Source organism: Pseudonocardia sp. Ae717_Ps2 (assembly GCF_001932475.1).
Classification (GTDB): Bacteria; Actinomycetota; Actinomycetes; order Mycobacteriales; family Pseudonocardiaceae; genus Pseudonocardia.
Genome location: NZ_MCIS01000001.1, coordinates 5,711,519 through 5,767,898 on the forward strand (window position 1 = coordinate 5,711,519; position 56,380 = coordinate 5,767,898).

Consider the following 56,380-nt stretch of genomic DNA (forward strand, 5'->3'; position numbering starts at 1 on the left):
TCCTGGCACCCGAGGAGCCCCACCGATGATCGACTGGAACCGCGCCACCGTCCTCACCGCCGCCGAGTTCGACGTCGCCCGGGACCTCCTCGACCTCGGTCGCAACCCCGCGGTCCTGGAGCTCCTCAGTCCCGGGTTCACCGACGTCGAGCGGGCCCGCCTCGTACGGGGGTGCCTCGACACCCTGGCGGCGCGGGGCCTGTTCACCGGCACCGTGTTCGAGCCGAACCTGGTCGACGACCTGCGCACGGTCGTCGCACCGGAGTTCCAGCACGACCTCGTGGTCGCACCCCCGTCGTGGCAGCGTGCGCTGGTCGCGCGGCGGGCCGGGCGCGCGGTGCTGGCCACCCGGATCGACGACGACGTCGCGCTCGTGCGCGTCCGGCCCGACGACGCGTCCACCGTCCTGGTCGAGCTGCTCGGCGAGGTCGTCCCGGGCCCCGGTGTCGGGGTGCAGATTCCCGTCGCGGTGCTGGGGGACGCCGTCGAGCGCGCCGACGGCGACGCCGACCGGCTCGTCCACGAGCTCCTCCGGCGGGGCTGCACCGCGGCCGAGGCCGAAGTGCCGCGGCGGATGGGACGGACCGAGGGCGTCGCCCAGCTCGGTGCCGGGCGCAAGGGACCCGACCCGTGCCGCGCGCCGGGTGTCCTGCTGGTGCACGCCACCCCGGACGGCTGCTACGTCCAACGGCGCCCGACCCCGGACGTCGTCGGCGGCCCGCTGCCCGACGACGCCGTCGTGCACGCCGGACCGGCCGACGCGACGTACCTGGTCCGTGAGCTGGACCGGCTCGCCGACGCGGCCCGGCGCCGTCGCGCACCGGTCGGGGCGCACCGGACATGGTGACGGGCAGCCCGGAACTCGCTTACCGGGTAAGCGAATTCCGCAGGGGAGGTATCCCTGTCGCACCGCGAGATGCAGCTCAGCGGGCCGTGGGGATCGACGATTCCCGCTGAGGTGCATCTCGCCGTCGCCCGGCCACGGAGCGCGCAGATCCCCGGAACCGACCGGCGCGAGCAGCATGATCGGCTCAGCAGCATGATCGGCTCAGCGGCGTGAGCGCAGCGGGGTCCCGTGAAGTCAGCGCAGGACGACGGTCCCCCGCGGCACCTGCCCCGCCGACGCCGGCGGCACCGTGTCCGGCACCTCCACCCGGACCGGCAGCGACCCCGGGACCACACGGTCGTCGACGTCGCGGTACTCGAGATCCCCGTCGGGACCCAGCTCGGTGACGTAGCCGTGTGTCGCGAGCTGGGCGTCGTCGAGCTCGGTCAGGGGCTCGGCGCGCACCGCGGACACCGCGTACTCGGGCCAGACGACGTCGGGGTAGGCCTCGTGCAGGTCGGTGAGCAGCCCGACGAAGACCTGCTGCCAGCGCAGCGGCATCGACTGGGCCAGTGAGCGCGGCACGACGAGGTGGTCCGGGCAGGCACCGGGCACCGCGGAGTCGAGGTAGTCCGAGAGCGGGGAGCGCATGCCGCCCATGATGGCGCCTCGACCCCGTTCAGGCCGGGTTCGGCGTGGTCCCCGGCCGGGTGGCGAGCGGCACGAGGTCGGCGAAGTCCCACGGGACCGGCTGCACCCGGACGGGGAAATTGCGGTTGGGCGCCTCGACCATCTTCCCGTCGCCGATGTACATCGTGACGTGGTAGATCGTGCTCGGATCCGACGGGTCGTGGGCGTAGAACAGGAAGTCGCCCGGCGCGACGTCGCGCACCGGCAGGTGCCCGCCGGACTTGTACTGGTCGCGCGAGACCCGCGGGATCGTGAGCCCGGCGGCCTCGTAGGCACGCATGAGCAGGCCGGAGCAGTCGTAGGCGTCCGGGCCGGTCGCGCCCCACACGTAGGGCTTGCCGAGCTCGCCGAGCGCAAACCCGATCGCTGCGCCGGCGACGCCCGGGGGCAGCGCGCCGGTCGTGCCGGGGGCGCAGCCGGTCGGGTTGGCGACGTCGCCGATGTTCTGGACCAGCGACGCGGCCAGGCCCTCCCACTTGGCATAGGCGTCGGGGAAACCGGAGCGCTGGACTCTCTGAGCTGCCACTGTCACCGGCAGCGAGTCCCAGCCGGGCACCTCCATCAGCCGCTCGTAGAAGATCCGGCTGCTGTAGGCGGGGTCGGTGACCTGCGCGGGGGTCCCCCACCCCTGCGACGGACGCTGCTGGAACAGCCCGAGCGAGTCCCGGTCCCCGTAGTTGATGTTGCGGAGCGTCGACTCCTGCATCGCCGTGGCCAGCGCGATGAGCCAGGCCTTCGGCGGGAGCTGCATGTCCTTGGCGACCGAGATGATCGCGGCGGCGTTCTGCTTCTGCTCGTCGGACAGCGTCTCGAAGGTGGCTCCTCCGCCACCGCGGCCGACCGTCGCCGTCGAGATGCCGGTGTCGCACCAGGCCGCGTTCGACCGACCGCCGCCGAGGTTGGGGCTGAACGCGAGGAAGCCGACCGTGAGGAACAGCACCAGCGCCATCCCGATCGCGACGAACGGCAGCAGCAGCCGCAACGGCCGCAGCGCACGCGTCAGCGGGGTGCTCATGCCCGGTCGTAGCGGGACACCTTCCAGCCCGCCTCGGTGTCGACGATCAGGATCCGCAGGGTCAGCGTGTCGGTCGGCACGGTGACCTCGATGCTCTTCGGCGCGACCCGGGTCGGGGTGGCCGGCCCGGTGACCCGGGAGGCGGGCACGTTCGACGGGTCGACGCTCGCGAGCACGCCGAGGAACTCGTCGGTCGTGTACGGCCGCAGCCCGGCGACCCACTGCTGGGAGGTCATCCCGTCGGGGTGGTTCACCCAGGCCGACGCCCACACCCGGGCCGTCTCCAGGGCCTGCTGCGGTGCCTGCGACACCGGCAGCGCCTCGGGGGTCAGCTCGGGGACCGGCGGCAGCAGGGTCGGGGTGGGCGTCGCGGAGACCCCGGACGAGCCGCTGTCCCACCGGTTGCCGCCGGAGCCTCCCCCGGCGACGAGCCCCCCGGACGCCGCACCGCCGGAACCTCCGAGCGAGACCAGCCCGAACACGAGTCCGCCCAGGACCACCACCGTCACGGCGAGCCGGACGGGGGAGCGCAGCGGCCACTGCCACACCGCGCGGTAGGCGCCGGCACGGCCGCGGGAGGACCTAATCGGCACGGTCACCGCCGGTGTGGGCCGCCCGCGGTCGGTAGATCTTGTAGACGGGCACGCCGTCGACGAGCTCCGGGGTCACCGGGGCCGGGTCGCCGGGGCGACGGGGGCCCGTGTCGTCGCGGCGGTAGATGGAGCGGTCGTCGACCTCGCCGGGGTCGACCCGCGTCGCGAACCCGGTGTCGGGCCGCCCGGACACCCCGACCGGCAGCGCCCCGCGGCGTGGCTCGGCAATCCGGGCCGCCTGGGGGGAGGGCACGTCCGTCGCCGCGCGACGACGGACCCGGGCCCCCGGCCCGGCAGCGGTCTCGGCCTCCGGGCGCACCGCGCCCGGGTCGCCGGACCCGCCGTGGCCGCCGCGCTCGGACCACCAGCGGGACTGGCGCTCGTCGGCGTCGTTCGGGCCCCGCATCCGGTTCCAGACGCGCGACACCGGGCCGCCGTTGATGCCGGGGACGATCCCGCCGAACTGCTCGCGGGTGAGCGTCACCATCGACACCAGCCGCCGGAACGGTCGCGCGACGGCCCACAGCACGAGCGTGACCACACCGGTGACCAGCAGCGCGAGCCACAGATCGACCCCGGATCCGGGTGCGAACAGCGACACGACCAGCAGCGCGTGCAGCCCGGCCAGCGCCCCGACGACCAGCGTGTTCACGATCGCCGCGCCGCCGACGCGCAGGATCGCCGGGATGACGTCCGGTTTCAGCAACGCGACGACGGCGATCGCCGGCGCCGTCACCACCATCAGCCGGATGATCAGCAACGCGACCAGCACCAGGACCTTGGACAGCAGCTGAAACAGCGCGATGCACGCGGCCTGGATCAGCGCGAGCGTCCCGGCTCCGATCCGGCTGCCGGACGCCCCGGTGAAGTACGGGTAGCGGTCGCCCATGCGGTCGGCGATCGCGGCGTACTCGCTCTTCTTGCGCTCGGCCGTCTCGCTGGTGTCCTCGCCGCGGTCGATCTCGTCGATGGTGAACGCCTGGGCCCGCAGCAGGTCCCGGCCCAGCTCCTGGGCCTGCGGGACGTCCGGTGCGCCGAACGTCCCGCGCAGCCAGTTCTGGTAGGCCACCTGGTCGACGAGCACCGTGGGGAGGGTGTCGCGGGTGCCGAGCCCGACCTGCCCGAGGAAGCCCTCCTGCATCTGCGTGACGCCGTCGAGCAGCAGGTTGTCCGCCGCGCGGGACCAGTCGACCGGTGCCAGATAGGCGGCGGAGCCGATCATCAGCGCCAGCACCGCGATGCCGGTGCGCTGGGCCTGGCGCGCGAGCTCGCCGCGCATCGCCAGCAGCAACACGATGATCGCGAACCCGAGCAGGCCGAGGCCCACCCAGGTGGTGAACACCGTCTCGTACATCGCCCGGGTCGCGGTGGTGATGACCTGGTCGAGCGGCTCGAACAGCGACCCGCCGTCGGCGATCAGGTAGTGCGCCCAGTTCACCCCGCCGACGGTCAGCTTCGCCAGGTTGAAGACCTGGTTTCCCAGCCAGGTGTCGGTGGTGACCGAGGGGTTCAGCACGCCCGACGCGGCGCAGCCCAGGTCGTAGTTGTGCCAGACGAGACCGGCATAGCCGACCTCCTCGTAGACGCTGCCTGCCTCCCCGTGCAGCGCCGAGGGCCGGTCGAGCGAGCCGACCAGCCCGGTGCCGGGGCGGTCCGGCTCCGGCGGGGTCTTGCAGTCCAGCGCCTGCGCCATCGCGGGCGAGCCGAGCAGGAGTGTGCCGCCGGCGATCGCGGTGACCACGAGGATCGCCGTCCGACGGCGACGGCGCCGGGTGGTCCCCGGGGTGTCCGGCCGGCGTGCGCGGCGCGTCCTGCGCACCGACACGACGACGGCCGCGAGCAGCACACCCAGGACGACCCAGATCCCTGCGCCGCCGGACGGGTCGAGCCCCGCCGTCACCGTCCGTCCCCGTCGGGGGGCGTGGGCGGGGTGTGGCCGTTCGTGCGAGCAGCCCCGTCCGAGGGCGCGCCGTGCGGGGCCGTGCCGTTCGGGGCACCACCGTTCGGGGGCGTCCCGTTCGAGGGCGCCGCGTTCGGGGGCGTCGCGGCGGGCTCGTCGACGATCCAGTCGTCGTCGAGCTCGTCGAGCAGGTCGAGCTGCTCGTCGTCGTAGAGCTCCGCACGTCCGACGGCGGCGTCGGTCGCGGCGACCGACACGACCTGTACCCCACCGGCGCGGATCCCGCCGGCCAGGACGGGGTCGGCGTCGCCGGGGCCGATCCGGGTGTCGGTGATCAGGTCGATCTCGTCGCCGTCGAGGTCGGGCACCGCCACCGGGGCCGGGGCGCGGCGCGCGGGCAGCGGGCTCGGCTCGTCGGGCGCGGTCATCTCGGGGCTCCCCGGCCCGGTGAGCGCCGGCCCGCCGGGCGGACGCGGGGCGACGACCCGGGCGGCGTCGGGGTTGGTGTCGAGCGCCTCGCGGACGTGCTCCAGGTGCGGCGCCTCCAAGTCGATGCGCACCTTCTCCACACCGCCGTGGCCGTCGGCGAACACGAACTGGCGGGGCGCGTCGTCGGGCCGGTCGTCGTGGCGGGGGCGCGGGGACAGCGTCCCGAGCATCTCCTCGTAGCCGACACCGGTGGGCACGCGCAGCAGCCGCAGCGCCTCGGACTGGGCCTCCTCGTCGTCGGTCCGGCCGACGAACACCGCGTTGACCAGCGACGCGAAGCCCGACACCCGCAGCAGGTCGCCGGCCAGCTGGGAGGCGAACAGGGCGCGGACGTTGAACTTGCGGGAGTCGCGGGCGAGCCGGTCGATGAGGACCTTGCCGGTCGGCACCTGGGACAGGAAGTGCGTCTCGTCGAGCGCGACGCCCTTGCGGAGGTTGCGGTCGGCGTCGTAGATCGTGCGCTGGGTCAGCCAGGAGGCCAGGTTCAGCAGCTCGACGCCGAGCGACTCGTTGTCGGTCCACTCCTCGCGCGGGCTGCCCGGACGAGGCAGCGACAGGCCCTGCATCGTCAGCACGGTGAGCCGGTAGTCGCGGTCGGCCTGCCAGGGGTCCGCCCGGGTCTCGTCGGGGAACAGCAGCGCGGCCTGCGGCAGCTCGCGCCGCTCGTCGAGGAAGTCCGCGACGACGCCGGCGTGGTCCTCACCCTCGGTGGCGTGCCTGCGCAGCGCGTCGATGACCATGCCGGGGTGCCGGTCGGGCGAGCCGCCGACCTCGCGCACCGCCCGGAGCAGCACGATCCGGGTGTGCGGCTGGCGGGCGATCTCGTAGGGCAGCAGGCCCGACAGCACGTCGAGCACCAGGCGGCGACGGGTGGCCGCGGCCAGCGACCGCTCCCGCTTCCAGGCGCGCTCGGGGTCGTCGTCGTCGAGGAAGTGGTCCGGGCGCGGCTCGGCCACCACCCGGTAGGGGTTGAGGATGCCGGGGTCGGCGCGGAGCAGGTTGATGTGCCGGGAGAACGGCGCCAGCTCCGGCAGCCGGGTCAGCTCCGCGAGCGGGCCGGACGGGTCGAGCACCGTCCAGCGGGCCCCGGCACGCAGGGTCTTGTAGACGACCAGACCGGTGAGGAACGACTTGCCCGATCCCAGACCACCGACGATCGCGGTCAGGCCGGACGCGCGGCGGACCTCCTGGGCCAGCCACGGGTCCCAGGCCACCGGGCGCCGGGTCGCGGTGCACGTCTCGCCGAGCATGATCCCGCGCCGGTCGCCCACGCTGGCCGTCGCGGCCGGGACCGCGGCCGCCGCCCAGGTGACCGACCCGCGTCGCCGGTAGGCCGTCGCGGCCAGCGGCTCGCCGGGGATGAACTCGCGGGCGTAGCGGTACTGCGCCTCGGGGTGCTCGATCTGGACCTTCGGCCGGTACAGGTCCACGACCTGCTGGGCGCGGGTGGTGGCCTCGGCCTCGTCGCGACCGGAGACCGCGATCCGCCACCAGCCGTAGAGGCGGGTGTTGAGCTGGGTCAGCCCGGTGGTGAGCTCGTCCTCCACCTCGAGGACCCGGTCGGCCTGGCGGGCCAGCGACATCGGCGGGTCGAGGTCGTGGTCGTGGGTGTAGTGCCGGATCTGGCTGCGCACCTTGCCCATCTGGCGCTGCAGCTCGCCGGTGACGTCCTCCGGGCGGCGCACGTAGATCCGCGCGGACCACTCCACCGGGAACGGCAGCCGGTCGGAGTGCTGCATCCACGGGTCGTCGATCTCGGGGATGCGCAGGCCCTCCATCAGCCCGACCGAGAGCACCGCGACGTTGCGGGTGACGGTCTGGCTGCGCATCCGCCCGACGACCTGCACGGTCGGCGCGTAGGGCTCCTGGTGCAGGTCGACGCCCTCGGTGAACGCGGCGAGGTCCTCCGGCTCCCAGGTCGAGACCCCGCGCGGCACCGACGACAGCCCGCGCGGCGCGGGCAGCCCGAGCGCGACCGAACGGTGCATCAGCCAGGCCATGTCCTCCGCACCTGCGGGGACGGCGTCGAGCCCGGACCCGGCGACGAGCACGTCGAGATGGTTGATCTCGGTCTCCAGCGCGGCGAGCTCGGCCTTGACCGCGGACGGCACGAGCCGGTCCAGGACGGGTGCGGCGTGCTCCACCCAGCGGTCGAACAGCCCGCGGCCGGACACCTCGATGCCGAGGAAGACCTCCTTGTCGGCCATCGACAGGCCCATCAGGTGTCGCTGCTCGCCCTCCAGGAAGCCGTCCCAGCCGAGTGCGCCGGGGACGTCGGGCATCCGGCCGATCGCGTTCTGGTCGAACGACTCGGCCCACATGTGCACGGGGTAGGGCCGGGTCGTGACCCGCAGGTGCAGCCAGCGCCCCTGCAGCTCGCCGAGCTGCGCGGCGATCTGGCGGATCAGCACCTCGCGCTGGTTGTCGCTGCGGAAGCTCCACGCCTGCGCCGCGAGCCGGTACCAGGCCATGACCTGGCCGTTGGTGCGGGTGATGTGACCGTCGATCGAGCGCAGCGCGATCGACGGGGTGTAGTCCGAACCGCCCTCGCCGGCACGGGCCCGGCCACGCCGAGCCCTCCGGCGGGGGGTCCGCTCAGGTGCGGCCACGGTGGCCACTCCGGCGCCACGGGTCGGGACGGCCGGTGCGCGCGGGGAGGCTCGCCCCACGACCGCTGCCGCTGCCGCGGGCCCGGCGGAAACGGCCGCGCCGCGGCGCGCTCCCCGGCTCCGGCAACGGCGGGACCACGCGCGTGGGTGCCGCAACCGGGGCCTCGAACCCCGGGACCACCGGGCCGGCGGTGTCGGGGACCGACTCCACGAGGGTGCCGGACGCGGGGCGCGGCGTGGCGTCCGCCGCGCTCAACGAGGAGCGGCGGGGGGCACCGAGTGCGCGGGCCCGTCCGCCCGAGGAGGGGGTGCCCGGGTGGGCACGGGTGGTGTGGACACGCACGTGGGACGCGCGCACCGAGCCGCCCGCGGCCTTGCGCCCGGCCCGCGGACCGGTCACCTCGGCCCAGAACTGGGCGAGCACCTGGCCCAGCGGCCGCTCGTAGTCGATCTTCTTGCCGAGCAGGCGGGTGATCGCGATCGTGCCGACGAGCGCCCAGGCCACGGAGAAGAAGTCCAGCCCGATGCCGAGCCGGCGCTGGACGAACATGATCAGCATCATGACGAGGAGACCCACGCCGTAGCTGACGTAGCGGGCGCGCCAGGGGAACGTGGCACGCGGCGGCCCGAGCCAGACGGCGTCGACGCGGTAGACCTCGTCGTCCGTGCGAACGAGCACGGGTCAGCCCGGGGTCACGAGCAGGTTGGCCAGCGCCTGTCCGATGGCCGGACCGCTGCCGGTCACGGCGATGCCCAGTGCGATCAGACCCACCAGCAGTCCGATGCTCCGCCGGGCCACGCCGGCGTTGTCACCACGACCACCGATCCACAGCAGGATGACGGCGATCGCGAGCAGGATCAGCGGCACGATGTTGTTCGTGATCCAGTCGCGGAGGTTGACCGTGGTCAGCTGTCCGCCCTGGGCGAGTACCAGCTGGATCGCCTCGTACGAGGTCTTCACAGCTCCTCCTTGCGGCAGTCCATTTGTCCCGGTCGCTCCCGCAGGCGAGTAGACCACGAGACCCGTACGTGATCCTAGGGGCTGAGCCACCCGGCCCACGCGTGCGCCACGCTGCGCGATCGGGTCGACACGGTCGGAGCAGTGTCGATCGGGCGTGACTCGTATCTCCCCGGCACCCCGCCCCCGGCCCGAGATGTCATGGTCGGCTTTGTCTACTGTTCGGTAACAAGTATGGCCCGACCGTGACGGGGTCGGGCGACCCACGGCCGGGCGCACTACCCTTCGCCCGACCGTCGTCGCACCCCACCACACCAGTGCGACGACGAGGTCCGAGGAGGCACTGCGATGACGAGGCCCGTCCGGTCCCGGCGGCACGGTACGCCGTGCGCGCACGACCGCACCCCCGCCTCCGCACGCCCCAGGACCGGTTCACCGTTTCCCGTCCCGATCCGTCACGGCAGCACCACGCTCCGGCAGGGACCGCTGGGTGTTCTACAGGGAGGTTCCTCCAGATGACCTGGGTGCAGTACACGCTCGGCATCATCACGGTGCTGTCGGCAGTGGTCGCCGTCGCGCTCGTGTCCATGACCGTGACCCGGATGGTCCGGATCATCCGGCTCGGTCAGTCCGACCCGACGCGCAACGGCCCGTTCGGGCCGCGGCTCGTGACCATGCTCAAGGAGACCCTGGGCCACACCAGGATGCTCAAGTGGACCAAGATCGGCATCCTGCACTGGCTGGTCATGGTGGGCTTCCTGGGCCTGATCCTGGCGTTGGTCGAGGCGTTCGTGGAGGTCTGGAACCCGACCTTCCACCTGCCGCTGATCGGCGTGTGGTCGGTGTACTCGATCTACGTCGAGTTCCTCGGCGTCGCCACGGTCGTGGGCATCGCCGCGCTGATCGTCATCCGGCAGCTGAACAACCCGCGCTCGCAGGGCCGGATGTCGCGGTTCTACGGGTCGAACATGGGCCGGGCGTACTTCGTCGAGGGCGTCGTGTTCCTCGAGGGCCTGGGCATCCTGGTGGTGCGGGCCGCGAAGATCTCGCTGAACGCCTTCGACGTGCCGGTGTGGTCGGCTCCGGTGTCCTACGCCCTGTCGACGATCCTGCCCGCCTCCACCGCGCTGGTCAGCGTGTTCGCCGCGGTGAAGGTCCTGTCGGCGATGATCTGGCTGATCGTGATCGCGGCCAAGCCCACCATGGGTGTGGCCTGGCACCGGTTCACCGCGTTCCCGAACATCTACTTCAAGCGCAACGACGACGGCTACAAGGCCCTCGGCGCGACCCGGCCGATGATGAGCCAGGGCAAGGCGCTGGACCTGGAGGAGGCCGACCCCGACACCGACACGTTCGGCGTCGGCAAGGTCGAGGACTTCACCTGGAAGGGCCTGCTCGACTTCACCACCTGCACCGAGTGCGGCCGCTGCCAGTCCCAGTGCCCGGCCTGGAACACCGAGAAGCCGCTGTCGCCGAAGCTCCTGGTCAACGCCCTGCGCGACCACGCGTACGAGAAGGCCCCCTACCTGCTCGCCGGCGGCAGCCGTGACATGGCCGGCGACGAGGTCGGCATCACCGGCGAGGGCGCCGAGGAGCGCCTGGCGGCCATTCCGGTCGACGCGCTGGAGGCCGCGGGCCGCCCGCTGATCGGCGGCGAGGACGTGAACGGCGTCATCGACCCCGACATCCTCTGGTCCTGCACCACCTGCGGCGCCTGCGTCGAGCAGTGCCCGGTCGACATCGAGCACGTCGACCACATCATCGACATGCGCCGCTACCAGGTCCTGATCGAGACCGAGTTCCCCACCGAGCTCAACTCTCTTTTCAAGAACCTGGAGAACAAGGGCAACCCCTGGGGCCAGAACGCCAAGGACCGCCTGGAGTGGACGAAGGGCCTGGACTTCGAGGTCCCCGTCGTGGAGGGCGAGCTCGACGCCGACACCGAGTACCTGTTCTGGGTCGGCTGCGCCGGCGCGTTCGACGACGGCCAGAAGAAGACCGTCCGCGCCACCGCGGAGCTGCTGCACCGGGCCGGGGTGAACTTCGCCGTCCTCGGATCGGGCGAGACCTGCACCGGTGACCCGGCGCGCCGCTCGGGCAACGAGTTCGTGTTCCAGATGCTCGCGCAGCAGAACGTCGAGGTCCTCAACACGGTCTTCGAGGGCCGTGAGACCGGGACCCGCAAGATCGTGACGACCTGCCCGCACTGCCTCAACACCCTGGGCCGGGAGTACCCCCAGCTCGACGGGCACTACGAGGTCGTGCACCACACGCAGCTGCTCAACAAGCTGGTGCGGGAGAAGAAGCTGGTCCCCGTCTCGGCCCCCGCCGCCGACGCCGCCCCGGTGACCTACCACGACCCCTGCTACCTGGGCCGGCACAACGAGGTCTACGAGGACCCGCGTGCCCTGGTCAGCGCGGCCGGAGCGACCCTGTCGGAGATGCCGCGCCACGGTGACCGGTCGATGTGCTGCGGTGCCGGTGGCGCCCGGATGTGGATGGAGGAGCGCATCGGCAAGCGCATCAACTTCACCCGCGCCGAGGAGGCCGCCGAGACCCTCACGAAGGCCGGTGGCGGCTCGGAGCCGTCCGGGACGCTGGCGGTCGGCTGCCCGTTCTGCCGCACGATGATGACCGACGGCGTGAACCAGACCGCCGGTGAGGCCGTGCAGGTCCAGGACGTCTCGCAGATGCTGCTCGCCGCGGTCAAGCGGGGCGACCCGGCTCCGGAGCCGGAGCCCGTCGCGGCCGGGACCACCGCCGAGACCACCCCCGAGACCACCGCCGAGGACGCGCCGACGACGGAGACCCCCGCCGTCGCCACCCCGGAGGCGGAGGTCGCCGAGGAGGCCGCGGCGCAGGACCCGGCCACCCCGGCCGGCTCGGACGGGGCGTCGAGCACCGGCACCCCGGCGTCGTCGGGCAACGGGAACGGCAACGGCTCGACCAACGGCTCGTCGCCGGAGCAGGCCGAGCAGCAACGCTCGAACGAGAACTGACCCACCACCGACGACGGCCGGGCACCCCGCACGGGGGCCCGGCCGTCGTCGTGTGTGCGGGGGTCAGCAGGGTGCGAAGGAGCTGACCTGGAACGTCGACGGCGTGGTCCGGGTGAGCACGACCCGGCCCAGCTGGGGCGCGGCGGCGCCCCAGGCCGAGCGGCAGGCGTCGACGGTGGTGGTGGCGCCGACCGCCACCACCGGGTCGGGGCGGCGGTCCGGCTCGGTGACCCCGGCTCCCGCCGGCACCCGGCCGTGCAGCACGGCGACGGCGTCCTCGCAGGTGGGCGCCCCGGTGGCGGCCCGCACCTGGTCCAGCGCCGCGGGCTGCACGAGCCGGCAGACCCGGGCCGGGTTCGGCGAGGCGACACCGGTGTCCAGCGAGACGAGCGCGAGCTGTGGACGGGCGACGCCGAGATCGGTGCGGAACTGGGTGCCGGCCTGGGCGTCGATCCGGGCCTGGTCCTGGCGGATCTCCGCGGAGCGGAACAAGTAGCCGACCCCGGACACGACCAGCAGGACCACGCCCAGGGCGAGCACCTTCCAGCGGGGCAGCAGCAGCGCCCCGGCGACGATCACCCCGACCGACAGGGCCAGCCCCCACGCCCACGGGTTCTCGCGTGTCCCGTTGACCAGGGCCGCGACGAGCACGACCCCGGCGACGTGCGGTGCCCAGCCCTGCAGCAGCCGGTCCAGCCGCAGCAGGGCGAGCAGGACCAGGGTGCCGAAGCCGAGTCCGACCGGGACCCACCAGCGGTCCGGGTCGTCGAGGAAGGGCAGGAGCAGCAGCGCTGCGCCGGCCAGGCCCAGCGCGGTGGCACCGCGGAGGCTGCGGGGTCGCAGCTTCCGCCACGGGGCCCAGGGGTCGTCGGGCCCCGACCCGGGTGGGTCGTCGGCACCCGGCCCGGGTCCGGAGCCTCCCGTCGCGGGCCCGTCCGGGAGGGTGAGGGCACGCGGGTCGGCCTCCGGCGGCGTCCGGGGCTGCTCCGGGGTCGGCACGACGAGCTCGGTCCCGGGCACCGGCGGGTGCACCGTGCCGCGGTCCGCGGCATAGCCCTGTCCGGTGGGACGGTCCGCAGCGTCGCCCGGCCCGGCGGGACGGTCCGCGGCGGCGCGGGCTGGCGGATCGGGGGCGTCCGGCCGGCGGGCGGCGGGGCGGACACCGCGGTCGGGTCGTCCGCTGCGGCGACGGCCGGTGGCCCACGGGTCCGGGGAGCTGCGGTCGGCGTCCATCACCTCCCAGCGTAGCGAGGCGGGAGCCCGCTCAAGCGCCGAAGAACGCGTTCATGCCCGGCTCGTCGGACAGGAAGGTCTCGATCTCGACGATCCGGCCGTCCCCGATCCGGCAGACGGTGGCGAGGTGCTCGTCGAGCACCCGGTCCCCGCGGCGGGCCGTGTTGTGCAGACCGAGCGCGACGTTGTCGGCGCTCACCAGGACGTGCTCGAGCGCGAAGTCCACCCCGTAGGAGGCGATCAGCGCCGCACGGTCGAGTACCGCCTCAGCACCGTCGACCCGGCCGGAGACCGCGTTGTTCCCGGGCAGGGTCCAGGTGACGGCCGGGTCGAGAACCGCTCGCAGCCGGTCCTTGTCCCCGGTGGTGAGGGCGGAGTGGAACTCGGTGGCGATGTGGTGACGGACGTCCATGGCTCCTCCAACTGTTCGATTTGATTCGAACCGTAGCCCTCGAACCCGGCCGTCTTCCAGATGACCGCCGCCACATCAGTTCGAACGCAGTCGTACCATCGGGGCATGCAGGACGATCCGAGCCGCGATGAGCTGAGCATCGAGACCGTGATCGCGGCACTCGACCATCCGGTGCGGATGCGGGTCGTCCGCACCCTGGCCGCCCTCGGCGAGGACGAGACGCTCACCTGCCAGGAGATCCTCCCCGACATGACCAAGAGCAGCGCGAGCCATCACTGGCGGACGCTGCGGGAGTCGGGCGTGATCGAGCAGCGGCGCGACGGCAGGGTGCTGCGGACCCGGCTGCGGCGCGTCGATCTCGACGCGCGGTTCCCCGGGCTCGTGGCGGCCGTCGTCGACGGGTGAGCTCAGCTCCGCCGGGTGTCGGTGCGGTGGAAGCTGCGGAACGCGCGCGACGGGGTCGGCCCCCGCTGCCCCTGGTAGCGCGACCCGACACCCTCGGTGCCGTAGGGCCGTTCGGCCGGGCTGGACAGCCGGAACAGGCACAGCTGCCCGATCTTCATCCCCGGCCACAGGGTGATCGGCAGGTTCGCGACGTTGGACAGCTCCAGCGTGATGTGCCCGGTGAAGCCCGGGTCGATGAACCCGGCGGTGGAGTGGGTCAGCAGACCCAAGCGCCCGAGCGAGCTCTTGCCCTCCAGCCGACCGGCCAGGTCATCGGGCAGACCGACCCGCTCGAACGTCGACCCCAGCACGAACTCGCCGGGGTGCAGCACGAACGACTCGCCGTCCGGCGTCTCCACCGGGGTCGTCAGCTCGTCCTGCTGCTGGGCGGGGTCGATGTGGGTGTAGCGCGAGTTCTGGAAGACGCGGAAGAACCGGTCCAGCCGGACGTCGACGCTGGACGGCTGGAGCATCTCGACGTCCCACGGGTCGAGCACGAGCCGGCCGGACTCGATGTCCTTGCGCAGGTCGCGGTCGGAGAGCAGCACGCCGACAGCCTATCCAGGACCGACGGTCACGCTTCGGAGGACTCCTCGGAGTCCGACTCCACCTCGCCGGAACCGTGCCGGCCGCCGCCCACGAGGTCGTCGGGCAGCTGCGGCGAGCGGGTCAGCCCGAACATCCAGGCGATGGCCTGCTCGGCCCGGGCGGCCTCGAAACCGTCCGACGCAGCGGCGCGACGCCCGTGGTCACCGTCGAGCACCTGCGCGACGGCGGCGGCCGTGTCGTGGGCGGCGATGCTGCGGATCGAGTCGCCGGGCTGCGGCACGTTCGGCCCGTCGACCAGCACCGCCAGGGTGCCGAGGCCGGGCGCGTCGACGACGAGCTCGTGATCGTCGCTGACCAGGACGGTCGCTGCGGCGAGCACGGCCAGCTGGTCGGGCAGCGGGGGCTCGGGCACGGCCGTCACCCGGGGGTGAGTGCCGAGCGATCGGGCCGTCTCCCCGGCGGCGAGCGCACCGAAGAGCACGATCTCGATCCGCGGGTAGCGCTCCAGCAGGTCCGCGACGCCGCGCAGCACCGGCGACGACGAGGCCCGCGCCAGGTCGACGACGATCAGCCTGCGGCGCTCGTCGTGCACCCGCTCCAGCGCGTCGACACAGCCCTGGTGCTGCGGACCGGGCAGCGAGTTGATCGTGTCGCCGATGGTCAGCACGTTCGGGCCGAGGGGGCTGCCCAGCGCGGAACCGCTGGTGGTGAGGAACAGCGACGCGAGCTGGCCGATGACCCGCCGGTGCGCCTCCTGCGGGAACGGGCACAGCAGGTCGTCGGTGCCCATCCCGGCCTGCATGTGCACAATCGGGATCCGCCGCCAGAACGCGACCGTCGCCGCGACCTCGGCGGCCAGCCCGCCGCCGTGCACCAGCACCGCGGACGGGTCCTGGTCGACGAGCAGCTGGTCGAGCCGGGTGAACAGCGCCGCGGCGACGTCGGCCATGCCGGGCCCGGTGTCCAGCGGCAGCAGGATCGTGATGTCGGTGGGGACACCGAGCGCCTCGAACGCCTCGTGGACGGCCATCGGGTCCGGCCCGGTGGCGACGGTGATCCCCCGGATGCGGTCCGCCGCCGCGACGGCCCCGGCGACCGGGGCGAGCCGTGCGACCTCGGGACGGCTACCGGCGATGAGCAGGACGTCGTGCTCGTGGTCCGGGGGGAACCCGGACGCATCGACCGACATCGGGTCGAACACCGTCATCGCAGTCACCTTCCGGCCGAGGCGTGACCGACGGTGCCGAGTGTGCGCGGAGCGGGTGGCCCGGTCGAGACGTGCGCGCCCGGTGGTCGGTTCGTGCGGTGGCCGGGGCGGGGAGGTCCATGACAGGTCTGCGGATCGTGGTGCTAGGGTGATCTCGCGACATGCGGATGTAGTTCAATGGTAGAACATCAGCTTCCCAAGCTGAATACGCGGGTTCGATTCCCGTCATCCGCTCCACACACGAACGGGCAGGTCAGCGGCACATAGCCGGACCTGCCCGTCCGTGTTTCGGTCGCCGTCGCCGGACCCGCCAGCAACAGCACAGCAACTAGCCGGTGGGAACGAGGGCGCCGGTCGGCCCGTCCTCGTCGCCCGACGGTCGATGCTCGTCGAGTAACGACGACAGCCGGTCCGCGATGAGACGATCAGCCTCGCTGGTGGCGCGCTGGCAGATCAACGCGGCCCGCATGTCGTCATGGCCCGTTCGCTCCATGAAGTCCCGCGCACTGAACGGGTCTGAGCCGCACAGACGGTCCCGACGCGCCGGAGGTCGTGGAAGTGCATCCCCGGTACGCCGACCTGACCACCAGCTCCGCCCACTAAACCCGCTGGCTAAATTTGCTCCGGCGCATCGCCTTGCGCTTCTGTACAGACCAAAGCAGCAATCCGCTGACGCAGATCACTACGAAGCTTTCAGAACTAGTCAACTCCACAGCCCAAACGATCGACACGCTGAGCTTCTGTGTCGCAAACCTGGCAGGTCGGGTGCCCTGTGCATGACTTACGATGATCCTGACCTCATGCCAGCAGACCTACGGGATGTGCGAAAACGACTTCTTGCCATCAACTCAGACGAGCCCACTTGCAGCCTCCAGTACAATATTGCCCTCAGCGACCCAGACACTCAAACTATTGCTAACCCACTTGGCATGCTCGTGTCTAGCCTGATCGGCTAGCTGGCGCACGAGGATTTCAGCATCCAGCATCCGGCCCCATGTCTCAGTACTTCTTTGCAGCTCGCATGGGAGGGAGCGAGGGCGCGCCAGTTGCGTCGGAAACGTTTCCCATCCTTGCCCAGATGCGGCCAGAGACTACGGCGCTTTTGCCGGCACCGCCTGCTTGACGGATCCGACACAGGGAAGTGGCCGATGGCCGTCAACGGCTAGCGCGCATCGGGGAAGCATCGACTAATTAGAGACACTCAACTAATAAGCGACGCCACCCCCGTATGGCGCATTCTCTCGCGATGTGACACAATCTAGCCGTGCTTACGATTTCAGGCGGTCTAGTAGGGGCCGGCTACGAGGGCCGATCCCTGGAGCAGTTTATCGACGAGCTAAACGCACAAGAAGTGCGAGCCGTCGTTGATGTGCGCCTGAATGCGATTTCACGTAAAGTTGGCTTCAGCAAGCGGGCCCTTAGTTCGAATCTGAGCCTAGCTGGAATCGATTACATGCACCTCCCAGCGCTAGGAAATCCGCGAGACAATCGCGCTGGATTCTCCGGAGACTGGCAGGAGTTGGAGCAAGCAAGAAGCACGTACAGAGAGATACTTGGCGAACGCCACTCAATCGAAGCCTTGTCTCTGGTCATAGACATCATGACAAAGGGAACCGTAGCGCTTATGTGCTTCGAGGCGAATCAGGAGCGATGCCATAGACAAGTCACCATTCAGGAGATTATCGAGACTCAATCTCGTCGATCCGGATAAAATACACCCAGGACGCTAAATGTTTGCGCCCACTTCGCCTGATTTCCAACATAGAAGGCCGAATCCTTCCTCGCTGCACACATCTGCCCTAAGAACTTCGCTTGAATCTGCTCGATTGCTTGCACATCGCTGAAACCGCGAAGATTCCTCTGCAGTGCAACTAACTCCCAGTCGAGAAGACCTTGCCTGTGTCCTCGACACGTCAATTCGCCGCACGTGTAGCGATAGTAGGCCCGAAATCTCGGAGCTTCCAGAGGACTCCGATTGGTTCGCTCCTGATCGAAAAGGTCAGGCTGGTTCGAATATGCTTCTAGCTTCCTTCTCTCGGCGTCACTCCAGCCAGGATGCGGCTCGATATCAAGCCCTTTTACTTCACGTGGGCGCACCAGTGCAAGGGACTGCGCTGAATGTGACTCTCGCGTGCCGGCAACGATTCGGCACATAGAGTTCTCGACATGAGGAGCAAGCCAGGAAGCACGTTTCCGCCAGCCATCAACAGGAGAGATGTCTGCCTCGATCTTTAGAGAATCCATCAGCGGACGCCAGCTTTCTCGCCTGGAGTCCTGCCTTGCCGGGAGCGCTTCAAGTCTCACGACACTGTACTTCCGAAAAGCGCTATCAGATTCCAGGTCCCGAAAGTTGATTGGATACAATCGAACCCAGCCAGTTGCATCCGGATCGATGCGCAGGCCCGCAACACAGACCGTCTCCCATACTTCTCAGAGGGATTCGGCGCGGCTTTAACAGTGACCAGAACCCGCATCTTTACAGGACGGTCGCCAGCTGGCTTAGAAGGTGGCTCCCGATCTTCCGGGGTGAACAAGTCCAGCTGATCGTTCAAATCACGGCCCCCGCGTTCGCTGGACGTCCGAGTCTGCTGCCTATAGCAATACCAGATCACTGCGCCGAGGCACAGAGCGCCGCCAACAAGCGGAGCGATTCAGCGAGCCGATCGGGGCCGACGAGGGGAACACCGAACCTGCGGATGGTGGCAGCGGGTGCGTCGGACCAGTCGTAGGTCAGACGCACCTGCGTCCCATCACCGGTCGGCGCGAGGTCGTATCGCCACGTCCAGCCGAGCGGCGAGCCACCGTGAACGGCCGTGGTCCACGCGATGGTTCGATTCAGGTCGAACATCGTCAGGATGTTGTCGGACAGATAGTGCTCAACGGTGTCGCCGTCGATGTAGGTCATGTTCATTGTGAAGACCTGACCGACGCCGGACAGGATCTCGGCGGTGGTCGGCTCTCCGACCACCGCCGACCCGTCGAAGTGCCGATGCATCGCCGGGTCGCGCAACAGCTCGAATGCTGCCGATGCCGGCGCGTCCATGACGGTGGCGGCGGCGTGGGCTGTGGACACCACCGTGATACTGCCGCATCTGCACCTTTCGGTGCCCTCCCTCCGCTCCCCCTGGACGGGGACGACGGGGTCAGAGCGCGGGCGGCACGTCGCGGCGGGCGACCCACCAGGTCACCATCCCGGCCCCGGTGAGCAGCGGGACGAGCACGAGCACCGCGGGACCCGCGAACACCGCGACCACACCCAGGGTGATCGCCGCGATCCCGGCGCCGAGGCCGCTGGCCACGGCCAGCACCGTGGCCCGCTCGCCGATCGGCTCCCCGGCCACCCAGGACAGGGTGCGGGCCACCCCTGCGACCACCACCGCCAGCACGATCCCCGCGACCACCGCGGCCAGTGGCAGCGCGGCACCCGCCGCGAGCGCGACCGGGATCGCGAGCGCGGTGAGAACGGCAAACAGCAGGGCGCGCAGGGACCGCCGCAGCGGCGGGACGGGGGGTGTCACGTCTCCCCATTGTGCAGGGGTTGACCTGGGGTTTCGATGTAACCTGCGCGACCCTCAGTAGAGTCGGGCCGCGTAGCCGGCGCCGTAGTACTCCTCGATCTTCTCCAGCGGCTCGTCGGGGCGGGCGAGCCGCTTGGCGAGCTGCGCGGTGGAGGGCAGCGCGTCCGGCGCGGGCCAGCTCTCCGTCGCCCACAGCTCGGAGCGCAGGAACGCCTTGGGGCAGTGGAAGTAGATCTGCTCGATCGCGACCTCGCAGGCGAGCAGCGGCCGTCGGCCCTTCACGGCGAGCTCGTCGAAGTAGGGCGCGTCGCGGACGAGGCGGGCCCGGCCGTTGATGCGCAACGTGTCGTTGCGCCCCGGCACCAGCAGGATGACGCCGACGTGCGGGTTCTCCAGGACGTTGCGCCAGCCGTCGACACGACCGTTGCCGGGACGCTCGGGGATCGCGACCGTGCGGTCGTCGACGACGTGCACGAACCCGGCCGGGTCGCCCTTCGGCGAGACGTCGCAGGTGCCGTCCCGGCCCGACGTCGCCAGCAGCAGGAACCGGGACGCCGCCAGCCAGGCGCGGTGCACGTCCACGAGGTGGTCGCGTTCCTTCGCCAGGGCGGGTGCGATCGGCTGCCCGGTGATCTGCTGCAGCTCGGCGAGGGTGCGGATCTCGGTTCCGTGCGCGTCGGACGTCATGGGTCGACGGTAGGCGCGGACGGGCGCGGGGCCGAGAGAATTCCCGGTCACGGGCGTGGGGACGACCGGCATCACCTGCTAGCCCAGGACGGGCGTCATGCCCGGCTCCCGCCCGGTGGCGGCCAGCGCGAGCGCCGTGTCGTCCTCCCACCCCGCGACGGCGGCGTCCCCGGCCAGGCGCAGCACCGTCTCCCGCACCACCGCGAGCCCGGACGCCGGCGGCGTGGGCGCGTCCGGCAGCACGACGGTCATGTCGAGGTGGTGCACCACGACCTCCACCACCCAGGTCGCGACGAAGTCGCCGACGTCGAGGACGACCCCCTGGAACTCCAGCCGGTAGGGCCGCTCGAGGTCGGCGACGAGCCGGCGCAGCCCGCGCACGGTCGTCGCGACGTGGGCGACCTGACCGGTCGGGCGGGCGTAGGCCGCGGCGACGGCGCGGGCGAAGCGCTCGTGCGCCCAGCCCGGCTGCTCGGACCCGGGCGGCGGTGCGGTCCAGTAGGTCGCGAGGTCGGCGTCGGCGGGACGGTCGGTGCGGGCGGGGAACCCGGCGAGCATCTCGACCAGGCCCAGGTGCAGGTGCGCGAGGACGTCGGCGGCGAGCCAGCCGTGACAGCGGCTGCGAGCGTGCAGGTCGGTGTCGTCGACGTGGTCGAGCAGCGCGGACAGCCCGTCGAGCGTGTCGAGGAACGCGGGCCGCGCCACGTCGAGCGGATAGGCCGTCACAGCAGATCGGCCCCGGACCGCGAGGCCGGCTGCTCCCCGGCCGCGGCCATCTCCTCGGCCACCCGCATCAGCTCGGTGTTGACCGGGGTCGCGATCCGGTGCGCCGCGCCCAGGGCCACGATCTCGCCGTTGAGGTACCGGGCCTCGATGGAACCGGAACCGCGCCGGAGGCTCTGCCACGACGACGAGCCCCGCCGCGTCGCACCCGCGACCGGCCGCTCGGTGATGATGCCCTCCCGGCGGACGCGGTCGTCGTCGCCGGTCCTGGCGGTGATCCCGGCCGCGGCGAGCACGGCGTGGCCCTCCGCGGTCGCGGCCTCGACGAGGCGGGGGGCGTCCGGGTCGTCGAGCCCGCAGATCGCGTCGACCGCGTTGGCCAGGTTCGTGAGCAGCTTGCCGTACTTCGCGGCCATCACGTCCGGGTCGGCGCGGGAGGAGAACCCGGCCGCGGTGAGGTCGGCGACGATCGCTTCGGTGGTGGCGTCGACCCCGGAGGGGAACCGGCCGACGTCGAGCACACCCGGGACCGGCGACGACGACGCGACGACGACACCCGGTTCGTAGTGCTCGGCGGGCAGGATCACCAGCATCGCCTGCACCCGGTCGGTGCGACGCGCGGCGAGGCGCTCGTTGGCGACGCCGTTCTGCGCGCACGCCACGGTGATCCCGGGGGCCGCCTTGAGCAGCGCGGCCAGCGGCGGCGGGGTGTCCTGCGACTTGACGGCGAGGATCGCGACGTCGTCGGGGGTGGGGCGGGCCTCGGCGACCGTGCTCACGGCCTCCACCGGATGGGTGGTCGACCCGTCCGGGGTGTCCAGGCGCAGCCCGTGCTCGCGGATCGCGTCGAGGTGCGCGCCCCGGGCGACGGCGACGACCTCCCGCCCCGCCGCGTGCAGCCGCGCCGCGATCGTCCCGCCGACCGCCCCTGCCCCGATCACCACGTAACGCACGACGACGATCCTGACTCAACCGTCGTGCCGGCGCACCACCGACGGCGGGGCAGTGGGTGCCCGCCGTCGTGGAGGAATCAGACCAGGTGGGTGGCGAGGAACCGGTCGACGGCGGCGCGGCCGTCGGCGACGTGCGGCTCGACCTTCCACTGCTCCACCAGCTCCGCGCCCGGTGCGAGCTCGGCGAGCCGGCGCGACACCGGCTCCGGGTGGAAGGCGTCGGTCCCCATGAGCACCAGCCACGGCGTCGTGACGTGGGCGAGCGCCTCGTCGGGAACGGAGTACAGCATCCCGCCGCCGCCCCACATGTTCGTGCGGAACGCGGCCCAGTCGTCGTCGGGGACCCCGGGGTGGTCGGCCTCGATCCCGGCGCGCCAGCTCTCGAAGCTCTTCTCGAACAGGTGCTGGTTGTCGGCACGGCCGATGGGCTGCAGCGCGACCGCGGCCCGGATCCGCTGCGGCTCGGTGACCAGCAGGTTCGCGATGTAGGCGCCGCCGATGCACATGCCGAGCACCGCGCACTCGGAGACGCCGAGGTGGTCCAGCAGGGCCAGCTGGTCGGCGGTGTAGGTGTCCCAGCCGTCGTCGCCGTGGATGTCGGCGACCGAGGACCCGGCGTTGCGCTGGTCCATCGCGATGACGCGGTACCGCTGGGCGAGGTGGGTGACCGGGTTCCAGGGAGCGTTGTCCCAGGCCGCGATCGTCGAGTTCATGCCGCCCGGGGCGAGCAGCAGGACCGGGAAGCCCGTGCCGTGCTCCTCGTAGTGCAGTGTCACGCCGGGGCGCTCGAAGGAGGGCATGAGCCGAAACTAGGCCACCCGCGGAGGAGTCCGCTTCTCCGGACGGCGTCGCGCCAGGATCGAGGTGCCGTAGACGACGAGCGCCAGCCCGAGCAGCAGCAGCCACCACAGACCGGGGCGGACGGTGTCGTCGAGCAGCGTGATGCCGACCAGACCGGGCACGACGACCTGGGTGACCATGTAGAGCGCGGTCACCGTGGAGACGTCGCCGAGCTGCAGCGCGCGGGCGTAGTTGTACAGGCCGGTCAGCGCCATGCCGACCAGGATGTAGACCAGCGGCTCGCGCAGCAGACCGGCCAGGTCGACCCCCTCGGACACGTGCATCGCGCGGATGCAGACCGAGCCGCCGCCCAGCCCGAGCCCGGCGAGCACCGCCGACGGCCACGGCTTGGTCGAGTTGGTGACCGCCAGCGTCGCCCCCATGAACACCACGAGCGCCGCGATCAGGACGGCCACGGTCGTGCCGTGGCCGGTCAGTGCCTGCTTGCGCTCGGTCCCCGCGCTGCCGGCGACGAACGCGAGCCCGAGGATGCTGGCGCCGATCGCCAGCCGGTGCACCGGCCGCAGCCACTCGCCGCGGAAGTAGCGGGCGTACAGGGCCGTCATCGCGATGGCCCCGGCGAGCGTGGCCTGCACCGCGAAGATGGGGATGTACTGCAGCGCCACGACCATGCAGAGCCAGGTCACGAGGTCCATCCCGATCCCGCCGACGAACCGGGGCCGGGCCAGGACCGCGCTGGTGCGCCCGCCCTGGTTGGCCGCGTCGGCCTGGAGGATGGCGGCGACGGTGCTGCAGAGCATCGCGAGCACCGCGAAGAACATCCCGATCAGCACGGGCGGGCCCGGGTCAGGTCACGGGCGGCACGCGGGAAGATCGGCACCGGCCGATTGTGACGTACTGCTACCGGGTGCCGGCCGGGCGGGCGTCCGACGGGGCGGGCCGCTGCTCGGGCAGCGCCGCGGGCATCTCGAAGAAGCCGCTCATCAGCCCGCGGCCGGGCTGCTCGTCACGCGTGTCGGCGGCGGCCTGCCAGGGAGACGTGCCTGCCTGGACGGCCCGGCGCTGCGCCAGCACGGCCCGCGGGCGCTCGGTGAGGACCAGGACGCCGACCATCAGGGCCACCCCCACCAGCAGCGGCCCGCCGACCACCAGGATCGGCCAGCCCACCACGACATAGGCGAGCACCAACGCACCCGCTGCCATGCCGATGACCGCCCCCGCCAACCGCGTCACCACGCGCCCCTCTCACCCGTGCCCCCGAACCGTGACGACCACGGTTTTACCACGTCGGAGGGGGTGGAGACGGGCGGCGCGACGCGGTCGCGCTCACACCTTCGGGCGCGGCCGTATCGCATTCCCGCATGGGGCCGAGCCGGCGTGGGGGCTCCCGTGTCCACGCCGGCCCGGCGGTCCGAATCATCCCGCCCCGGGGTCCGGGCGGGACGGGGTGGGGGTCACTCCGCGCTGTCGTCGCAGCGCACAGCGTGATCGGTGATCGATTTCCTTGTCCCCCAGGATGATCACGCGGCTGCCGGAGCGACGCTCGACGACGGCGCGGGAGCCGTCGTGGTCGGGCCCGGGGCCGGGGTGGTCGGGGCGGTGGCGGGCGGGGTGGTGACCGGCGGGGTGGCCGGATCGGACGTGCCCTCCGCCGGCGTGTTCGGGCTCGTGCTGGTCGCCGGCGGCGACGTGGCCGGCGGGGGCGACACCACTGGGGCGGACGGCACGGCCGGAGCCGGAGCAGCCGGGGCAGGCGCGGCCGGAGCCGGGGCGCCGGGCGCGGCCGGCGCAGCGGCACCCGCGGCGGGGCGGGCCGCGACGCCCCCGGTGGCCGCGCCACCCGAGGCGCCGGCGCGCGTCCCACCCACGGGGGCGCCCGCGACCGGGCCGGACGCGGCGCCGGGCGCCGGGGCGGCCCCCGGAGCGACCGGAGCCGGTGCGACGGCCGGTGAGCTCAGCACGGGGGCCGCGCTCAGCTCACCGATCCCCGGGCTCGTCGTGGGCCAGAACAGCAGCGCACCCGCGATGGCGGCGGCACCGGCGAGGCCACCGGCACCGACCATCAGGCGCTGCCGGGTGACCACGCCGCGGCGGGCCGCGCCGGCGGGGGCGTCCCGGGTGACCAGGGTGTCCGGCGCGGGACGCTCCGGGCGGGCGATGGCCGGGGCGGTCACCCGTCCGGCCCCGAGGACCGACGGCCGTGCGGGGGCGGGGGGCTGGGCCGTACGGGTGCGGGGGACCGCGGTCAGCGGGCCGGTCGGCGGCTCCGGGTCGAGCAGGGCGACGGCCGTGCGGTCCGCGGCGGGCGCCTCGGTCCGTGCGGTCCGCTCCCGCTCACCGCGGGTCGGCCACGCCGGGGTGGTCCGGTCGGTGCGGTCGGTGCTGCCGGCGCGATCGACGGTGTCCGGCCCGGGCCGGTCCCAGGGGCTGCGCCCGGCCGGGTCGACGGGCTCGCGGGGAGTGGGGACACCGGCCAGCGGCACCATCCGCACACCGGGCCAAGAGGTCCCGGCGCCCGGCGCGACGGCCAGCGCGGCGCCCCGGGCGGCGTCGGCCACCGGGTCCGCGACGACGGCGACCGGGCGGCCCAGTGCCGCCGAGACCGCCTGCACCACGACCGGCATCCGTGCGGCGCCGCCGGCGAGCAGCACCTCGGCGTCCGGGGCGGCGGCCACGACGTCCTGCACCAGGTCGGTGACCGGCTCGAGCAGCGGGCGGGTGAGCTCGTCGAGGTCGGAGCGGTGGATGCGGACCGCGGTTCGCAGGCCGGGCAGCTCCACCGGGACGGTCGCGACCGTGTCCCGGGACAGCAGCTGCTTGGCGGCGCGGCACTCGTCGCGCAGGGAGGTCAGAGCGGCCACGGTCCGCGGGTCGTCGGGGTCGAGCGCGTCGAACGCGGCGGCCGTGGCCGGGGAGGAGGACTGGACGAAGGCGAACACCGCGTCGTCGACGTCGGCGCCACCGGTCCGGCAGGTCAGCGTGCGGCCGACGGCGTCGGGCAGCACCCCGGGTGCGGCCGCGGCCAGCACGGTCGCGGTGGTCCCGTTGCCCCCCAGGTCGACGACGGCGAGCGGCCCCCCGGCCGGCACGACGGTGCGGTGGGCGAGCGCGACGGCCTGCGGCGCGGTCACCAGCGAGACGGTCAGCCCGCGGCGGCGCAGGGCGGCGGCCAGCAGGTCCCGCTTGTGCCGGCCCCAGCCCACCGGGCAGGTGACGCCGATCCGGGACGGCGGGCCACCGTGCCGGGTGGACACCTCGTCGACCAGGACGCGCACCAGCCGGGCGCACAGGTCCTCGGCCGCGTAGGCGAAGCCGCCCAGCGACAGCGGTGTCGGGTCCCCGACCCGGTCGAGGAAGCCGCGTGCGACACGGTCCGGCTCGGCCGGGGCCCGGCGACGGGCGGGCTCACCACAGAGCAGGTCGCCCCCGGGCGTCGCGACGAGCACCGCGGGGAGCACGTCGCTCCCGTCGCGGCCGCCCAGCCGGACGGACTCCGCGGCACCACCCGTGCGCAGCACGGCCGCGGTCACCGAGGTGGCCCCCAGATCGATCCCGAGCAGGTACGACACCACTGCTCCCCCCTCGTCGAACCGGCACGCCGGCGTGGTCCTCTCCCCGACCCATCGGCGGGGGCCGCTCCGGCGTTAGCCGGTGCCGCGCAGCGGAACGAAGTGGGGGACCGATCCCCTAACGGCCCCCCGACGGACCCGGAGCGATCCCCGATGGCCGGGCGGCCCGGCACCCCTAGCTTTCGTCGTCAACACCGGTCGTCGCCGACGGACCGGTCACCCCCCCGAGCGACTCCGGAGGCCGACATGGCTGCACACGACATCTCGCTGATCGACTTCATCAAGCTCCTGCTCGGCAGCGGCTCCGAGAGCATCCAGGTCCGCGACTGGTTCAACGACAACCCGAACGCGGTCCTGCAGCACTACGGCCTCGCCGACCTGTCCCCGGAGGACGTCCGCGACGCGCTGGTCATCGCGCAGGACAACGACACCGTGTCCTTCGACCGCCACTACGACACCGGCTTCAACTGGGGCGGCGACAAGGGCGGCTGGAGCGAGGGCAAGGGCGACCACGGCCACAAGGCCGCCGCCTCCCACGAGAACGTGCACGTCAAGGACGTCTGGCACACCGAGAACATCGACGACCGCGACACCATCGTCGACAACTCCGTGAACCAGCACATCAACACCCACGGCGGCGACTTCGACCAGGACATCGACATCCGGTCGACCACCGCCTCCGGTGACGGCGCGGTGGCCGCCGGCGGTGACATCGACGGCTCCACCATCACGACCGGCAACGGCAACGTCGTGGGCGACGGCAACAACGTGGTCAAGGGCGACGGCAACACCTCCGCCTTCGGTTCCGGCTCGGCCACCAAGACCGGCGACATCTCCGCCGACAAGGGCGGCGCGGTCTCCATCGGCGGCAACGCGACCGGCTCGCACGACGCGACCGACTCGTTCAACAAGACCTGGACCGAGACCCACGAGAACACCGAGATCCACGACTCCGGGAACCTCGACGCCAGCACCGAGACCCACACGTCGATCGACGACCACAGCCACACCGACATCGCGTCGCACAACGGCATCGACCTCGCCGTCGGCTGACCCACCGCACCGCCCGGTGACCGGGCCGGGACGCCCCCGACCCCGGCCCGGTCACCACCTCCCTCACCACCCGAACCCTCCGCCGAGCGCGCGAGCCCGGCGGCACCCGCAGAGGAGATCGCCATGTCCGTCGAGAAGTCGCTGATCCAGTTCATCCTGGACCTGCTGAAGGACCCCAAGGCCCTGGCCGAGTTCAAGGAGGACCCGCACGGTGTCCTCGCCCAGTGCGGCCTCTCCGAGGTCTCCGCCGACGACGTCCGCGACGCGCTGGTCCTGGCCCAGGACAACGACGACGTGTCCTTCGACCGCGACTACAACACCGGCGGCGGCCACGGCGGCCACCACCACACCCCGCCCCCGCCGCCCGTGCACCACGGCGAGGACCCGGTCAAGTACATCGACAAGTACGTGACCAACAACCACTACACCTACAACGTCGACGACCGCGACACCATCGTCGACAACTCGGTGAACCAGAACATCGACACCGGCGGCGGCGACTTCAAGCAGTCGATCGACACCAAGTCGGTCGTCGCGTCCGGCGACGGCTCGGTGGCCGCCGGCGACGACATCCGCGACTCGACCGTCACCACCGGCCACGACAACATCGTGGGCGACGACAACAACGTGGTGAAGGGCGACGACAACACCTCCGCCTTCGGTTCCGGCTCGGCCACCAAGACCGGCGACATCTCCGCCGACCACGGTGGCGCCGCGGCCGTCGGTGGCACCGCCACGGGCTCGAACGACGCGACCGACTCGTTCAACAAGACCCACACCGAGACGCACACCTCGACCGACATCGACGACTCGTTCAACACCGACGCGAGCCAGCACACCGACACCGATGTGGACAACCACAGCCACACCGACGTGCTGTCGCACAACGACGTCTCCACCGACGTCCACGTGGGCCTCTGACCCACCGCTGACCCACCGCACTGCTCCGGGCGGAGGAGCAGGTTCGACCGCCCGGACCGACGGCCCCGGCCACCCACCCCGTGGGTGACCGGGGCCGTCACCGTTCGTGTATCCATGACGAGGACGTGACGGATGCCGCCGGGCACCGTCCGCGACGTATCTGGGGGGAGCGGTCGTGGCAGTGCCGGAGGCGGTCGCGCTCGTCGACCTCGCCCTCAAGGCGGTCACTGCCTAGGACCGCCCCGACCTGGCGCCGCGGCTGCGGCAGACGAAGGCGCGGCTGACCGACCCGGTCGTGCGGGTGCTGGTCGTCGGCGAGTTCAAGCAGGGCAAGAGCCAGCTGGTGAACGCGCTGGTCAACGCCACCGTGTGCCCCGTCGACGACGACATCGCCACCGCCGTGCCGACGCTCGTGCGCTTCGGCGAGGAGACGTCGGTGACCCTCGTGCGCGAGGCCCCCGGGCCCGACGGCGTGGCGACCGAGAAGGCCGAGCGGACCGTCGTCGGGCTCGACCAGCTCGCCGAGCACGTCTCCGAGGCCGGCAACCCCGGCAACCGGGCCCGGCTCACCCGCGCCGAGGTCACGCTGCCCCGCAAGCTCCTGCAGAGCGGGCTGGCCCTGGTCGACACCCCCGGCGTCGGCGGGCTCGGGTCCGCGCACGGCGCCGCGACGATGTCGGCGCTGCCCACCGCGGACGCGGTGCTGCTGGTCTCCGACGCCAGCCAGGAGTACACCGCCCCCGAGCTGGAGTTCCTGCAGGCCGCGCGCAAGCTGTGCCCGAACGTCGCCTGCATCGTCACCAAGACCGACCTGTACCCGCACTGGCGGCGGATCGTCGAGCTCGACGAGCGTCACCTGCGCACCGCCCGGATCGATGCCGAGCTGCTGCCGGTCTCCTCCGCGCTGCGGCTGCACGCGGCCCGCACCCAGGACCTCGACCTCATCGCCGAGTCCGGCTTCCAGGCGCTCACCAGCTTCCTGCTGCGCAAGGTCGTCGGTGCCGCGGACGACCTGGACCGCCGCTCCACCAGCCAGGACGTCCTCGTCACCTGCCAGGCCCTGGAAGCCACGATGCGGGCCGAGCTGATGTCGCAGAACGACCCGGAGAAGGCCGGTCAGCTCGCCCGCGAGCTGGAGGCCGCGCGGTCGCGCGTCGACGGGCTGCGCCAGCGCTCCGCGCGCTGGCAGACCACGCTGACCGACGGCGTCGCCGACCTCATCGCCGACATCGAGTACGACCTGCGCGACCGGCTGCGCGCGGTCTCCCGCGACGCCGAGCAGCTCCTGGAGGACGCCGACCCGGCCGACATCTGGGACCAGTTCGCCGAGTGGTTCCACAAGCAGGTGGCCCACGCCGTCGCACAGAACTTCGTGTGGACGACCGAGCGGGCACGCTGGCTGGCCGAGCAGGTGGCCGAGCACTTCGCCGAGGCCGTCGACGTGACCCTGCCCGAGCTGCGGGTCGCGGGCGGCTCGGTGGCCGGGCTCGTCGACCCGCTGGAGATGCCCGCGGACGAGAAGTTCGGCATCGGGCAGAAGCTGTTCGTCGGCGCCCGCGGCGGTTACGGCGGCATGCTGATGTTCGGTCTCGCCTCCACCTTCGCCGGGATCGCCCTGCTCAACCCGCTCTCGGTCGGTGCGGGTCTGCTGTTCGGCGCCAAGACCGTGCGCGACGAGAAGAAGCGCTTGAAGCAGCGCCGCCAGGCCGAGTCGAAGAACGCCGTGCGCCGGCACATCGACGAGGTCACCTTCCAGGTCGGCAAGGACTCCCGGGACAACCTGCGCCGCATCCAGCGCGACCTGCGCGACCACTTCACCACCGTCGCCGACGAGCTGTCCGAGGCGCTGAAGGAGTCGGTCGCGGCCGCGCAGACCGCCCTGAAGGACGACGCCGAGCGTCAGCAGCGCGTCGCGGACCTGGAGGCCGAGCTGGAGCGGGTGACCGGCCTCGCCGAGCGGGCCAGGGCGCTGGCCGCGGCCGTGGGCTCCGGTGGTCCGGCGTGAGCGCGCTGACCGAGCAGACCCGCGCGCTGCTGCGCCGGACCCTGGACGCCTACGGCGACTCCCCGCAGGCCGCGGGCTGGCTGCGCCACCACCTGGACCGGTTCGACGAGCCGCTGCGCGTCGCGATCGCCGGGAAGGTCAAGGCCGGCAAGTCCACCCTGCTCAACGCCCTGGTCGGCGAGCGGATCGCACCCACCGACGCGGGCGAGTGCACCCGCATCGTCACCTGGTACGCCGACGCCCCCGCCCCGGGCGTGCGGATGCACCTGCGCTCCGGCGCCGACCGTCCGCTCACCCTGGCCCGCCGCGACGGCGCACTGCAGATCGATCTGCAGGGCGCCCGGGTGGAGGACGTCGACCGGCTGCACGTCGACTGGCCGTCGCAGCACCTGCGCCGCACCAACCTGATCGACACCCCCGGCATCGGGTCGCTGACCGCCGACGCGGCCGGCCGGGCCGGGGAGTTCCTCACGCCGGAGGACACCCCGTCGCCCGCCGACGCCGTCGTCTACCTGATGCGTCACCTGCACGCCGGTGACGTGCGGTTCCTGGAGGCCTTCCACGACCGCGGCGTCGCCCGCGCGACCCCGGTGAACACCATCGCGGTGCTCTCGCGCGCCGACGAGATCGGCGTCGGCCGGCTCGACGCGCTGATCTCGGCGCGCCGGATCGCGCGGCGCTACCGCGGCGACGACAAGCTGCGGGGGCTGTGCCAGACCGTCGTCGCCGTCGCCGGGCTGCTCGCCGAGACCGCCCGCACCATGCGGCAGGACGAGTACGTCGCGCTCACCGAGCTCGCCGCGCTCCCGCGTGGCGACGTGGAGGCGCTGCTGCTGTCGGCCGACCGGTTCGGACGCACCGACCTCGACCGGCCCGACGCCGCCACTCGGATCGCGCTACTGGAGCGGTTCGGCCTGTTCGGCGTCCGGCTCGGGACCACGCTGATCCGCCAGGGCGTGAAGGACCCGACCGCGCTGGCCGACGACCTGGTACGCCGCTCCGGACTCGACGAGCTGCGCTCGGTGCTCGACACCCAGTTCTCCGAGCGCCGCGACCTGCTCAAGGCCCGCTCCGCGCTGCTCGCCGTCGACCTCGTGCTGACCCGTGAGCCCCGCCCGGCGACGGCCGCGCTGCGTGCCGAGGTGGAGCGGATCCTGGCCGGGGCGCACGAGTTCGTGGAGCTGCGGGCCCTGGCCGACCTGCGCGCCGGGAAGATCGTGTTCCCGCCGGAGGCGCTCGCCGACGCCGAACGGCTGCTCGGCGGCGAGGGCAGCTCGGCGTCGGCCCGGCTGGGGCTCGACGGCGCCGCGGGCCCGCGCGAGGTCCACGACGCCGCCTCCGAGGCGCTGCGCCGCTGGCGGCGACGGGCGGAGAGCCCGCTGACCGGGCGGGCCTCTGCGGAGGCCGCGCGGATCGTGGTGCGCTCCTGCGAGGGGCTGCTCGCCGAGGCGTCCCGCCCGCACGCACACCAGTAGGCAGCGGTCAGGGCGTCGCGTCCAGGGCGTGCAACGCCGCGACCAGCGGCGCCAGCTCGGGTCGCGTCGCCGCGTCGGCCAGTGCCCGTTCCAGCGCCCGGTCGTGGCCCGGGCGGGCGCTCTCCAGGAGCAGACGCCCCTGTTCGGTGAGCTCGGTGTAGATGCCGCGCCGGTCGGTGGGGCACAGGTACCGCTGCAGCAGCCCCCGGTCCTCCAGCCTGCCGACCAGCCGGGTCGTCGCCGACTGGCTCAGCGCCACCACCGACGACAGCTGGGCCATCCGCAGGTGGTACCCGTCCTGGCGGGCCAGCGCGTCGAGCACGGTGTACTCCACCACCGACAGCCCGTACGAGCGCTGCAGCGCCCGCTCCAGGTCGTCCTCCAGCCGGGCGTGCAGGGCGGCCAGGGTGCGCCACCCCCGCGCCCGCGTCTCGACCGCGTCGTCGTCGAGCGACATGGCGTGCCTCCCCTTCGGGTGTCGGTGCTACCTTGGCGGCGTCAGCAATAACCAGCGTGTGCAACTACCGGCGTACGCCGACTGTTGCACGTGCCGTCCCCACGATACGAGACGGCCGCCCCGACTCCTGGAGAGACAGCCATGCACCTCGACCTGACCGGCCGGACCGCCCTCGTGACGGGCTCCACCCAGGGCATCGGACTCGCCATCGCCGTCGGCCTGGCCCGCGCGGGCGCCCGGGTCGCGGTCAACGGCCGTACCGCGGACCGGGTCGACGCGGCCGTCGCCCGGGTCCGGGACGAGTCCGACGGAGAGGTCGTCGGTGTGGCGGCCGACGTCACCACCGACGACGGCACCGCGACCCTGGTGGCGGCGCTGCCCGACGTCGACGTCCTGGTCAACAACCTGGGCGTCTTCGGCGCCCAGGAGGCCCTCACCATCACCGACGACGACTGGCGTCGCTACTTCGAGGTCAACGTCCTGACCGCCGCCCGGCTGATCCGGACCTACCTGCCCGGCATGCGGGATCGCGGCTGGGGCCGCGTCCAGAACATCGCCAGCGACTCCGCGATCGTCATCCCGGCCGAGATGATCCACTACGGCGTGTCCAAGACGGCGCTGCTGGCGCTGTCCCGGGGGTTCGCCAAGGAGGCGGCCGGCAGTGGGGTCACCGTCAACTCGGTGATCGCCGGGCCGACGCACACCGCGGGCGTCGAGGACTTCGTGTACCAGCTGGTCGATCCGGCCCTGCCCTGGGACGAGGCCCAGCGCGAGTTCATGCGCACCCACCGGCCGCAGTCGCTGATCCAGCGGCTGATCGAGCCCGAGGAGATCGCCCACATGGTGACCTACCTGGCCTCCCCGCAGGCCTCGGCCACGACCGGGGCCGCGGTCCGGGTGGACGGCGGTTACGTCGACTCGATCCTGCCCTGACCGGGCGGGGTCAGCCGCGGTCGCCCAGGATCCGGCGGAGCTCGTCGAGCAGCTCGCTGCGGCTGCCCACCCCGAGGCGCTGGCGCATCCGGGCCACGTGGTGTTCGACGGTCTTCGCCGAGATGAACAGCGCCTCACCGATCTCACGCTGGGTGCGCCCTTGCACGACGAGCTCGGCGACCTCCAGCTCACGCTCGGACAGCAGTCCCGACGCGGCCGGCTCCGGGGCGGCCTCGACGGGCTCCGGAGCCGCGACGGTGGGCTCCTCGGCCACCGGGCGGGGCTCCTCCGCCGGCGGTGGGACGGTCCCCTGACGCAGGTCCGTGCCCGCGGCCTGCAGGGCCCGCGCGCAGGCCAGCAACGCCGACACCGCGCGCCGGTCCCCGGTCCGCAACGCCGCCTGCCCGGCGAGGCGGCCGCCGTCGAAGGACAGGCCGACGGCGTGCAGCCCGCGGGCGGCGGCCTCGACCTCGGCCGCGTCGACCCGGTCCTCCAGCACCCCCACCCAGTGCGGGGCCGCCGTCGCCATGGCGTGGGCGAAGCGGCTGCCGCAGGCCGCGCGCTGGAGCTCGTCGGAGCGGGCGCGGGCGGCCTCGACGTCGTCGGTGAGGACCGCGGCCTGCAGCCGTGCCCAGTGCAGCGGGGCGGCCCACAGCGCGGGCCGGCCGAGCCGGTCGAGCAGCGCGTCGGCCTCGGCGAGGTGCGGGGCCACCCAGCTCTCCTCCCGCAGCCGCGACGCCGCGGTCACCAGCTCCCCGAGCGGCTGCAGCACGTAGAGGTCGACCGGGTGGCGGACGATCGCCTGCCGGGCCCGCGTCCAGGACCGCATCAGGGCGCCGAGGTCGGACTGGCGGCGGGCGATCGCCACCTGTAGTGCCGCGGCGAGGAACTCGTCGCGCGGTTCGAGGGGGTCGTCGCCCTCGTCGACGGCGGCGAGCCGCTCCGACGCCGGGCCGGTCGCGCCGCGCAGCAGCGCGATCCAGCCGAGCAGCAGCCGGTGCCGGGCCCGGGCGGGTGCCCCGCCGAGCCCGGTCCGCAGGGCACGGTCCAGTACGGACGCGGCGACGTCGAACTCCCCGGTGTGCACGGCCACCAGCGCGGCCAGCGCGGCCGGGGTGTCGGGCAGCAGCGCGGCGCCGTGCGCGGCCTCCAGGAGCCCGGCGGCGCGGGCCAGGCCGGACAGTGCTGCCGTCGGGGAGCCCTCGACCGAGTCGAGCATGCCGCGGGCGGTCAGATCGTCGGCGCCGTCGACCAGGGTGGGCGCACGGCCGGCGACGAACCCGGAACCGCCGCCGTCGCCCCCGACGACGGCGCGGGCCTCCTCCAGTGCCCCGGTCCCGATCAGGACGGGCACGGCCGCAGCGGGCAGGTGCTCCCCGGACACCGCGGCGGTCCACCGGTACAGCTCGGCACTGCGCGCCAGCAGACCCCGCCGGGCGAGGACGGCGGCCGCGACCGACCCGGCCCGGACGGCGTCGGTGGCCTCGACGGCGTCGGTCGCCGACAGCACCGAGTCGGCGTGCCCGAGCGCACCGTCGAGGTCCCCCGCTACGAGGTGGGCCTGCGCGCGGTGCGCGGCGACGGTCAGCGGGGGTGTCCCCGCGGCGACGGCCTCGGCGTAGAACCGGACCGCGTCCGGGCTCTCCGCGCGGGCCGCCTCGGCCGCGGCGGCCCGGAACACCGTGGCGGCACGCTCCCCGGAGGCCCCGGACCCGCGCAGGGTGCGGGCGACGGCGAGCACGCTCCCGCCGCGGTCGAGCTCGATCTCGGCGGGGTGGCGGCGCAGCTCGGCCCGCCGGGCGGGCGCGACCCTGGCTCGGATCGACTCGGCGACCAGCGGGACGACCCGCCCGTCGGGGGTGCAGAGCCCCGCGGCGACGGCCCGTCCGGACAGCTCGTCGAGCTCGGCGATCTCGGCGCCGACGCCGATGCCGGCCGCGTCGGAGATCCCGAGCAGCGGGACGAGCACCTCGCCGTCGACGGGGGCACCGAGCGCGAGCGCGGTGACCAGCTCGACCACCCGTGGGTCCTCGGCGTCGACGGCGTAGCCGATCTGCTCGGCGAGCTGCGGCGGCACCGGCCCGCCGACCCGCCCGTGGGCGAGCAGCCGGTCGACCAGCATCGGGGCCCCGGCGGTGCGCTCGGCGACGACCCGGACGGCCTCGTCGGAGATCCGGACCCCGGCGACGCGGGCGGCCCGCGCGGCGATCCCGGCCGCATCCAGGGAGCCCAGGACCAGCGGCGGCGCGGCGGCGGCCAGCGTCGCGCCGAGCCGGGCCAGCGCACGGCTGCGCGGCCACGGTCGGAACGCGACGACCAGGCGGGCGTCCGGGCGGCCCGCGTACCCGCGCAGGTCGGCGAGCGCGTCGTCGCCGAGCTCGTGGGCGTCGTCGACGACCGTCACGTCCTGCTCGGCACCGGCCTCGGTCCACACCCGGACGAGCTCGCGCAGCAGGGTCGACTTGCCCGCACCGGCCGGACCGGTGACGGCCACCAGGCGCGGCGCGGCCGGGTCCTCGGCGACCTCCCGGACCAGCGCGATCGACGCGGGGGACCCGGCGAGCGGGCCGGTCGACGGCGCGGCAGGGGTGGGAGACGTCGTCGGTGCCGCCATCCTCGTCCGCCCTCCGGGTCACCCGATCGGGTCGCCCGATCGGGGACGACCGAGGCTATCGGGTGCGGTGTCCGGTTCCCCCGGCGGTCCCGGCAGGATCACCGGAGTGCGGGACCACGTGTGGGCGATCGTGCTGGCGGGCGGCCGGGGGCTGCGCTACGGCCGGTTGAAACAGCTCGACGAGCTGGCAGGGCACCGGCTGGTCGACCACACCGTCGCCGCCGCCCGGCGCACCTGCGACCGGGTCGCGCTGGTGCTGCCGTCCGGTGTGGACTGGGACGGCGAGCCGGTCGACGCGCTCGCCGTCGGCGGCGACCACCAGTCCGAGTCACTGCGTGCCGGGCTCGCGGTCGTGCCCGGCGACGCCGGGATCCTGGTGCTCGCCGACCCGGCACACCCGCTCGCCGCGGACCGGATCTTCACCGACGTCGTCGACGCCGTGCGTGCCGGAGCGGACGGGGCGGTGCCGGTCGTCCCGCTGCTGGAGGTGGTGCAGCGGGTGGTCGACGGCGTCGTCGTCGAGACCCTCCCGAAGCAGGACGCGGTGATCACCCAGTCACCGCAGGCGTTCCGGGCGGACGTGCTGCGGGCCGCGCACGCCGACGCGCCCCGGCCGGTGGAGAACTCCGGGATGCTCGCCGCGCTGGGCCACCGCGTGGTGACGGTGCCGGGGGACCCGGCGAACCTGCACGTGGCGAGCCCGGAGGACCTGGCCGTCGTCCGGCGGCTGGTCAGATGAGCGTGCCGACGTCCTGGGCGATCAGGTCGTCGGTGGCGCGCTCGACGACGGCCGCGATCGTCATCGACGGGTTGCAGGCCGCCGTGGTGCCCGGCATCAGCGACCCGTCGAGCACGTAGAGCCCGCGCTGGCCCTGCACCCGGCCCGCGACGTCGCAGACCGTGCCGATGCACGCACCGCCGAGCGGGTGCCAGGTCGTCGGCACGGCGTAGGTGGTGTCGACGAAGGTGCCGCGCACGCCGGTGATGCGGGCCATCCGCTCGTGGATGCGCGAGGTGAGGGGCGCGTCGCCGTCGAGCGGCCACTGCACGACGCCCTCCTGGCGCACCGGGTCCCAGGTGACGCGGCCGCGGCCGGCGCTGACGCCGTAGCCGACGATCATCGTGATGGTGCGGCCGAGCCCGAGCGGCAGCGGCGGCAGCGACGCCTGGATGACCGTGTTCGCCGATGCCGGGTCCGCCCAGTCCTTCGTCCCGAACACCACCGGCCCGCCCTGCACCGGGCCGAAGTCCTCGACGGGGGAGACCCAGGTGCAGATCCGGTCGCCGTTGGTGCCCCAGTTCTCGCCGAGGGCGTCGGGCAGGTCCGGGATCGTGTCGTGCGCGCGGGCGCGCAGCAGCAGCCGGTTGGTGTTCTGCGTCCCCGCGGCGAGCACCAGCGCCGGAGTCGTGATGATCTTCTTCTCCTGGATGGTGCCGGTCTCGTCGATCCGGTCGACGTGCACCTCCCAGCGCCCGTCGGCCGCCCGGATGACGTCGGTGACCTGGTGCAGCGTCGCGACGGTGACCCGGCCGGTCGCCTCGGCCTCGGCGAGGTAGGTGACGTCGACGGTGTGCTTGCCGCCGTTGTTGACGCCGAACGACGCGTCGCCGTTGGTGTAGGCGGGCTTCATCTCCCCGCGCAGCTCGGCAAGCGCGTAGTCCCAGTCGATCGGCATCGGGATCTTCTCGACCTCGTAGCCGGCGGCCTCGGCGCGGTCCCGGAACACCCGCGACGAGCGGTAGGTGGGGGAGTTGATCAGCTCATCGGGTGCGGTTTCCAGGCGCAGCATCCGGGCGACCCGCGGGTAGTGCTCGCGGGCGAGCACGTCGTAGTCGAGCTCACGCGGCATGGTCGCGGCGAACACCTCGGCGGTCGGCTGCAGCGTCATGCCCTGGTAGAGCAACGACCCGCCACCGACGCCCGCCGCGCAGAACACGTCCATGCCGTTGCCGCCGACCCGCTCCAGCAGACCGGTGTAGCGGCCGGGGGACAGCGGGACCGCGCCCGGGGTGCTCCGGGTCGGCCGCCCGAGCAGCACCGACAGCGGGTTCGGCGGCCCGTCCAGCGGGTCGACGACGGTGTCGAGCCAGAACAGCCTGCGGTCGGGATTGGTCAGGACCCGCGGGAAGGTCTCCGCGTTCGGGCCGGTGACCCAGCGCCGACCGCGCTCCAGCACGAGCACCGGCACCCCGGCCTGCGCCAGGCGCAGCGCGGTGACCCCGCCGCCGAAGCCGGACCCGACGACGACCACCCGGTGCTCCTCGCGGGTGACCGCGATCCGGCCGGGCGCCGCGGCGGCGACCCCGCTGCCCAGCAGCCCGAGTCCTGCGGCACCTGCCGCGCCGGCGAGGACGGTCCTGCGGCTGATCGTGCGCACGTGAGCCTCCCGTGGGCCGGATGGACACCTGTCCATCGGGTGCGGTGACCGTAGCGCAGTTCCCGCGACCCTCGGTACCGGGTTCGGTACGTCGGGGCGCGCACTACCCTGGAGCCGGTGGACGAGGCGATCCTCCGGCCCAGCGAGGTCGCACCGGCGACGCGTGCCCGGCTGCTCGACGCGGGTGGCGCGGAGCTCGCCGAGCACGGTGCCGACGTGCTCACCGTGCGCCGGGTGGCCCGCCGGGCCGGGGTCTCCCCGGCGACCGCGTACAAGGTGTTCGGTTCGAAGGAGCACCTGCTCGCCGCGGTGTTCGTGACCCACCTGCGCGCCGCGCCCGGTGAGGAGCCGGACGACCGGCTGCCGGTGGAGGAGCGTGTCGCCGGCTACGTCGACGGTCTGGTCGCCGCCCTGGCCGGGAACAGCGCACTGGACAGCGCACTGCGCGTGGTGTTCTTCGGGCACGACCCGGCAGCCCGCCGGATCCGGGACTCGGTGATCGACGACTTCCAGGACCGGTTCGACCGCGTCTGCGGTGACGACCTGTCCGGCCCGGCCCGGCGCACCGCGCGGCTGCTGCTCGCCGGGGCGTTGGTGCTCACCGGGATCGGCCTCGACGACCCCGCCGACGCCCGCGCCGAGCTCGCCCGCGCGGTGCGCGAGCTGCGCGACGCGGACCGGTGAGCGGGGCTCAGACCGCGAGCAGCTCCGTCGACCCGAGCCCCAGCTCGTCGAGCGTGGCCCGCACCTCGCCGGTGTAGACCGGGTTCATCAGCAGCACCGACCGCGGCGGGGAGTCCAGCAGGTCCTTCGGCGCGCGGATCGGCAGCCCGAGCCCGCCCATGAAGCGGCCCTGCAGGCCGGGGTTGATGTCGACGACCGCGCCGACCGCGCCGGTCCCCTCCGCCCTGCCCTCGACGACGTTGAGGAAGGTCAGCCCCTTCGCCCCGCCGCCCCAGACGACCACCTCGTCGCCGGTCGCGGCCCGGCCGCCCAGCCACTCCCGCCAGCGTCCGACCTGGTCCGACACCCGGGTCGCGAAGTCCAGGCAGGCGCCGCGCAGCGCGTCGCGCAGGTGCGGCTCCAGCGCGGGCGCGCCCGGGGTCCCGTCCGGCCCCGCCTCGGCGACGACGTACTGGTCGGCATAGGTCAGCCGCACCTGCGGGTCGGAGAAGCCGACCCCGGCCAGGAACGTCCGCATGGTCGCCGGCGTGAAGTAGGAGCAGTGCTCGTACTGCAGGTCCCAGAAGGCGCCCTCGTCGAGGATCCGGCCCAGGTCGGGCACCTCGGCGAGCAGCGCCCGACCACCGCCGCGACGCAGCCCGGCGTACAGCTCCGCGCCGAAGACGGCGAGGTCGGGGATGTGCTCCAGGGTGTGCCGGCAGACCAGGGCCGCGGTGTCCGGCTCGACCTGGTCACGGGCGAACTCCGCGGGGACGGCGGTGAGCCGGTCCGCGAGCTCGGGCCGGACCCGCTGCGGCACGAAGTGCGGGTCGATCCCGGTGACCCGGCCGACGCCGGCGCCGAGCAGCTCGGCGGCGAAGTCACCCGACCCGCAGCCCACCTCGACGACGTGCCGTCCGGCCAGGCCGAACCGCGCCACCCAGTCCGCGGTGATCTCCGCGGCGTAGGCGGCGAAGCGGGGGGAGTGGTGCTGGGACTCCTCGTGGTCGCCGGTGTAGTCGAGCAGCCCCGGGTCGAAGTCGCGGTTGAACACCAGCCCGCAGCGCTCGCAGAGCACGAGCACCTGGTCACCGGTGGCCACCGACCGCGCCGAGACCGGGTCGGGGAGCACCGCGGTGCCGTGCACCGGCAGCCCGGTCACCGAGAAGAACGGATCGCTCGCGGGCGCGTCGCACGCGGGGCAGCGGTTCAGCACCGGGCGAGACTAGCGGCAGTCCGTCACCCGTCCGTGCGGGTGCTCTCCGCCCGCACGGGGCCCGCGCGTGGCCCTCAGCGGTTCAGCACGCCCTGCGGGTCGTGCGCGTCCGGGACGGGACTGCCGGAGGTCCCGAGCAGCTTCTGCCACTGCGGGTGGTCGACGACGTCGGGCACGCTCTCCACCCGTCGCGCCGCCGCGAGCACCTCGACCGCACGGGCGGCGTCGCCCTCGGCGCCCGCGCGCACCGTGCGGGCCAGCTCCGGCCAGGTCTCCCCGCCGAGCAGGCCGTTGACGTCGTCGGCGCGGTGCGCGCGCTGGAACTCGCTCACCGCGGCCGCGGTGCGGTCGTCGAACCGTCCGTCGGGCTTCCCGGTCAGCGACCCGGCGTCGCGCAGCAGGTACTGGGCCGCCTCGACGATCGGTCCGCGGTCGCCGGTGCGCAGCAGCGGCCAGCTCGCCTTGGTCGCCTCGGTGCGGGAGAGCCGCCTGCCCAGCAGCCCCGCCACCTCACGACGCAGCCGGGGCAGCGCGGCGTAGAGACGGTCGCCGGGGCAGAGGGTGTTGCGGTAGTCGCGGTGGCCGTAGAGCTCGGTCGGGGCGATGCCGTAGCGCAGGCAGATGTAGGCGCAGGTGATGCGCAGCGAGTTCCACAGTGCCGGCGTCGGGTCGACGCCCATGTAGGTGCCCTCGTTCTCGATGCCGATCGCGATGACGTTCTGGCCCGGCGAGTGCGCCCCCTCGACGACGCGGCGGCCCCCGTTGAGCTCACCGAGGCTCCAGAGCCTGCCCTCCAGCACGTGCCCGCCGCGCGAGATGGTGAAGTGCTGCCCGGAGTCGAGCCAGCCGTTCCGGTCCATGTGGTAGTTCTGGATCGCCCTCGCCATCCGGTGCGCGGCGCCGACGCTGTAGTCGGTCGTGTTCGCCCCGGCCGTGTGGTGGACCAGGATCCGGATCGGACGCCGGTCCCAGATCTTCGGCGCGGACTTGGGCTTGCGCGCACCCCACTCGAAGCAGCGCGCGATGAACGGGATCGGCACGCCCTCCACGAGGGGGCCGGCACCGGCCGGTCCGGGCATGCCGTCCGGCCCCGGGACCGCCGACGGACCGGGCACCGGGTCGGTGGCGGGCGGGGCGGGGTCGGTGGCCGGCGGCGGCCCGGCGAACGCCCGGCCGGGCAGGACCAGGCCCGCGCCGACGACCGCGCCACCGACCAGCAGCCCGCGGCGACTCCAGCTCTGCCCCGGCTCGCCCATCGCTGCTGCCCCCCATCGGCCGCACCGAGCCGGTACCGCCTTCGTCACACACGCCACATCCGTCCCGTGCGACTCCGCATTCTCTCGGTTCACGGGAGAAGTACGGCGCGGGCGCGCCGGTCGAGCGCGTCACACGGGTGAGCGGTCCCGACCCGCACCTGCGCCCTTGCCTGGGTTACCCGTCGGTAATACTCTGGAGTCAGTTACCGGCCGGTAAGTCGATCGGCCCTGGCACGAACGGCGGTGAAGGACGGATGGGCCACTACAAGAGCAACGTGCGCGACCTCGAGTTCAACCTCTTCGAGGTGTTCGAGGTACAGAACCACCTCGGGACGGGGCCGTTCACCGACGTCGACGTCGACACCGCCAAGGGCGTGCTGTCGGAGCTGTCGACCGTCTGCACCGGACCGCTCGCGGAGCACTACGCCACGATCGACCGCAACCCGCCGGTCTTCCACCCCGAGGACCACACGGTCACCACCCCGCAGGAGCTCAAGGACGCCTACAAGGTCCTCTGGGACGGCGAGTGGTGGCGCCTCGGCCTGCCGAACGAGCTGGGCGGCATGGGCATCCCGCCGTCGGTGCAGTGGGCCGCCGCCGAGCTGATGTGCGGCTCCAACCCGGCCATCTTCATGTACATGGCCGGCCCGAACTTCGCCTCGATCCTCCACAAGAACGGGAACGAGGAGCAGAAGCGCTGGGCCCAGCTGATGATCGACCGGGGCTGGGGCGCCACGATGGTGCTGACCGAGCCGGACGCGGGCTCGGACGTCGGAGCCGGCCGGACCAAGGCGATCCAGCAGGACGACGGCACCTGGCACATCGAGGGTGTGAAGCGCTTCATCACCTCGGCCGAGCAGGACTTCACCGAGAACATCATGCACCTGGTGCTGGCTCGCCCCGAGGGCGCGAAGCCGGGCACCAAGGGCCTGTCGCTGTTCCTCGTTCCGAAGTTCCACTTCGACACCGAGACCGGTGAGCCGGGCGAGCGCAACGGTGCCTTCGTGACCAACGTCGAGCACAAGATGGGCCTCAAGGCCTCCACGACCTGCGAGCTGACCTTCGGGGCGCACGGCACCCCGGCCGTCGGCTGGCTGCTCGGTGACGTGCACGACGGCATCGCCCAGATGTTCCAGGTCATCGAGTACGCCCGGATGATGGTCGGCACCAAGGCCATCGGCACCCTGTCGACGGGGTACCTCAACGCGCTCGAGTTCGCCAAGGAGCGCGTGCAGGGCGCCGACCTGACGAAGATGACGGACAAGACCGCGCCGCGCGTCACGATCACCCACCACCCGGACGTCCGCCGCAGCCTGATGCTGCAGAAGGCGTACGCCGAGGGCCTGCGCTCGGTCTACATCTACACCTCGACCTTCCAGGACAGGGTGCGCCTCGGCGACGAGGGCAGCGGGATCAGCACCGAGCTGGCGGAGAAGGTCAACGACCTGCTGCTGCCGATCGTCAAGGGTGTCGGCTCCGAGCGCGCCACCGAGCAGCTCGTGCAGTCGCTGCAGACCCTCGGCGGGTCCGGCTTCCTCCAGGACTACCCGATCGAGCAGTACATCCGGGACGCCAAGATCGACTCCCTCTACGAGGGCACCACCGCGATCCAGTCCCAGGACTTCCTGTTCCGCAAGATCGTCCGGGACAACGGCCAGGCGCTCGCGCACGTCGCGGGCGAGATCCAGGCGTTCATCGACTCCGAGGCGGGCAACGGCCGGCTCAAGGAGGAGCGCGAGCTCCTGCGCACCGCGCTCACCGACGTGCAGGGGATGCTCGGCACGCTGACCGGCTACCTCTACGCCTCCACCAAGGACGCCACCGAGCTGTACAAGGTCGGCCAGCACACCGTGCGGCTGCTCATGGCGGTCGGCGACCTGCTCGTCGGCTGGCTGCTGCTGCGTCAGGCGACCGTCGCGCTCGCCGCACTGGGCACCGACGGCGTCCCGGCGAAGGACCGGGCCTTCTACGAGGGCAAGGTCGGCGTCGCGACGTTCTTCGCGAAGTCCGTGCTGCCCCGTCTGACCTCGGAGAAGGCGATCATCGCGAACGCCGACAACGCGCTCATGGAGCTCGACGAGGCCTCGTTCTGATCTGGTTCCCATGACGAAGGGCCCCGGGTGCGGACTCCCCGCCCGGGGCCCTTCCTCGTCGCGCCGCTACTGCGCGATGTAGCTCTCCAGCTGCTCGCGCTCCTGCTCGAGCATGTCCATCCGGGCCTTGACCAGGTCGCCGATGGACACGATCCCGGCCAGCGCCCCGTCGACGACGACCGGCAGGTGCCGCACCCGGCGGTCGGTCATGACCCGGGCGAGGTCACCGACGCCGTCGCCGGGCGAGCAGGTGACCACCTCGGTGGTCATCACCTCGGCCACCCGCGCGTCGAGCAGCGCGGCGCCGTGGCTGTGCAACCGGCGCACCACGTCCCGCTCCGAGACGATGCCGACCAGCCGGTCGCCGTCGACGACCGGCAGTGCGCCGAGGTTCCGCTCGGCGATCGCCCGGAGCACCTCGACCACCGGGGCGTCCGGTGCCACGGTGCTCACCGCGCTGCCCTTGCTCCTCAGAACGTCCGCGATGCGCATTGGGGGTACCCCGATCCCTCGCTGTCCGACGGCTGGAGGGATCAGGGTACGAATGTGACGTGGGTTACGTCATCCCCCGGACTGGACCATCACCGGATCAGCCGCCGCACTGCACGATCGGCTGCGGGTTGTACTTGACCGTGCGGGTCTTGCTCGTCGTCTCCCCGGTCTGGACGTTGCGCATGGTCCGGGTGTCGGTCGCGGTGAAGCCGGGCGAGCCCTTGCTGGGGCTGCACGGCTGACCGGCCGGGATGTTGACGACCTGCGGCTGGGTCGGGTTGGTCCGCGGCCCGGTCGTCGAGGTGACGTCGTACATCTTCTGGCCGACGAACGAGACGGTGACGTTGCTGGGCGTCCACGCCGTGCGGATCAGCACCGGAGTGGGGCCGTCGTTGCGGAACTTGACGTCGATGAGGTCGTCGAAGACCGTCGCCTCACGGGCCACCGGGTAGCGGCTGATGTAGTAGCTGTGTTCCTTGTGCTCGATGTCGGTCATGCCGGCGAAGTACGACGCGTTGTACAGCGTCGTCGCGAGCTGGGAGACACCGCCGCCGACGCCGCGCGCCGGGTGGCCGTCCTCGATGATGCCGGCCTCGACGTAGCCGTTGGCGGCGTTGCGGGGGTTGCTGACGGCGTTGAGGCTGAACGTCTCGCCGGGCTGCACGATCTGGCCGTTGATGGCCTCGGCGGCACGCTTGATGTTCTGCCCCGAGTCGGCGGCGAACCCGCCGGTGGTGAACGTCGAGATCTCGGTCGCGTTGCCCAGCGACTGCAGGTCGGCGGTGGTGATCTCGGCCGGCTTGTTCGCGTAGACCGCGGCGACGGTGCGCTCGCCCTGGCCGGTGAGGATCGGCAGCACGTTCGCGAAGGTCGCGTCGTAGTCGATGCCGCGCCCGTCCTGCGACGGGACGACCCGCGGCGGGGTCGCGGCGAAGTCGAGCTGGGCGTCGACGCCGGGCTTCTCGGTGCTCGCCAGCTGCGGCGCCGCGATGTCCTCGAGGGTCTTGTTCGCGATCACCGGCTTCAGCTTCACCGGGCCCTGCGGGTCCGCGGTGAAGCTGAGCGCGGTGGTGATGTCCTCGGGGGTGATGGTCGCGTTCGCGCCCTCACCGGTGATCGTCAGCGGACCGGCGACGGCGGGCTTGGCGACCTCGTCGATGGCCTTCTGCACGTCGGCCGGGGTGGTGATCGCCTGCTCGACGATCAGCGGCAGCTGCACCGGCTCGCCGGAGGCCCACTGCTCCTCGACGACGCCGACGGCCGCGTCGACGTCGAGCTGCTGGCCCGGCTCCGGCGCGACCGGCATCGGGGTGACGCCCTGCCACTGGACCGAGCCCTCCTTGGGCTCCTTCATGACCAGCGGGGCCATCTGTTCGAGCGCGGTGCGCACGGCGCGGTCGTCGGCGGAGTTGACCACCCCGACCTCGCGGGTGGTGAAGAACGAGGAGATCCGGGTGATCGGGTTCAGCGGCTGCTCGCCCGCCTCGTCGAGGGTGCGCGCGTAGTCGACCTGCAGGCCCGCGGCCTTCGGATCGATCTCCGAGCGGACCTCACCGGCCTGGACCGGCACCGGCGCGCCGGCACGCGGCTCGATCGCCGCCTGCAGCGTCTCGGTGGCCTGGGCCCGCGACATGCCCCCGATCTGCTGACCGGCGACGACGACGCCGCGCGGCACGCTGCCGGAGCTGAGCACGAGGTCGCCGACGTAACCGAGGGCGAGCACACCGAGCGCTGCGGCCGCGACGATCAGGCCGACGGGGCGCTTGCGCTGCGGGCCGTCACCGCTCTCGCCGTCACCACCCTCGTCGCCGCCGCCGGGACCACCGGGGCCGCCCGGCCCACCCGGACCGGTCGCGGCCGCGGGGCCCGCGGCACCGAACGCGCCGGCGCCGAGGACCGCGGTGCCCGCGCCAGGGCCGCCGGTGTGGATGCGGGCGGTCTGCTCGCCAGCGCCGCCCGCGGGCGCCGCCGCGGACGCGGCGGGGGTGACCCGGGGCAGGACCTGGGTGCGCTGCTCGCTGAGCGGGGGGACGCGGACGGTGTCCTGATCCCGGCCATCGGGGGCGGCGGGGACCGGGCGGGTCGGGTCCTGTCCACCGGAGGTCCGGGGGCCGGGCTCCGACGCGGCGGGCGCCGGGGCACCACCGGCCTGCGGTGCGGTCGTACCGGGATCCTGCCGCGGCGCCGGGCCGGGCTGCGGGGCACCGGTGCCCGGGCGCTGCGGGGACGGCTGGTGCCCGGCGGGCGACGGCGCGGCCGGGTCCTCGGCGGTGGTGGCCTGCCCGACGACGGTGCGGGCCGCGGGGGACTCCGGCGGCGCCTGCTCGGCGGCCTCGGCCGGATCGGCGGGCCCGGACGCGTCGGCAGCCGGAGTCTCGGCGCTCCGGGTCTCAGCGGCCCGGGTCTCGGCGGCCGGGGCCTCGGCGGCGCCCTGCGGCGCGTTGGTCCCCTGCGCGGCGGCGGAGGCGGCTGTGGCGGGGGCGGCTGTGGCGGGAGCGGCTGCCGCGGGACCGGGCGAGGGACGGCGGGCGGGCATCACGGGGCGACCGGCACCGGCGGCGTCGCCGTTCGGCTGGTCTCCCGGCTCCGGCGCGGCCGTCACCGGCTGCTCGTCCGCGTCGTCGGACGAGGGAGGGCGCTCGGGCATGACGTGGGACTTCCTTTCCGCACTGCCATCGACTCTGTCATCGAGGCCGACGTCGCCGCCTGCGTCGACACCGCCGTCGAACCGGGTGGGCCGCGGGTCCGTGCGGACCGGCGCGACCCGGGGGGGGGATCAGAGGTAGAGACCGGTCCCGTGCTGGGTGGCCTCGGAGGCCACCGCGTGCAGATCCCGCTCGCGCATGACCAGGTGCCCGACGCCAGCGATCTCGACCTCGTACTGGTCCTCCGGGGCGAGCAGGACGCGGTCGCCGGCCTTCACCGTGCGCACGTGCTGTCCCACCCCTACCACCTCTCCCCAGACCAGACGCTTGGCGACCTGTGCGGTTGCCGGGATCACGATTCCGGCCGAGCTCCGTCGCTCGCCGGAACCCTCGACCCTCTTGATCATGACTCGGTCATGGAGCATCTGGATCTCGAGTTTGGGCTCGGCCACCGGGCCGATGCTACGGGTGGCCCCTGACGCCCCCGGCAGCGCCCGGGGCGGGCGACAGCCTGCCCCGAACGTGGAACGCCCCGCGGCGCTACCGAGTCGGGGGTCGGGTGGCGCCGCGGGGCTCAGCAGGGGTTTCGCACTGCCACGACGACCCGTTACACCGCAAACAGTTTTCACTCGTCCGGAGCAGCGGGGCTCAGGTGTTGGCGAGCAGGTACCGCCCGAAGTGCGGCACGGTGAAGGCGATCTGCCCGCGCTGGGCCGAGAACACCAGGCCCTTCTTGAGCAGGCTGTCGCGCGCGGGGGACAGCGACGACGCCCGCCGGTCCAGGTGCTTGGCGACCAGCGACGTCTCGACGGGGTGGTCCTCCCCGTCGGTCAGCTCGGCCATCGCCCGCAGGTACTCCCGCTCGGCGGGCGTCGCCCGCTCGAAGCGGGAGCCGAAGAAGCCGACCGCGAGCTCGGCATCGGCCTCGGGGGCGGCCATCTCGACGTCCTTCGCACCGATCGGGCTGGTCGGCGCGGCGTCCCAGGCGGCCTTGCCGTAGGCCTGCACGAAGTACGGGTAGCCGCCCGAGCGGACGTAGAGGTCGTCGAGGGCCTCCTGGTCGAAGGTCGCGTCCTCCCGCTCGGCGGGGGCGATCAGCGCGAAGTCGGCGTCCTTACGGTCCAGCCGGTCGATCCGCGAGTACTTGAACAGCCGTTCCGAGTAGGACTTCGACGCCGACAGCACCGCGGGCAGGTGCGGCAGCCCCGCCCCGACGACGAGGGGCACCCGGGCCTGGGACAGCTCGTGGCAGGCGGCGCAGAGCGCCGAGACGTCCTCGGGCCGCAGGTCCTGCATCTCGTCGATCAGCAGGGCGATGCCGGATCCGACGTCCTGGGCGAGCTCGGCGACCTCGGTGAACAGCTCGACCAGGTCGATCTCGATGTCGCCCGAGTCCGCGCGCCCGTTCTTCACCGGCACGTCGATGCCGGGCTGCCAGCGCTCCCGCAGCTTCGTCCCCTCCGGCGACGACCGGAGCGCGAACGCCTTGAGCACCCCCAGCACCTCGTCGATGCGCTCGGGGGCACGGTGCCGGACGGCGAGGTCGCGGATCGCGCGGTGCAGCGCCGCGGACAGCGGACGTCGCAGGTCGGCGTCCGGCCGGGCCTCGATCTTCCCGGCGCCCCAGCCGGCGTGCATCGCCATCGAGCGCAGCTCGCCGAGCAGGACCGTCTTGCCGACGCCGCGCAGCCCGGTGAGCACCAGGCTCCGCTCCGGGCGACCGCGGGCGACCCGTTCCAGGACGATCTCGAAGGCGTCCACCTCGCGGTCCCGACCGGCCAGCTCGGGCGGGCGCTGACCCGCGCCGGGGGCGAACGGGTTGCGCACCGGATCCATGCGACGACGGTATCCGCCGATCTTCGGAATTCCGTAGACGACGGCGGCGTGTCGCCTGCCCGCCACCCGGGCGGCCCAGCGACGCCGATAATCACTCAGCGTGGTCACACTGCCCGTCCGGGCCGGTTCCGACATCGCCCGTGGGGTCCGTCGCGAACGCACCGTGCGAGTGCGGCCGGTGAATGCCCGCGTCGTCGTCACGATCCGGTGGCCCATACCCCGCGACCTTCCGCGACCGCTGCTGACCAGCAACACTCTGCTGTGTGCACCACCCTGTCGCACGTGACTACGCCCGGGAGGAGAGCGCCGTGGGTCGACACCGAGGACGGCACCGCGCCGACCGGATGCATCACTCCACGCTGCGGATGAAGCCGATCACGCTGCGTCGCCGGAGGCTGGAGAGCCTGCGCACTCTGCTCGCAGGAGCGCGCCCCGGCTGGTGAGAGGGACGGCGGGGACGCCCCCGAACGTCCCCGCCGTCCACCACCCCGGCCCGAGGCGTGCCGCGCCCGGCCGTCGCACCCCTGGTGCCGCCGTCGCACCCGCCGCACGGGGTGCGGAGACCGCGTGCGGGGTGCGCCGGGCGACCACGGGCCCGGTGACGGGTCAGGTGCGGTCGGGACCGTCCACGACCTCGCCCTCGACGACCGGGCCGGCGCCCGCGGCGGGACCCGCGATGCGCGGGTACACGGTCGCCGTGCGCGGCTCGGTGACGGTCTCCCCCTCCACCACGGTGGCGCCGTAGCGGATCCGCGCGGTGCGCAGACCCGGTGCGGCCCGCTCGGCGGCGCTCACCATGCGACGCCGGACCAGGGCCCGGGTCGGGGGGAACACCAGGGCGAGGCCGAGCACGTCGGTGATCAGGCCCGGCAGGAAGATGAGGATGCCGCCGACGGCGACGAGCAGCCCGTCGGTCGCCTCCTCGTGCGCCAGCTTCCCGCGCTGCACCGCGGTGGCGAGCGCGCGGGCGGCGCGGACGCCCTCCCGACGGGCGAGCAGGAGCCCGAGCACGGACCCGGCGAGCAGGACCAGCAGGGTCCAGCCCAGCCCGATCCACGCGATCAGCCCGGCGAGCGCGACGATCTCGAGCACGACGTAGAGCAGCACGAACGGCATGCCCGTACAACGCACGGGCACGCCGTTCTGCTCCCGGATCGCCCGAATTCCCCGGATCGATCTCCGGGGGCACTCGGATGATCTCCCCAGGTCACCAGGTGAGGGCGACCCCGGGGTCGTGCAGCAGCGCGCCGACGTCGGCGAGGAACCGCGAGCCCTCGGCCCCGTCGACGAGGCGGTGGTCGAACGACAACGCCAGCCGGCACACGGTACGCACGACCAGCTCGCCGTCGACGACCCACGGGGCGGGCTTGATCGACCCGACGGCGAGGATCGCGGCCTCGCCGGGGTTGATGATCGGCGTCCCGATGTCGACGCCGAGCACGCCGACGTTGGTGATGGTGAACGTGCCCCCGACCAGGTCGGCCGGGGCGGTCCGGCCCGCCCGTGCGGTGTCGGTGAGCGTCGTGAGCGCGTCGGCCATGCCGCGCAGGGTGAGGGTGTCCGCGTCGCGGATCTTGGGGACGACGAGCCCGCGCGGCGTCGCGGCGGCGATGCCGAGCTGGACGCGGGCGTAGTAGACGATCTCGCCGGCCCGCTCGTCCCAGCTGGCGTTGATCGCCGGGGTCCGCGCGGCGGCCAGGCAGGCGGCCTTCGCGACGAACGCCAGCGGGGTCAGCTTGACCCCGGCGAACTCGCGCGAGGCCCGCAGCCGGTCGCGCAGGGCCATCGTCTCGGTGACGTCGACGTCGAGGAACTCGGTGACGTGCGGCGCCGTGAACGCGCTCGCGACCATCGCCGCGGCGGTGGCCTTGCGGACGCCGCGGATGGGCTCGCGGCGGTCCTCGGTGGGTCGGGTGGTGGTGGCGCTCGCGCCCGGCCCGGCCGGAGCCCCCGCCGACTCCCCGGCGCCCTGGCCGGCGACCCCACCCTGGGCGGCGGCAGTCTGACCGGCAGCGGTCCGGCCGGCGGCACCCGGGGCAGCGGCGCCCGCGACAGCGGCTCCGGTGACACCTCCGGCGGCCCCCGCCGCGACGGGGCCCCCGGCGACCGACGCCCCGGCAGCGGACGTCCCGGCAGCGAATGCCCCGTCCTCGGATGCCCCGACATCGGATGTCCCGGCGGCGGATGTCCCGGCGGCGCGGCCGTCGACCGCAGCGTCGTTCCCGGCGTCCGTGAGCCCGGCACCCGTCGCGGCGGCGTGCACGTCCTCACGGGTGATCCGGTCGTCGCGCCCGGTCCCCGTCACGGTCCGCAGGTCGACGCCCAGCTCTCGCGCGAGCAGGCGGACCGGTGGTGGGGCGAGGGGGACCTGCGCGGCCTGCGGCCCGACGGCGTCACCCCCGGCCCCCGTGTCGCTGCCCTCCGGCAGACCGGTGGACGTCACGGGAGCGGCCTGCTCGGGCGACCCGAGCGACTGCTGGGGCGACGGGACCGGGGACGCGCCCGACCCCGATCCACCCGGCCCCGATCCACCCGGGCGCCCGGAGCCACCGGAGTCTGCCCCGACGGAGCCGTTCGCCGCGACGGACCCGGCGGACGGCTCGGCGGAGGCTGTGGGCGCGACGGGTGCAGCGGAACCGGTGGACGCGGCCGAGGCGGCGGGATCGCGCCGGGGCCGTCGCCGCGCGGAGCCCTGCCGCGGCCCGTACCCGACGAGCGTCGCGATCCGCCCGTCCTTGCCCGCCTCGCCGATCTTGGCGCCGGCATCGGCGTCGGGGTCGGAGTCGTGCGCGGACCCAGCGGTGTCGATCGCGATGATCGGCGTCCCCACCGCGACGGTCGCGCCCGGCTCGACCAGCAGCTCACCGACCGTCCCGGCCCACGGCGAGGGCAGCTCCACGGCCGCCTTCGCCGTCTCGATCTCCACGATGACGTCGTTGACCGCGACCGTGTCCCCGGGCGCCACCCGCCAGGTGACGATCTCGGCCTCGGTCAGCCCCTCGCCGACGTCGGGCAGCTTGAAGTGCTCACGCATGTGCTCGTCCTCACCAGGCCAGGGAACGGTCGACGGCGTCGAGGACCCGGTCCAGGTCCGGCAGGTACTCCTCCTCCAGCCGCGACGGCGGGTAGGGCGTGTCGAAGCCGGTCACGCGCAGCACCGGCGCCTCCAGCGAGAAGAAGCACTCCTGCTGGATCCGGGCGGCGACCTCCGAGGTCACCGACGCCTCCGGGGGCGCCTCGGACACCACGACCAGCCGTCCGGTGCGCCGCACCGACTCCGCGACCGGGCCGAGGTCGAGCGGGGACAGCGACCGCAGGTCGATCACCTCGAGGTCGCGGCCCTCCTCGGCGGCCGCCCCGGCGGCGTCGAGGCAGGTCCGCACCATCGGCCCGTAGGTGGCCACGGTCAGCGTCGAGCCCGGCCGCACCACGCGCGAGGCGTGCAGTGGGAAGGCCGAGCCCAGGTCGGTGGCGGCGTCGAGCTCGCCCTTCTCCCAGTACCGGCGCTTCGGCTCGAAGAAGATCACCGGGTCGTCGGAGACGATCGCCTGCTGGATCATCCAGTGCGCGTCGGCCGGGTTCGAGCAGGTGACCACCTTGAGGCCCGCGACGTGCGCGAACAGCGACTCGGGCGACTCGGAGTGGTGCTCGACGGCACCGATCCCGCCGCCGTAGGGGATCCGGACGACGACCGGCACCGGCACCCGGCCCTGCGTCCGGTACCGCAGCTTCGCCAGCTGGGACACGATCTGGTCGTAGCCGGGGAAGACGAACCCGTCGAACTGGATCTCGCAGACCGGGCGGAACCCGCGCACCGCGAGTCCGATCGCGGCGCCGATGATCCCGGACTCCGACAGCGGGGTGTCGAGCACGCGCTGCTCGCCGAAGTCCTTCTGCAGACCGTCGGTGATGCGGAAGACGCCGCCGAGCCGGCCGACGTCCTCGCCCATGACGAGCACCTTGGGGTCGCGCTCCATCGCGGCACGCAGCCCGTCGTTCAGTGCCTTGGCCATCGTGGTCGGCACGGATCAGCCCTCCTGGTCGGCGAACGACGCGTGGTAGGCCAGGAACTCCTCGCGCTGGCGCTCCACCGTCGGCGACGGCTCGGCGTAGACCTGGGAGAACATCCGCTCCGGGCCGGGTTGGGGCATCGCCCGGCAGAAGGCCCGCATCCGCTCGCCCAGCGCGTCGGCCTCGGCATCGACGGCGTCGAAGAAGTCGGCGCCGACGCCGTGCCGCCGGGCCAGGTGCACCCGCACCCGCTCGATCGGGTCCTTGAGCTTCCACAGCTCGACCTCGTCGGCGAGCCGGTAGCGGGTCGCGTCGTCGGAGGTGGTGTGGGAGTCCATCCGGTAGGTGAACGCCTCGATCAGCACCGGGCCGTTGCCGGTGCGGCACTCGTCGAGCGCCCAGCGGGTGACGGCGAGGCAAGCCAGCACGTCGTTGCCGTCCACCCGGACTCCGGGGAAGCCGTAGCCGCGGGCGCGCTGGTAGAGCGGCACCCGGGTCTGGCGCTCCGCGGGCACCGAGATCGCCCACTGGTTGTTCTGGCAGAAGAAGACCAGTGGCGCGTCGTAGGCGGCGGCCCAGACGAAGCCCTCGTGCACGTCGCCCTGGCTGGTGGCGCCGTCGCCGAAGTAGCAGATGGTGGCCTCACCCGTATCACCGTCGGCGGTGCCGACACCAGCGACACCGTCGGCGGTGCCGACACCAGCGACACCGTCGGCGGTGCCGACACCAGCGACACCGTCGGCGGTGCCGACACCAGCGACACTGCCGCCCACCTTGGACTCGAAGCGCTGGCCCATCGCGTAGCCGGCGGCGTTGAGGCACTGGTTGCCGATGACGATCGTGTACGGGTGGAACCGGGTCGCGACCGGGTCCCAGGTGCCGTGGTCGGTCCCCCGGAAGATGCCGAGCAGCTCGGTCGGGTCGACCCCGCGGCACCAGGCGACGCCGTGCTCGCGGTAGCTGGGGAAGCACATGTCCTCGGGCGCGAGCGCGCGGCCGGACCCGACCTGCGCGGCCTCCTGGCCGAGCAGCGGCACCCAGAGGCCGAGCTCTCCCTGACGCTGCAGGGAGTTGCCCTCGCGGTCGGCGCGCCGTACCAGGACGAGGTCGCGGTAGAGCGACCGCAGGTCCTCGGCGGTGATGTCGGCGGCGTAGCGGTCGAACCGCTCGTCCGGCACCCGCTCACCCTCGGGGGTGAGCAGCTGGACGAGCTCGGGCCCGCCCTCGTCGACGCCCTTCAGCCCCGCGACGACCTGGTCGTGGCTGGGCCGCGACCGCGGATCGGTCGGTATCCACGCCTGGGGTTCGTCCACGGCAGACCTCCTCGGTCGCACCGGGCGGGGTCGCGCCCGGGAGCGTCGGCTCCGGGCCCGCGCGGGTGGTGCGGCCCCGGGACGCGCAGGCGCGTCACCGCCGATCCTGGCACGTCACCGGCCCCGAGGAGAACCGGTGCCCCGCAGGTCGACGCCTGGACGACGGACCGTCGGACGTCCACATACGACGGTCCCGGCGCCCGGCCGGGACCGTCGTGGAAGGAGGTCAGGCGCCGTGCGGACGCTCCGGGTTCGGCGGCGGGAACGCCGGGGGCTGCTGCGGGGTGCGCTGCGTCGGAGCGTCGGCACCGCCCGCCGGGTACGGCGGGTTCCCGGCGGCCGCGCGGGGCGGGGCGGGCGGGGTGGTGCCCGGCGAGCCGAAGCCGTAGCCGGGCTGCGGGATGCCCGCGGCGTCCTTCGCCTTGCGGGCGGCGCCGGCGATCTGGTTCGTGTACTTGCCCTTGGTCTGCTTGTCGACGAACTGGGCGGCGGAGTCGAGGGCCTTGCCCGCCTGGTCCGGGTGGGACCGGGCGTAGCGGCGGGCGGCCTCCACCGCGCCGGCCAGGACGGTGAGCCTGCGGAACAACGACATCGTCGAGGACCTCCGTGACGGTGGGGCGCCGCGTCGGTGCCGCGACGCCCGGTCGTCGCACCAACAGTAGGCGAACGTGCGCGGACCGGCGCGGGCTCGCGGCGTCATGGGACGAGCACGTAACGGATCGGCCGCCAGGCGGCGGGAACCACTCCCCAAGTGGCAGGATCCCCGCCGTTCGACCCGGCATCATCTGGAAGGCAACCGCATGACGACCGCGAGGACCCGCAGTGTCCGCTCCCTGACCGGGATCGCACTGATCGCACTGACCGCATTGGTCCTGGCCGGCTGTGGTGCCGGCGGCGACGGCAGCGGGGGAGGCGGCTCCGCCGGAGCAACCGGTACCGACGCCCCGATCCCGGCCGTCGCCAAGGACGACCGGCTCGCCGCCCTCGTCCCCGACGAGGTCAAGCGGGACGGCACGTGGGTCGTCGGCACCGACCCGACCTACCCGCCGAACGAGTTCACCGCGCCCGACGGCACGACGATCATCGGCATGGACGTCGACCTGGGCACCGCGGTCGCCCAGAAGCTCGGCCTGACCGCGAGGTTCGAGCAGAGCCAGTTCTCCGGGATCATCCCGGGCATCACCGGCGGCCGCTACGAGGCGGGCATCTCCTCGTTCACCGTCAACTCCGAGCGCACCCAGGTCCTCGACATGGTCAGCTACTTCTCCGCGGGCACCAGCCTGGCGACCCGCAAGGGCAACCCGGACGGGATCGACCCGAACGACCTCTGCGGCAAGGCGATCGGCGTCCAGCAGGGCACCGTGCAGGTCGAGGACGTGCAGGCCCGCACCAAGAAGTGCACCGACGAGGGCAAGCCGGCCATCCAGATCACCGAGCTGCAGGCACAGACCGACGTGACGCTCGCGCTGAACTCGAACCGGATCGTCGCGATGCTCGCCGACTCCCCGGTCGCCGCCTACGCGCAGACCACCACCAACGGTGCGGTCGAGGTCGTCGGGCAGCCCTACGACACCGCGCCGTACGGCATCGCGCTGAAGAAGAACGACGGCCAGTACGCCCAGGCCGTGCAGGGCGCGGTCCAGTCGCTGATCGACGACGGCACCTACAAGCGGATCCTCGACAAGTGGAACGTCGGCAACGGCGCGATCCCCACGTCCTCGGTGAACGGTGGCTGAGCCGGCGACCACCGGCGCCCGACCCGAGCCCCGCGACGCGATCGGGGTCCGGCACCCCGGACGGTGGATCGCGATCGCGGTGCTCGCGGTCCTGGGCGCGATGCTGGTCAACTCGCTGCTGACCAACGAGAACTTCGGCTGGCCGGTGGTCGCGCAGTACCTGTTCGCCGGCCCGGTGCTGAACGGACTCGCGAACACCCTGGTCCTGACCGTGCTGTCGATGCTGATCGGCATCGTCGGCGGGATCGGGCTGGCGGTCATGCGGCTGTCGCCGAACCCGGTGCTGTCCGGGGTGTCCGGGGTCTACCTGTGGCTGTTCCGCGGCACCCCGCTGATCGCCCAGCTGCTGTTCTGGAGCTTCCTGTCCTCGCTCTACCCGAACCTGTCGCTCGGCATCCCGTTCGGCCCCGAGTTCGTCGTGTTCGACACGAACTCGCTGATCACGCCGTTCCTGGCGTGTCTGCTGGGCCTCGGGCTGAACGAGGCCGCCTACATGGCCGAGATCGTGCGCGGTGGCATCCAGTCGGTCGACCAGGGCCAGAGCGAGGCCGCCGGAGCACTCGGCATGACCCGCGCGCAGACCCTGCGCCGGGTCGTCCTCCCGCAGGCGATGCGGGTGATCATCCCGCCGACCGGCAACGAGACGATCGGCATGCTGAAGACGACGTCGCTGGTCGTCGTCATCGGCTACACCGACCTGCTCACCTCGGTGCAGCGGATCTACTCGACGAACTTCCAGACCATCCCGCTGCTCATCGTGGCCGCGGCCTGGTACCTGCTGCTGACCTCGCTGCTCACCGCCGGTCAGCGCGTCGTCGAACGCCGCTACGGCCGCGGTGTGGCCGGTGCGGTCACCGAGGCGACCCCGCTGGTGCGGCTGTTCTCGTTCCGGACCGGAGGGAAGACCTCGTGACCCCGATGGTGCGAGCCGAGTCGGTCGGCAAGAGCTTCGGCGACGTCGAGGTGCTGCGCGGGGTCGACCTCGTCGTCGAGCCGGGGCAGGTGTGCTGCGTGATCGGGCCGTCCGGCTCGGGCAAGTCGACCCTGCTGCGGTGCATCAACCACCTGGAGACCATCGACACCGGACGGCTGTGGGTCGACGGCGAGC

Annotated in this window: 51 protein-coding genes and 1 tRNA gene (2 of these 52 cut by a window edge); 18 read left to right on the forward strand and 34 right to left on the reverse strand. The window is 73.1% G+C overall.

The features are described from left to right. Both Ae717Ps2_RS26385 and Ae717Ps2_RS26390 read left to right on the forward strand, forming a co-directional pair. On the forward strand, window positions 1–29 hold the 3' portion of the coding sequence (locus Ae717Ps2_RS26385) for a PPE domain-containing protein (RefSeq protein WP_075334011.1). Its footprint begins 1,339 nt before the window's first position; only the last 29 of its 1,368 coding nucleotides appear in the window; the start codon falls outside the window, past its left edge; the stop codon is at window positions 27–29. Then, entirely contained in the window at window positions 26–847 is an 822-nt protein-coding gene (locus Ae717Ps2_RS26390) for an ESX secretion-associated protein EspG (RefSeq protein WP_075309423.1), read from the forward strand. The genes Ae717Ps2_RS26385 and Ae717Ps2_RS26390 overlap by 4 nt, the downstream gene beginning before the upstream one ends. Before the next feature lie 234 nt (window positions 848–1,081). Here the strand turns inward: Ae717Ps2_RS26390 and Ae717Ps2_RS26395 are convergent, their stop codons facing one another. The 7 genes from Ae717Ps2_RS26395 to Ae717Ps2_RS26425 are packed head-to-tail and all read right to left on the reverse strand — an operon-like array spanning window position 1,082 to window position 9,083. Further along, window positions 1,082–1,477 carry a hypothetical protein gene (locus Ae717Ps2_RS26395; RefSeq protein WP_226361536.1) on the reverse strand — a complete coding sequence of 132 codons (396 nt, stop codon included), beginning with the start codon at window positions 1,475–1,477 and terminating at the stop codon, window positions 1,082–1,084. Between the two features lie 28 nt (window positions 1,478–1,505). Beyond that, window positions 1,506–2,531 (reverse strand): C40 family peptidase, encoded by a 1,026-nt coding sequence (locus Ae717Ps2_RS26400; RefSeq protein ID WP_075309419.1) that lies wholly within the window; start codon window positions 2,529–2,531, stop codon window positions 1,506–1,508. After that, window positions 2,528–3,124 (reverse strand): hypothetical protein, encoded by a 597-nt coding sequence (locus Ae717Ps2_RS26405; protein WP_075312624.1) that lies wholly within the window; start codon window positions 3,122–3,124, stop codon window positions 2,528–2,530. Before Ae717Ps2_RS26405 ends, Ae717Ps2_RS26400 begins: the two co-directional genes overlap by 4 nt. Then, window positions 3,114–5,024, reverse strand: coding sequence for a hypothetical protein (locus Ae717Ps2_RS26410; RefSeq protein ID WP_075309417.1), 1,911 nt, complete (start codon window positions 5,022–5,024; stop codon window positions 3,114–3,116). The genes Ae717Ps2_RS26405 and Ae717Ps2_RS26410 overlap by 11 nt, the downstream gene beginning before the upstream one ends. After that, a complete protein-coding gene (locus Ae717Ps2_RS26415; protein ID WP_143510470.1) occupies window positions 5,021–8,131 on the reverse strand; it encodes an ATP-binding protein in 3,111 nt (1,036 codons plus the stop codon). Before Ae717Ps2_RS26415 ends, Ae717Ps2_RS26410 begins: the two co-directional genes overlap by 4 nt. Then, window positions 8,109–8,801: a hypothetical protein gene (locus tag Ae717Ps2_RS38480; RefSeq protein ID WP_075309415.1), complete on the reverse strand. Its 693-nt coding sequence runs from the start codon at window positions 8,799–8,801 to the stop codon at window positions 8,109–8,111. The genes Ae717Ps2_RS26415 and Ae717Ps2_RS38480 overlap by 23 nt, the downstream gene beginning before the upstream one ends. Before the next feature lie 3 nt (window positions 8,802–8,804). Then, entirely contained in the window at window positions 8,805–9,083 is a 279-nt protein-coding gene (locus tag Ae717Ps2_RS26425; RefSeq protein ID WP_020622502.1) for a hypothetical protein, read from the reverse strand. 512 nt (window positions 9,084–9,595) lie between these two features. On the opposite strand from Ae717Ps2_RS26425, the gene Ae717Ps2_RS26430 reads away from it, so the two are divergent. Next, window positions 9,596–12,079 (forward strand): (Fe-S)-binding protein, encoded by a 2,484-nt coding sequence (locus Ae717Ps2_RS26430; protein ID WP_075309413.1) that lies wholly within the window; start codon window positions 9,596–9,598, stop codon window positions 12,077–12,079. Between the two features lie 63 nt (window positions 12,080–12,142). Here Ae717Ps2_RS26430 and Ae717Ps2_RS26435 read toward each other — a convergent pair whose 3' ends face one another. Then, a complete protein-coding gene (locus tag Ae717Ps2_RS26435) occupies window positions 12,143–13,312 on the reverse strand; it encodes a hypothetical protein (RefSeq protein ID WP_075334012.1) in 1,170 nt (389 codons plus the stop codon). A 31-nt stretch (window positions 13,313–13,343) separates the two neighbouring features. Further along, window positions 13,344–13,724 carry a nuclear transport factor 2 family protein gene (locus Ae717Ps2_RS26440; protein ID WP_020621990.1) on the reverse strand — a complete coding sequence of 127 codons (381 nt, stop codon included), beginning with the start codon at window positions 13,722–13,724 and terminating at the stop codon, window positions 13,344–13,346. 105 nt (window positions 13,725–13,829) lie between these two features. Between Ae717Ps2_RS26440 and Ae717Ps2_RS26445 the strand changes: the two genes are divergently transcribed. After that, a complete protein-coding gene (locus Ae717Ps2_RS26445) occupies window positions 13,830–14,129 on the forward strand; it encodes a helix-turn-helix transcriptional regulator (protein ID WP_020621989.1) in 300 nt (99 codons plus the stop codon). A gap of 2 nt (window positions 14,130–14,131) precedes the next feature. Here Ae717Ps2_RS26445 and dcd read toward each other — a convergent pair whose 3' ends face one another. Next, window positions 14,132–14,716, reverse strand: coding sequence for a dCTP deaminase (gene dcd, locus Ae717Ps2_RS26450; protein ID WP_075309409.1), 585 nt, complete (start codon window positions 14,714–14,716; stop codon window positions 14,132–14,134). 26 nt (window positions 14,717–14,742) lie between these two features. Next, window positions 14,743–15,924, reverse strand: a complete 1,182-nt coding sequence (locus Ae717Ps2_RS26455) for a UDP-N-acetylglucosamine 2-epimerase (protein ID WP_075309407.1) — start codon at window positions 15,922–15,924, stop codon at window positions 14,743–14,745. A 163-nt stretch (window positions 15,925–16,087) separates the two neighbouring features. Here Ae717Ps2_RS26455 and Ae717Ps2_RS26460 point away from each other — a divergent pair. Both Ae717Ps2_RS26460 and Ae717Ps2_RS40540 read left to right on the forward strand, forming a co-directional pair. Continuing rightward, window positions 16,088–16,161, forward strand: a tRNA-Gly gene (locus Ae717Ps2_RS26460). A 1,027-nt stretch (window positions 16,162–17,188) separates the two neighbouring features. Further along, a complete protein-coding gene (locus Ae717Ps2_RS40540) occupies window positions 17,189–17,635 on the forward strand; it encodes a DUF488 domain-containing protein (RefSeq protein ID WP_083702503.1) in 447 nt (148 codons plus the stop codon). Window positions 17,636–18,532: 897 nt separating this feature from the next. Here Ae717Ps2_RS40540 and Ae717Ps2_RS26475 read toward each other — a convergent pair. The 9 genes from Ae717Ps2_RS26475 to Ae717Ps2_RS26515 form a co-directional block, all read right to left on the reverse strand. Next, on the reverse strand, window positions 18,533–18,997 hold the full coding sequence (locus Ae717Ps2_RS26475) for an SRPBCC domain-containing protein (RefSeq protein ID WP_143510472.1): 465 nt from the start codon (window positions 18,995–18,997) through the stop codon (window positions 18,533–18,535). A gap of 70 nt (window positions 18,998–19,067) precedes the next feature. Continuing rightward, window positions 19,068–19,442, reverse strand: a complete 375-nt coding sequence (locus Ae717Ps2_RS26480; protein WP_075334013.1) for a hypothetical protein — start codon at window positions 19,440–19,442, stop codon at window positions 19,068–19,070. A gap of 54 nt (window positions 19,443–19,496) precedes the next feature. Continuing rightward, a complete protein-coding gene (locus tag Ae717Ps2_RS26485) occupies window positions 19,497–20,129 on the reverse strand; it encodes a pyridoxamine 5'-phosphate oxidase family protein (RefSeq protein ID WP_075309397.1) in 633 nt (210 codons plus the stop codon). A gap of 78 nt (window positions 20,130–20,207) precedes the next feature. Beyond that, on the reverse strand, window positions 20,208–20,855 hold the full coding sequence (locus Ae717Ps2_RS26490; protein WP_075309395.1) for a maleylpyruvate isomerase N-terminal domain-containing protein: 648 nt from the start codon (window positions 20,853–20,855) through the stop codon (window positions 20,208–20,210). After that, window positions 20,852–21,805 carry a ketopantoate reductase family protein gene (locus Ae717Ps2_RS26495; protein ID WP_075309393.1) on the reverse strand — a complete coding sequence of 318 codons (954 nt, stop codon included), beginning with the start codon at window positions 21,803–21,805 and terminating at the stop codon, window positions 20,852–20,854. Before Ae717Ps2_RS26495 ends, Ae717Ps2_RS26490 begins: the two co-directional genes overlap by 4 nt. 77 nt (window positions 21,806–21,882) lie before the next feature. Continuing rightward, the gene (locus Ae717Ps2_RS26500; protein ID WP_075309391.1) at window positions 21,883–22,605 is read right to left on the reverse strand and encodes an alpha/beta fold hydrolase; all 723 of its coding nucleotides are present in this window, start codon (window positions 22,603–22,605) and stop codon (window positions 21,883–21,885) included. Between the two features lie 9 nt (window positions 22,606–22,614). Then, window positions 22,615–23,439: a DMT family transporter gene (locus Ae717Ps2_RS26505; RefSeq protein ID WP_020623642.1), complete on the reverse strand. Its 825-nt coding sequence runs from the start codon at window positions 23,437–23,439 to the stop codon at window positions 22,615–22,617. Between the two features lie 67 nt (window positions 23,440–23,506). Then, complete coding sequence (locus Ae717Ps2_RS26510) at window positions 23,507–23,839, reverse strand: hypothetical protein (protein ID WP_139319220.1); 333 nt, start codon at window positions 23,837–23,839, stop codon at window positions 23,507–23,509. Between the two features lie 287 nt (window positions 23,840–24,126). Continuing rightward, window positions 24,127–26,175, reverse strand: coding sequence for an Hsp70 family protein (locus Ae717Ps2_RS26515; RefSeq protein ID WP_139318885.1), 2,049 nt, complete (start codon window positions 26,173–26,175; stop codon window positions 24,127–24,129). A 246-nt stretch (window positions 26,176–26,421) separates the two neighbouring features. Between Ae717Ps2_RS26515 and Ae717Ps2_RS26520 the strand changes: the two genes are divergently transcribed. From Ae717Ps2_RS26520 to Ae717Ps2_RS26535, 4 genes are all read left to right on the forward strand, one after another. Continuing rightward, entirely contained in the window at window positions 26,422–27,228 is an 807-nt protein-coding gene (locus Ae717Ps2_RS26520) for a hypothetical protein (RefSeq protein ID WP_075309387.1), read from the forward strand. Between the two features lie 123 nt (window positions 27,229–27,351). Then, complete coding sequence (locus Ae717Ps2_RS26525; protein WP_075309385.1) at window positions 27,352–28,149, forward strand: IniB N-terminal domain-containing protein; 798 nt, start codon at window positions 27,352–27,354, stop codon at window positions 28,147–28,149. 295 nt (window positions 28,150–28,444) lie between these two features. Then, entirely contained in the window at window positions 28,445–30,154 is a 1,710-nt protein-coding gene (locus Ae717Ps2_RS26530) for a dynamin family protein (protein WP_233147686.1), read from the forward strand. Beyond that, window positions 30,151–31,629 carry a dynamin family protein gene (locus tag Ae717Ps2_RS26535; RefSeq protein WP_075334014.1) on the forward strand — a complete coding sequence of 493 codons (1,479 nt, stop codon included), beginning with the start codon at window positions 30,151–30,153 and terminating at the stop codon, window positions 31,627–31,629. The genes Ae717Ps2_RS26530 and Ae717Ps2_RS26535 overlap by 4 nt, the downstream gene beginning before the upstream one ends. A 7-nt stretch (window positions 31,630–31,636) precedes the next feature. Here Ae717Ps2_RS26535 and Ae717Ps2_RS26540 read toward each other — a convergent pair whose 3' ends face one another. After that, window positions 31,637–32,086 (reverse strand): MarR family winged helix-turn-helix transcriptional regulator, encoded by a 450-nt coding sequence (locus Ae717Ps2_RS26540; RefSeq protein ID WP_075309379.1) that lies wholly within the window; start codon window positions 32,084–32,086, stop codon window positions 31,637–31,639. 141 nt (window positions 32,087–32,227) lie between these two features. Here Ae717Ps2_RS26540 and Ae717Ps2_RS26545 point away from each other — a divergent pair, with 141 nt between their 5' ends. Then, the gene (locus Ae717Ps2_RS26545; protein WP_075309377.1) at window positions 32,228–33,019 is read left to right on the forward strand and encodes an SDR family NAD(P)-dependent oxidoreductase; all 792 of its coding nucleotides are present in this window, start codon (window positions 32,228–32,230) and stop codon (window positions 33,017–33,019) included. A gap of 10 nt (window positions 33,020–33,029) precedes the next feature. Here the strand turns inward: Ae717Ps2_RS26545 and Ae717Ps2_RS26550 are convergent, their stop codons facing one another. Next, complete coding sequence (locus tag Ae717Ps2_RS26550) at window positions 33,030–35,633, reverse strand: helix-turn-helix transcriptional regulator (protein ID WP_083702505.1); 2,604 nt, start codon at window positions 35,631–35,633, stop codon at window positions 33,030–33,032. A 106-nt stretch (window positions 35,634–35,739) separates the two neighbouring features. Between Ae717Ps2_RS26550 and Ae717Ps2_RS26555 the strand changes: the two genes are divergently transcribed. Then, window positions 35,740–36,372, forward strand: coding sequence for a 2-C-methyl-D-erythritol 4-phosphate cytidylyltransferase (locus Ae717Ps2_RS26555; protein ID WP_198932236.1), 633 nt, complete (start codon window positions 35,740–35,742; stop codon window positions 36,370–36,372). Here Ae717Ps2_RS26555 and Ae717Ps2_RS26560 read toward each other — a convergent pair. Further along, a complete protein-coding gene (locus Ae717Ps2_RS26560) occupies window positions 36,365–38,011 on the reverse strand; it encodes a GMC oxidoreductase (protein WP_139318884.1) in 1,647 nt (548 codons plus the stop codon). The genes Ae717Ps2_RS26555 and Ae717Ps2_RS26560 overlap by 8 nt on opposite strands. A 117-nt stretch (window positions 38,012–38,128) precedes the next feature. Between Ae717Ps2_RS26560 and Ae717Ps2_RS38485 the strand changes: the two genes are divergently transcribed. Then, the gene (locus Ae717Ps2_RS38485) at window positions 38,129–38,695 is read left to right on the forward strand and encodes a TetR/AcrR family transcriptional regulator (protein WP_175581819.1); all 567 of its coding nucleotides are present in this window, start codon (window positions 38,129–38,131) and stop codon (window positions 38,693–38,695) included. Window positions 38,696–38,702: 7 nt separating this feature from the next. Here the strand turns inward: Ae717Ps2_RS38485 and Ae717Ps2_RS26570 are convergent, their stop codons facing one another. Both Ae717Ps2_RS26570 and Ae717Ps2_RS26575 read right to left on the reverse strand, forming a co-directional pair. Beyond that, entirely contained in the window at window positions 38,703–39,890 is a 1,188-nt protein-coding gene (locus tag Ae717Ps2_RS26570; RefSeq protein WP_075334015.1) for a class I SAM-dependent methyltransferase, read from the reverse strand. Window positions 39,891–39,964: 74 nt separating this feature from the next. Continuing rightward, on the reverse strand, window positions 39,965–41,146 hold the full coding sequence (locus tag Ae717Ps2_RS26575) for an N-acetylmuramoyl-L-alanine amidase (RefSeq protein ID WP_075334016.1): 1,182 nt from the start codon (window positions 41,144–41,146) through the stop codon (window positions 39,965–39,967). Window positions 41,147–41,400: 254 nt separating this feature from the next. Between Ae717Ps2_RS26575 and Ae717Ps2_RS26580 the strand changes: the two genes are divergently transcribed. Then, on the forward strand, window positions 41,401–43,239 hold the full coding sequence (locus tag Ae717Ps2_RS26580; RefSeq protein ID WP_075309367.1) for an acyl-CoA dehydrogenase: 1,839 nt from the start codon (window positions 41,401–41,403) through the stop codon (window positions 43,237–43,239). A gap of 66 nt (window positions 43,240–43,305) precedes the next feature. Here Ae717Ps2_RS26580 and Ae717Ps2_RS26585 read toward each other — a convergent pair whose 3' ends face one another. The 4 genes from Ae717Ps2_RS26585 to Ae717Ps2_RS26600 all read right to left on the reverse strand — a co-directional run bounded on the left by Ae717Ps2_RS26585 (window position 43,306) and on the right by Ae717Ps2_RS26600 (window position 48,212). After that, window positions 43,306–43,731, reverse strand: coding sequence for a CBS domain-containing protein (locus Ae717Ps2_RS26585; RefSeq protein ID WP_075309365.1), 426 nt, complete (start codon window positions 43,729–43,731; stop codon window positions 43,306–43,308). Between the two features lie 97 nt (window positions 43,732–43,828). Further along, window positions 43,829–46,378 (reverse strand): VanW family protein, encoded by a 2,550-nt coding sequence (locus Ae717Ps2_RS38490; protein ID WP_075309363.1) that lies wholly within the window; start codon window positions 46,376–46,378, stop codon window positions 43,829–43,831. 129 nt (window positions 46,379–46,507) lie between these two features. Beyond that, complete coding sequence (locus tag Ae717Ps2_RS26595) at window positions 46,508–46,828, reverse strand: co-chaperone GroES (protein ID WP_043276256.1); 321 nt, start codon at window positions 46,826–46,828, stop codon at window positions 46,508–46,510. A gap of 196 nt (window positions 46,829–47,024) precedes the next feature. Further along, on the reverse strand, window positions 47,025–48,212 hold the full coding sequence (locus Ae717Ps2_RS26600) for an ATP-binding protein (protein ID WP_075334017.1): 1,188 nt from the start codon (window positions 48,210–48,212) through the stop codon (window positions 47,025–47,027). 308 nt (window positions 48,213–48,520) lie between these two features. Here Ae717Ps2_RS26600 and Ae717Ps2_RS39905 point away from each other — a divergent pair, with 308 nt between their 5' ends. Then, window positions 48,521–48,655 (forward strand): hypothetical protein, encoded by a 135-nt coding sequence (locus Ae717Ps2_RS39905; protein WP_255407961.1) that lies wholly within the window; start codon window positions 48,521–48,523, stop codon window positions 48,653–48,655. A gap of 163 nt (window positions 48,656–48,818) precedes the next feature. Here Ae717Ps2_RS39905 and Ae717Ps2_RS26605 read toward each other — a convergent pair whose 3' ends face one another. The 5 genes from Ae717Ps2_RS26605 to Ae717Ps2_RS40545 all read right to left on the reverse strand — a co-directional run bounded on the left by Ae717Ps2_RS26605 (window position 48,819) and on the right by Ae717Ps2_RS40545 (window position 54,128). Further along, window positions 48,819–49,328: an FxsA family protein gene (locus Ae717Ps2_RS26605; protein WP_075309359.1), complete on the reverse strand. Its 510-nt coding sequence runs from the start codon at window positions 49,326–49,328 to the stop codon at window positions 48,819–48,821. Between the two features lie 91 nt (window positions 49,329–49,419). Further along, complete coding sequence (locus tag Ae717Ps2_RS39370; RefSeq protein WP_075334018.1) at window positions 49,420–51,246, reverse strand: dihydrolipoamide acetyltransferase family protein; 1,827 nt, start codon at window positions 51,244–51,246, stop codon at window positions 49,420–49,422. 10 nt (window positions 51,247–51,256) lie between these two features. Next, entirely contained in the window at window positions 51,257–52,225 is a 969-nt protein-coding gene (locus Ae717Ps2_RS26615) for an alpha-ketoacid dehydrogenase subunit beta (protein WP_051050475.1), read from the reverse strand. Window positions 52,226–52,240: 15 nt separating this feature from the next. Beyond that, complete coding sequence (locus Ae717Ps2_RS26620) at window positions 52,241–53,536, reverse strand: thiamine pyrophosphate-dependent dehydrogenase E1 component subunit alpha (RefSeq protein WP_143510474.1); 1,296 nt, start codon at window positions 53,534–53,536, stop codon at window positions 52,241–52,243. A 226-nt stretch (window positions 53,537–53,762) separates the two neighbouring features. Further along, a complete protein-coding gene (locus Ae717Ps2_RS40545; RefSeq protein ID WP_064485518.1) occupies window positions 53,763–54,128 on the reverse strand; it encodes an antitoxin in 366 nt (121 codons plus the stop codon). 208 nt (window positions 54,129–54,336) lie between these two features. Between Ae717Ps2_RS40545 and Ae717Ps2_RS26630 the strand changes: the two genes are divergently transcribed. The 3 genes in view from Ae717Ps2_RS26630 to Ae717Ps2_RS26640 are tightly spaced (at most 5 nt apart) and all read left to right on the forward strand, a layout consistent with a single transcriptional unit that may run on beyond the window. Further along, on the forward strand, window positions 54,337–55,272 hold the full coding sequence (locus Ae717Ps2_RS26630) for an ABC transporter substrate-binding protein (RefSeq protein ID WP_075309353.1): 936 nt from the start codon (window positions 54,337–54,339) through the stop codon (window positions 55,270–55,272). Next, complete coding sequence (locus tag Ae717Ps2_RS26635; protein ID WP_075309351.1) at window positions 55,265–56,185, forward strand: amino acid ABC transporter permease; 921 nt, start codon at window positions 55,265–55,267, stop codon at window positions 56,183–56,185. The genes Ae717Ps2_RS26630 and Ae717Ps2_RS26635 overlap by 8 nt, the downstream gene beginning before the upstream one ends. A gap of 5 nt (window positions 56,186–56,190) precedes the next feature. Then, window positions 56,191–56,380 carry the 5' end (the start) of an amino acid ABC transporter ATP-binding protein gene (locus Ae717Ps2_RS26640; protein WP_043282125.1) on the forward strand. It continues 563 nt past the right edge of the window, so 190 of the gene's 753 nt are visible here — the first part of the coding sequence; the start codon lies at window positions 56,191–56,193; the stop codon falls past the right edge of the window.

Coding starts and splice junctions, on each gene's coding strand:
- Ae717Ps2_RS26600 (WP_075334017.1), bottom strand. CDS start 48,212: ATGGATCCGGTGCGCAACCCGTTCGCCCCCGGCGCGGGTCAGCGCCCG.
- Ae717Ps2_RS39370 (WP_075334018.1), bottom strand. CDS start 51,246: ATGCGTGAGCACTTCAAGCTGCCCGACGTCGGCGAGGGGCTGACCGAG.
- Ae717Ps2_RS26630 (WP_075309353.1), top strand. CDS start 54,337: ATGACGACCGCGAGGACCCGCAGTGTCCGCTCCCTGACCGGGATCGCA.
- Ae717Ps2_RS26545 (WP_075309377.1), top strand. CDS start 32,228: ATGCACCTCGACCTGACCGGCCGGACCGCCCTCGTGACGGGCTCCACC.
- Ae717Ps2_RS26455 (WP_075309407.1), bottom strand. CDS start 15,924: ATGACGGTGTTCGACCCGATGTCGGTCGATGCGTCCGGGTTCCCCCCG.
- Ae717Ps2_RS26540 (WP_075309379.1), bottom strand. CDS start 32,086: ATGTCGCTCGACGACGACGCGGTCGAGACGCGGGCGCGGGGGTGGCGC.
- Ae717Ps2_RS26550 (WP_083702505.1), bottom strand. CDS start 35,633: ATGGCGGCACCGACGACGTCTCCCACCCCTGCCGCGCCGTCGACCGGC.
- Ae717Ps2_RS26525 (WP_075309385.1), top strand. CDS start 27,352: ATGTCCGTCGAGAAGTCGCTGATCCAGTTCATCCTGGACCTGCTGAAG.
- Ae717Ps2_RS26580 (WP_075309367.1), top strand. CDS start 41,401: ATGGGCCACTACAAGAGCAACGTGCGCGACCTCGAGTTCAACCTCTTC.
- Ae717Ps2_RS26435 (WP_075334012.1), bottom strand. CDS start 13,312: ATGGACGCCGACCGCAGCTCCCCGGACCCGTGGGCCACCGGCCGTCGC.
- Ae717Ps2_RS26430 (WP_075309413.1), top strand. CDS start 9,596: ATGACCTGGGTGCAGTACACGCTCGGCATCATCACGGTGCTGTCGGCA.
- Ae717Ps2_RS26400 (WP_075309419.1), bottom strand. CDS start 2,531: ATGAGCACCCCGCTGACGCGTGCGCTGCGGCCGTTGCGGCTGCTGCTG.
- Ae717Ps2_RS26615 (WP_051050475.1), bottom strand. CDS start 52,225: ATGGCCAAGGCACTGAACGACGGGCTGCGTGCCGCGATGGAGCGCGAC.
- Ae717Ps2_RS26485 (WP_075309397.1), bottom strand. CDS start 20,129: ATGACGTCCGACGCGCACGGAACCGAGATCCGCACCCTCGCCGAGCTG.
- Ae717Ps2_RS26390 (WP_075309423.1), top strand. CDS start 26: ATGATCGACTGGAACCGCGCCACCGTCCTCACCGCCGCCGAGTTCGAC.
- Ae717Ps2_RS26440 (WP_020621990.1), bottom strand. CDS start 13,724: ATGGACGTCCGTCACCACATCGCCACCGAGTTCCACTCCGCCCTCACC.
- Ae717Ps2_RS38490 (WP_075309363.1), bottom strand. CDS start 46,378: ATGCCCGAGCGCCCTCCCTCGTCCGACGACGCGGACGAGCAGCCGGTG.
- Ae717Ps2_RS26575 (WP_075334016.1), bottom strand. CDS start 41,146: ATGGGCGAGCCGGGGCAGAGCTGGAGTCGCCGCGGGCTGCTGGTCGGT.
- Ae717Ps2_RS26395 (WP_226361536.1), bottom strand. CDS start 1,477: ATGCGCTCCCCGCTCTCGGACTACCTCGACTCCGCGGTGCCCGGTGCC.
- Ae717Ps2_RS26520 (WP_075309387.1), top strand. CDS start 26,422: ATGGCTGCACACGACATCTCGCTGATCGACTTCATCAAGCTCCTGCTC.
- Ae717Ps2_RS26445 (WP_020621989.1), top strand. CDS start 13,830: ATGCAGGACGATCCGAGCCGCGATGAGCTGAGCATCGAGACCGTGATC.
- Ae717Ps2_RS26585 (WP_075309365.1), bottom strand. CDS start 43,731: ATGCGCATCGCGGACGTTCTGAGGAGCAAGGGCAGCGCGGTGAGCACC.
- Ae717Ps2_RS26605 (WP_075309359.1), bottom strand. CDS start 49,328: ATGCCGTTCGTGCTGCTCTACGTCGTGCTCGAGATCGTCGCGCTCGCC.
- Ae717Ps2_RS40545 (WP_064485518.1), bottom strand. CDS start 54,128: ATGTCGTTGTTCCGCAGGCTCACCGTCCTGGCCGGCGCGGTGGAGGCC.
- Ae717Ps2_RS26500 (WP_075309391.1), bottom strand. CDS start 22,605: ATGCCCTCCTTCGAGCGCCCCGGCGTGACACTGCACTACGAGGAGCAC.